This is a genomic window from Archangium sp., assembly GCF_057119385.1.
Map to the genome: position 1 here is coordinate 1 of NZ_DBNGVP010000218.1, position 56511 is coordinate 56511.

At 69.3% G+C, this 56511-nt stretch carries 49 protein-coding genes and 3 tRNA genes (1 of these 52 only partly in view); 34 read left to right on the plus strand and 18 right to left on the minus strand.

Features of this window, described 5'->3' with window-relative positions; all coding sequences use genetic code 11:
* Positions 1-237: 237 nt before the first annotated feature.
* The 8 genes from AC16DP_RS49230 to aroF all read right to left on the minus strand — a co-directional run bounded on the left by AC16DP_RS49230 (position 238) and on the right by aroF (position 8406).
* Complete coding sequence (locus tag AC16DP_RS49230) at positions 238-1533, minus strand: citrate synthase (protein ID WP_329729862.1); 1296 nt, start codon at positions 1531-1533, stop codon at positions 238-240.
* 88 nt (positions 1534-1621) lie between these two features.
* Positions 1622-2887, minus strand: coding sequence for a 3-phosphoshikimate 1-carboxyvinyltransferase (locus tag AC16DP_RS49235; protein ID WP_329729863.1), 1266 nt, complete (start codon positions 2885-2887; stop codon positions 1622-1624).
* Positions 2884-3954 (minus strand): 3-dehydroquinate synthase, encoded by a 1071-nt coding sequence (locus AC16DP_RS49240; RefSeq protein WP_329729864.1) that lies wholly within the window; start codon positions 3952-3954, stop codon positions 2884-2886. Before AC16DP_RS49240 ends, AC16DP_RS49235 begins: the two co-directional genes overlap by 4 nt.
* Positions 3951-4970, minus strand: coding sequence for a chorismate synthase (gene aroC / locus AC16DP_RS49245; RefSeq protein WP_329729865.1), 1020 nt, complete (start codon positions 4968-4970; stop codon positions 3951-3953). The genes AC16DP_RS49240 and aroC overlap by 4 nt, the downstream gene beginning before the upstream one ends.
* Positions 4967-6244, minus strand: coding sequence for a shikimate dehydrogenase (locus tag AC16DP_RS49250; RefSeq protein WP_329729866.1), 1278 nt, complete (start codon positions 6242-6244; stop codon positions 4967-4969). Before AC16DP_RS49250 ends, aroC begins: the two co-directional genes overlap by 4 nt.
* Positions 6241-6843, minus strand: coding sequence for a shikimate kinase (locus AC16DP_RS49255; RefSeq protein ID WP_329729867.1), 603 nt, complete (start codon positions 6841-6843; stop codon positions 6241-6243). The genes AC16DP_RS49250 and AC16DP_RS49255 overlap by 4 nt, the downstream gene beginning before the upstream one ends.
* Entirely contained in the window at positions 6824-7513 is a 690-nt protein-coding gene (ubiE, locus tag AC16DP_RS49260) for a bifunctional demethylmenaquinone methyltransferase/2-methoxy-6-polyprenyl-1,4-benzoquinol methylase UbiE (RefSeq protein WP_329729868.1), read from the minus strand. The genes AC16DP_RS49255 and ubiE overlap by 20 nt, the downstream gene beginning before the upstream one ends.
* On the minus strand, positions 7510-8406 hold the full coding sequence (gene aroF, locus AC16DP_RS49265) for a 3-deoxy-7-phosphoheptulonate synthase (RefSeq protein WP_329729869.1): 897 nt from the start codon (positions 8404-8406) through the stop codon (positions 7510-7512). The genes ubiE and aroF overlap by 4 nt, the downstream gene beginning before the upstream one ends.
* A 129-nt stretch (positions 8407-8535) precedes the next feature.
* Between aroF and AC16DP_RS49270 the strand changes: the two genes are divergently transcribed.
* Genes AC16DP_RS49270 through menE form a run of 6 tightly spaced genes read left to right on the plus strand, consistent with a single transcriptional unit; the run spans position 8536 to position 15999 of the window.
* Complete coding sequence (locus AC16DP_RS49270) at positions 8536-9837, plus strand: isochorismate synthase (protein ID WP_329729870.1); 1302 nt, start codon at positions 8536-8538, stop codon at positions 9835-9837.
* On the plus strand, positions 9830-11599 hold the full coding sequence (menD, locus tag AC16DP_RS49275; RefSeq protein ID WP_329729871.1) for a 2-succinyl-5-enolpyruvyl-6-hydroxy-3-cyclohexene-1-carboxylic-acid synthase: 1770 nt from the start codon (positions 9830-9832) through the stop codon (positions 11597-11599). Before AC16DP_RS49270 ends, menD begins: the two co-directional genes overlap by 8 nt.
* Positions 11590-12465, plus strand: coding sequence for a 2-succinyl-6-hydroxy-2,4-cyclohexadiene-1-carboxylate synthase (gene menH / locus AC16DP_RS49280; RefSeq protein WP_329729872.1), 876 nt, complete (start codon positions 11590-11592; stop codon positions 12463-12465). The genes menD and menH overlap by 10 nt, the downstream gene beginning before the upstream one ends.
* A 21-nt stretch (positions 12466-12486) precedes the next feature.
* Positions 12487-13398, plus strand: a complete 912-nt coding sequence (locus AC16DP_RS49285) for a 1,4-dihydroxy-2-naphthoate polyprenyltransferase (protein WP_329729873.1) — start codon at positions 12487-12489, stop codon at positions 13396-13398.
* A gap of 4 nt (positions 13399-13402) precedes the next feature.
* A complete protein-coding gene (gene menC / locus AC16DP_RS49290) occupies positions 13403-14557 on the plus strand; it encodes an o-succinylbenzoate synthase (RefSeq protein WP_329729874.1) in 1155 nt (384 codons plus the stop codon).
* Positions 14557-15999 (plus strand): o-succinylbenzoate--CoA ligase, encoded by a 1443-nt coding sequence (gene menE, locus AC16DP_RS49295; protein WP_329729875.1) that lies wholly within the window; start codon positions 14557-14559, stop codon positions 15997-15999. Before menC ends, menE begins: the two co-directional genes overlap by 1 nt.
* Before the next feature lies 1 nt (position 16000).
* On the opposite strand, the gene AC16DP_RS49300 is transcribed toward menE, so the two are convergent.
* Positions 16001-16360, minus strand: a complete 360-nt coding sequence (locus tag AC16DP_RS49300; RefSeq protein WP_329729876.1) for an STAS/SEC14 domain-containing protein — start codon at positions 16358-16360, stop codon at positions 16001-16003.
* Positions 16361-16522: 162 nt separating this feature from the next.
* Here AC16DP_RS49300 and AC16DP_RS49305 point away from each other — a divergent pair, with 162 nt between their 5' ends.
* Positions 16523-17677, plus strand: a complete 1155-nt coding sequence (locus AC16DP_RS49305; protein WP_483957112.1) for a type IV pilus twitching motility protein PilT — start codon at positions 16523-16525, stop codon at positions 17675-17677.
* 19 nt (positions 17678-17696) lie between these two features.
* Here AC16DP_RS49305 and AC16DP_RS49310 read toward each other — a convergent pair whose 3' ends face one another.
* Together AC16DP_RS49310 and AC16DP_RS49315 are read right to left on the minus strand one after the other, a co-directional pair.
* On the minus strand, positions 17697-19370 hold the full coding sequence (locus AC16DP_RS49310; RefSeq protein WP_329729878.1) for a serine/threonine-protein kinase: 1674 nt from the start codon (positions 19368-19370) through the stop codon (positions 17697-17699).
* Between the two features lie 328 nt (positions 19371-19698).
* Positions 19699-20718, minus strand: a complete 1020-nt coding sequence (locus tag AC16DP_RS49315; RefSeq protein WP_329729879.1) for an Lnb N-terminal periplasmic domain-containing protein — start codon at positions 20716-20718, stop codon at positions 19699-19701.
* Positions 20719-20813: 95 nt separating this feature from the next.
* Between AC16DP_RS49315 and AC16DP_RS49320 the strand changes: the two genes are divergently transcribed.
* From AC16DP_RS49320 to rsmI, 17 genes are all read left to right on the plus strand, one after another.
* Positions 20814-21467, plus strand: a complete 654-nt coding sequence (locus AC16DP_RS49320; RefSeq protein ID WP_329729880.1) for a class I SAM-dependent methyltransferase — start codon at positions 20814-20816, stop codon at positions 21465-21467.
* Positions 21468-21668: 201 nt separating this feature from the next.
* Positions 21669-22964 carry an NADP-dependent isocitrate dehydrogenase gene (icd, locus tag AC16DP_RS49325; RefSeq protein WP_329729881.1) on the plus strand — a complete coding sequence of 432 codons (1296 nt, stop codon included), beginning with the start codon at positions 21669-21671 and terminating at the stop codon, positions 22962-22964.
* A 22-nt stretch (positions 22965-22986) separates the two neighbouring features.
* A complete protein-coding gene (mdh, locus tag AC16DP_RS49330; protein ID WP_329729882.1) occupies positions 22987-23928 on the plus strand; it encodes a malate dehydrogenase in 942 nt (313 codons plus the stop codon).
* A gap of 272 nt (positions 23929-24200) precedes the next feature.
* On the plus strand, positions 24201-26081 hold the full coding sequence (gene sdhA, locus AC16DP_RS49335; RefSeq protein ID WP_329729883.1) for a succinate dehydrogenase flavoprotein subunit: 1881 nt from the start codon (positions 24201-24203) through the stop codon (positions 26079-26081).
* 21 nt (positions 26082-26102) lie between these two features.
* Entirely contained in the window at positions 26103-26933 is an 831-nt protein-coding gene (sdhB, locus tag AC16DP_RS49340; RefSeq protein WP_329729884.1) for a succinate dehydrogenase iron-sulfur subunit, read from the plus strand.
* A gap of 224 nt (positions 26934-27157) precedes the next feature.
* Complete coding sequence (sucC, locus tag AC16DP_RS49345) at positions 27158-28318, plus strand: ADP-forming succinate--CoA ligase subunit beta (RefSeq protein ID WP_329729885.1); 1161 nt, start codon at positions 27158-27160, stop codon at positions 28316-28318.
* A gap of 24 nt (positions 28319-28342) precedes the next feature.
* Entirely contained in the window at positions 28343-29245 is a 903-nt protein-coding gene (sucD, locus tag AC16DP_RS49350) for a succinate--CoA ligase subunit alpha (RefSeq protein WP_329729886.1), read from the plus strand.
* Positions 29246-29281: 36 nt separating this feature from the next.
* Positions 29282-29725 (plus strand): nucleoside-diphosphate kinase, encoded by a 444-nt coding sequence (gene ndk / locus AC16DP_RS49355; RefSeq protein ID WP_329729887.1) that lies wholly within the window; start codon positions 29282-29284, stop codon positions 29723-29725.
* Positions 29726-29896: 171 nt separating this feature from the next.
* Positions 29897-31066 carry a dual-specificity RNA methyltransferase RlmN gene (gene rlmN, locus AC16DP_RS49360; protein ID WP_414640736.1) on the plus strand — a complete coding sequence of 390 codons (1170 nt, stop codon included), beginning with the start codon at positions 29897-29899 and terminating at the stop codon, positions 31064-31066.
* Between the two features lie 88 nt (positions 31067-31154).
* Positions 31155-31418 (plus strand): 30S ribosomal protein S16, encoded by a 264-nt coding sequence (gene rpsP / locus AC16DP_RS49365; RefSeq protein ID WP_329729888.1) that lies wholly within the window; start codon positions 31155-31157, stop codon positions 31416-31418.
* Between the two features lie 25 nt (positions 31419-31443).
* A complete protein-coding gene (locus AC16DP_RS49370) occupies positions 31444-31731 on the plus strand; it encodes a KH domain-containing protein (RefSeq protein ID WP_329729889.1) in 288 nt (95 codons plus the stop codon).
* Complete coding sequence (rimM, locus tag AC16DP_RS49375) at positions 31728-32288, plus strand: ribosome maturation factor RimM (protein ID WP_329729890.1); 561 nt, start codon at positions 31728-31730, stop codon at positions 32286-32288. Before AC16DP_RS49370 ends, rimM begins: the two co-directional genes overlap by 4 nt.
* Positions 32288-33022 (plus strand): tRNA (guanosine(37)-N1)-methyltransferase TrmD, encoded by a 735-nt coding sequence (gene trmD / locus AC16DP_RS49380; protein ID WP_329729930.1) that lies wholly within the window; start codon positions 32288-32290, stop codon positions 33020-33022. The genes rimM and trmD overlap by 1 nt, the downstream gene beginning before the upstream one ends.
* Before the next feature lie 123 nt (positions 33023-33145).
* A complete protein-coding gene (gene rplS, locus AC16DP_RS49385) occupies positions 33146-33580 on the plus strand; it encodes a 50S ribosomal protein L19 (RefSeq protein WP_329729891.1) in 435 nt (144 codons plus the stop codon).
* 96 nt (positions 33581-33676) lie between these two features.
* Complete coding sequence (locus tag AC16DP_RS49390) at positions 33677-35635, plus strand: ATP-binding protein (RefSeq protein ID WP_329729892.1); 1959 nt, start codon at positions 33677-33679, stop codon at positions 35633-35635.
* A gap of 55 nt (positions 35636-35690) precedes the next feature.
* A complete protein-coding gene (locus tag AC16DP_RS49395; RefSeq protein ID WP_329729893.1) occupies positions 35691-36068 on the plus strand; it encodes a YraN family protein in 378 nt (125 codons plus the stop codon).
* 9 nt (positions 36069-36077) lie between these two features.
* Positions 36078-36908: a 16S rRNA (cytidine(1402)-2'-O)-methyltransferase gene (gene rsmI, locus AC16DP_RS49400; protein ID WP_329729894.1), complete on the plus strand. Its 831-nt coding sequence runs from the start codon at positions 36078-36080 to the stop codon at positions 36906-36908.
* A gap of 173 nt (positions 36909-37081) precedes the next feature.
* On the opposite strand, the gene AC16DP_RS49405 is transcribed toward rsmI, so the two are convergent.
* From AC16DP_RS49405 to AC16DP_RS49425, 5 genes are all read right to left on the minus strand, one after another.
* On the minus strand, positions 37082-38374 hold the full coding sequence (locus AC16DP_RS49405) for a hypothetical protein (RefSeq protein WP_329729895.1): 1293 nt from the start codon (positions 38372-38374) through the stop codon (positions 37082-37084).
* 141 nt (positions 38375-38515) lie between these two features.
* Entirely contained in the window at positions 38516-39541 is a 1026-nt protein-coding gene (locus AC16DP_RS49410) for a M23 family metallopeptidase (protein ID WP_329729896.1), read from the minus strand.
* Between the two features lie 136 nt (positions 39542-39677).
* A complete protein-coding gene (locus AC16DP_RS49415; protein WP_329729897.1) occupies positions 39678-41096 on the minus strand; it encodes a sigma-54-dependent transcriptional regulator in 1419 nt (472 codons plus the stop codon).
* Between the two features lie 25 nt (positions 41097-41121).
* Positions 41122-41979 (minus strand): family 1 encapsulin nanocompartment shell protein, encoded by an 858-nt coding sequence (locus AC16DP_RS49420; protein WP_329729898.1) that lies wholly within the window; start codon positions 41977-41979, stop codon positions 41122-41124.
* A gap of 27 nt (positions 41980-42006) precedes the next feature.
* Complete coding sequence (locus AC16DP_RS49425) at positions 42007-42519, minus strand: ferritin (RefSeq protein WP_329729899.1); 513 nt, start codon at positions 42517-42519, stop codon at positions 42007-42009.
* Positions 42520-42681: 162 nt separating this feature from the next.
* Between AC16DP_RS49425 and murJ the strand changes: the two genes are divergently transcribed.
* The 6 genes from murJ to AC16DP_RS49455 all read left to right on the plus strand — a co-directional run bounded on the left by murJ (position 42682) and on the right by AC16DP_RS49455 (position 47945).
* The gene (gene murJ, locus AC16DP_RS49430; RefSeq protein ID WP_329729900.1) at positions 42682-44331 is read left to right on the plus strand and encodes a murein biosynthesis integral membrane protein MurJ; all 1650 of its coding nucleotides are present in this window, start codon (positions 42682-42684) and stop codon (positions 44329-44331) included.
* A gap of 212 nt (positions 44332-44543) precedes the next feature.
* On the plus strand, positions 44544-46631 hold the full coding sequence (locus AC16DP_RS49435; protein ID WP_414640732.1) for a S1 RNA-binding domain-containing protein: 2088 nt from the start codon (positions 44544-44546) through the stop codon (positions 46629-46631).
* Between the two features lie 117 nt (positions 46632-46748).
* A tRNA-Met gene (locus tag AC16DP_RS49440) sits at positions 46749-46822 on the plus strand.
* Between the two features lie 81 nt (positions 46823-46903).
* Positions 46904-46977, plus strand: a tRNA-Met gene (locus AC16DP_RS49445).
* Positions 46978-47053: 76 nt separating this feature from the next.
* A tRNA-Met gene (locus tag AC16DP_RS49450) sits at positions 47054-47127 on the plus strand.
* 143 nt (positions 47128-47270) lie between these two features.
* Positions 47271-47945, plus strand: coding sequence for a hypothetical protein (locus AC16DP_RS49455; RefSeq protein WP_329729901.1), 675 nt, complete (start codon positions 47271-47273; stop codon positions 47943-47945).
* 68 nt (positions 47946-48013) lie between these two features.
* Here the strand turns inward: AC16DP_RS49455 and AC16DP_RS49460 are convergent, their stop codons facing one another.
* On the minus strand, positions 48014-48712 hold the full coding sequence (locus AC16DP_RS49460; protein ID WP_329729902.1) for a 2OG-Fe(II) oxygenase: 699 nt from the start codon (positions 48710-48712) through the stop codon (positions 48014-48016).
* A 138-nt stretch (positions 48713-48850) separates the two neighbouring features.
* Here AC16DP_RS49460 and uvrA point away from each other — a divergent pair, with 138 nt between their 5' ends.
* Positions 48851-51400 carry an excinuclease ABC subunit UvrA gene (gene uvrA, locus AC16DP_RS49465; protein WP_329729903.1) on the plus strand — a complete coding sequence of 850 codons (2550 nt, stop codon included), beginning with the start codon at positions 48851-48853 and terminating at the stop codon, positions 51398-51400.
* A gap of 19 nt (positions 51401-51419) precedes the next feature.
* On the opposite strand, the gene AC16DP_RS49470 is transcribed toward uvrA, so the two are convergent.
* Positions 51420-52460 carry a DNA topoisomerase IB gene (locus AC16DP_RS49470; protein ID WP_329729904.1) on the minus strand — a complete coding sequence of 347 codons (1041 nt, stop codon included), beginning with the start codon at positions 52458-52460 and terminating at the stop codon, positions 51420-51422.
* A gap of 170 nt (positions 52461-52630) precedes the next feature.
* Here AC16DP_RS49470 and AC16DP_RS49475 point away from each other — a divergent pair, with 170 nt between their 5' ends.
* The 3 genes from AC16DP_RS49475 to AC16DP_RS49485 all read left to right on the plus strand — a co-directional run.
* The gene (locus tag AC16DP_RS49475) at positions 52631-53434 is read left to right on the plus strand and encodes a hypothetical protein (RefSeq protein WP_329729905.1); all 804 of its coding nucleotides are present in this window, start codon (positions 52631-52633) and stop codon (positions 53432-53434) included.
* A gap of 115 nt (positions 53435-53549) precedes the next feature.
* Positions 53550-55787, plus strand: coding sequence for a flotillin family protein (locus AC16DP_RS49480; RefSeq protein WP_329729906.1), 2238 nt, complete (start codon positions 53550-53552; stop codon positions 55785-55787).
* A gap of 171 nt (positions 55788-55958) precedes the next feature.
* A protein-coding gene (locus tag AC16DP_RS49485) for a DNA repair ATPase (RefSeq protein WP_329729907.1) crosses the window boundary here: on the plus strand, positions 55959-56511 show its beginning. Its footprint extends 4967 nt past the window's final position; 553 of the gene's 5520 nt are visible here — the first part of the coding sequence; it begins with the start codon at positions 55959-55961; its stop codon lies beyond the right edge, outside the window.

Consider the following 56511-nt stretch of genomic DNA (forward strand, 5'->3'; position numbering starts at 1 on the left):
CATGAAGATGCGCCGCCAGCTCATTGAGGCCCGGTACAAGGATCTCATCGACTCCCTGTACTCGGACGAGCCCGCGGTGTCGGCCCGGGCGGGGTAGGGGGCCTGAAACGCCAAGAGGGCCAAGGCGTGGGTCCGCTGACCCTCACCCCGGGGGGCTTGCCCCCCCTTTGAACGACGGGGGGCTCCTCTCCCAGAGGGAGAGGGTGTTCGCCCTCTCCTCGCTGGCTGGTGCTCGGACTACTTGCGGTCCTTCATCGCCACGTAGTCGCGGCGCTTGGAGCCCGTGTAGACCTGACGCGGACGCGCGATCTTCTGCTCCGGATCCTTCACCATCTCCTCCCACTGGGTCACCCAACCCACCGTGCGCGGAATGGCGAACAGCACCGGGAACATCTCCACCGGGAAGCCCATCGCCTCGTAGATGAGGCCCGAGTAGAAGTCCACGTTCGGGTACAGCTTGCGCTTCACGAAGTACTCGTCCTGCAGCGCGATCTTCTCCAGCTCCACGGCGATCTCGAGCAGCGGGTTCTTGCCCGTCACCTCGAAGACCTCGTCCGCCACGCGCTTGATGACCTTGGCGCGCGGATCGTAGGACTTGTACACGCGGTGACCGAAGCCCATCAGCTTCTTCTCACCCTCGCCCGTCTTCACCGCCTTGATGAAGTCCGGCACCTTCGACACGTGGCCGATCTCGCGCAGCATGCGCAGCACGGCCTCGTTGGCACCGCCGTGCAGCGGGCCGTAGAGCGCCCCGATGCCCGCCGCCACCGCCGAGTAGGGATCCACCTCGGAGGAGCCCACCGTGCGCACCGACGTGGTCGAGCAGTTCTGCTCGTGGTCGGCGTGCAGGATGAAGAGCACGTCCAGCGCCTTCTCCAGCGTGGGGTTCACCTTGTACGTCGTGGTGCCGATCTTCCGGATCATCGCCAGGAAGTTGCCCACGTAGGACAGATCGTTGTCCGGGTAGACGTAGGGCAGGCCCATGCTGTGGCGGTAGGAGAACGCCGCGATGGTGGGCATCTTCGCGATGAGCCGCGTCATCTGGATGCGGCGGCTGCGCTCGTCCTTGGTGTTCTTCGCGTCCGGGTAGAAGCCCGAGAGCGCCGCCACCGTGGAGGACAGCATGGACATGGGGTGCGCGTCGTAGCGGTACCCGTCCATGAACGTCTTGATGTTCTCGTGCACGTACGTGTGGTGCGTGACGAGGTAGTTGAACTCCTCGAGCTGCTTGGGCGTGGGCAGCTCGCCGTTGAGCAGGAGGTAGGCCACCTCGATGAACGAGGACTTCTCCGCGAGCTGCTCGATGGGGTAGCCCCGGTACTCGAGGATGCCCTTGTCACCGTCGATGAAGGTGATGGCGCTCTTGCAGTTGGCCGTGTTCAGGAACGCCGGGTCGTAACCCATCAGGCCAAAGTCTTCCTCGGAGACCTTGATCTGGCGCAGAGCGTTGGTGCGAATGCAGCCGTTCTCGATCGGGACCTCGTACGTCTTCCCGGTCCGATTGTCCGTGATCGTCAGCGTTTCCTTTGCCATGGGCGGGACTTTTCACAGGCGGCAGAGCGCTTTCAACAAAAAAGAACCGCACCCGGGGAGGCCGCGTTTCCCCCCGGGCATCGCCCGTTCAAGACGTGAGTCGAACTCCTGTGCGCTCCAACTGCCGCCAGAAGCCCGGGAAGCTCTTCTCCACGCATTCAGGTCCGGTGAGGGAGAGGGGCACACCGGATAGGACGGAGAGAGTAGCCGCGACCATGGCCAGGCGGTGATCTCCCTTGCTGTCCATGGAGAAGCGCGGCGGATGGGAGTTAGGAGGGTGGATTGTCAACGTCTCGCCCTCCAGGTGGGTGGTGCCTCCAAAAGCGGACACCAGGGTGCGGATTCCCTCCAGCCGGTCGCTCTCCTTGAGGCGCAGCACCCCCACGTCCGTGAGGGTGGAGGGGCGCGGCAGCACCAGGGCCAGCGCGGCCAGGGTGGGCAGCAGATCCGGGCACTCCGTCCCCGAGGCCACCAGCCCGTCCCGGGCCGTCCCCGTCATCCGCAGGGTGTTGGGGCCCTCGCCGGGAACCGCCTTCAGGCCCGCGCGCTCCACCAGCCGCACCAGCGCCTGATCCGGGTGCGCGCTGTCGAGGTCCGCCCGCTCCACGCTCCCGCCCGTCCGCCAGGAGATGAGCAGCAGGTAGCCCAGGGAGGACCAGTCACCCGGCATCGCCGGGGTGCGCTCGGGGGCCCGGTAGTCCGTCACCTCGAAGCGGCCCTCCCGCACCTGCACGGTGAAACCGAAGCGGCGCAGCCAGGAGACGGTGAGCTCCAGGTAGCCCGCGCTCGTCAGCGGGCCGATGATCTCCACCCGCCACGGGCGGCGCTCGCGCAGGTACAGGGCCGCACAGCCCAGCAGCAGGCTGGAGGCGTACTGGCTGCTCTGCGCTCCCGGGACGCGGAAGACGGGCTCTCCCGTCTTGCCGGGCGCCTGGATCTCCACCGGCCAGGGGGTGCCCTCCTTCAGCACCAGCCCCGAGGGGCCGAGCGCCTCGCGCAGGGACTCGAAGAGGGGGCCATGGGGCCGCTCTCCGAGCCGGGGCGTTCCCGTGACACGCACGTGTGTGCCCGGCGTCACCGCGGCCTGCGTGACGAAGATGCGGAAGGGGGCTCCGCCATCCGCGCAGTCCACGTCACGCACGGTGCCGGGCGGCTGGCGCAGGGTGTTGATGCCCCGGGTCAGCACGTGCACGTCCGCGGGCAGGTAGTGCTCGGGCTCCTCCTGGAGCACGGGCAGGGGCCAGGCGCCCGTGAGGTGCGCCAGCACCAGCGCCCGCTGCGCGTCCGACTTGGAGATGGGCGGCGTGAGGACCGCCGGGGTGAGCTGGCTCGGATCGACGTGCATCTGACTCATGGGCGAACTCCTCGGGTCCAGGCCGGCCACAGCGCGCGCCACACGTCCGCGGAGACGTCACGCACCTCGGCGCGGCCCACGTCGGTGAGCAGCACCATCCGCAACTCGCCCGCGCTGCCCGTCTTCTTGTCCGCGGCCAGCAGGGCCATCACGTCCTTGAGCGCCGCGCGCTCGAGCAGGGCCGCCGTCCGCTCCCGGCCGAGCACTCCCGGCCCCCGGTGCAGCGCGTCCTCCACCTGCGATGCCACGTCCTCGGGGGTGACGCCCATGGCGCGCCCCACGTCCATGGCGCACAACATGCCGAGACCCACCGCGTCCCCGTGAGACAGCTTGAACTGCGAGACGCTCTCCAGCACGTGCCCGAAGGTGTGGCCGAAGTTGAGCACCCGCCGCAGTCCCTGCTGCTCGTACGGATCCTGCGCGCAGACGGACTCCTTGAGGCGCCGCGCGTCCTTCACCATCCGCTCCAGCGCGGGCGGCCGGCGCTTGTAGGCGCGGAAGAGCTCCTCGTCGAGGCTGGCCACCATCTTCCAGGCCTCGAGCGAGCCCTCGCGCCGCTGCGTGTCCGAGAGGCTCTCGTAGAACTCGGGGCACAGCCACGCCTCGTCGGCGTAGTGGAAGACGCCCACCGGGTTCTTCACCACGCGGCCGCGCACGGTCATGTCCACCGCGCCCTTGCCGCCCAGGCTGCTGTCCACCGCCGCCAGCAGCGTGGTGGGCACCTGCACCAGCCGCACGCCCCGCTTCAGCAGGTGCGCGGCCACCGTGGACACATCGCCGATGGTGCCTCCGCCGATGGCGATCAGCGTGCCCGAGCGCGGCATCGACAGGCCCGCGGCCATCAACTGCTCCAGGGCCTCGAAGGTCTTCGCGCTCTCACCGCCAGCGAGCTGCACGATGGTGTGGGGCTTGCGGGCCTTGAGGGCGGGAATGAGGGTGGGGTGCAGGCGGGCCACCCGGCGATCCACGACGGCGAAGCTGCCCTCGGGAAGGGTGGCGCACAGACGCTTGAAGGAGCCCCACCGGTCGGTGGCGTGACGGTAGGCGCCAGGAGAGAGCTGGATCATGCGGAGTGGGGCCGGGCGTTGAGTTGAAGGACGAGGTCCGCCAGCACGAGCGAGACCATGGACTCCAGCACGGGCACGGCGCGCGGCATGATGCAGGGATCATGTCGCCCGCCCTTCGCGTGGTCCGCGAGCGTGGCCGGAGGCTTGAAGAAGACGCGCAGGGCGACGGGCTCGCCATTGGCCAGGCCACCCTGGATGCCGCCGTAGGTGTCCTTCTGGGAGTGGAAGACGCTGCCGGGCTGTTCGATCCGCGAGAGCAGATCCGGCGGGCCCCAGACGACGCCGGTGACGGCGCCCACGCTGCCCAGCGCGTGCGCGAACAGCGCCTTCATCTTGCCGAAGATGGGCTCGCCGAGGCCCACGGGCAGGCCGTCGACGCGGATGTCGATGCACCCACCGAGGCTGTCTCCGGCCTCCTTGGCGGCGAGGATGCGCCGGGACATCTCCTCGCGGGCCACCGGATCCGGGCAGCGGGTCGGGTGCTCGTCCACCATGGCGCGGGTGAGGCCGGGCGCGGGCACCGCGGACGCCAGGTTGCCCACCTGCGACACCCAGGCGACGGTGCGCACCCCGGGGAAGGACTGGGCCAGGTAGGCCTCGGCCACGGCGCCTCCGATGACGCGGCAGAGCGTTTCCCGGCCGCTGGTGCGCCCACCACCGCGGTGGTCCCGGTGCTTGAAGCGCTCGCGCCAGACGGCATCGGCGTGGCCGGGACGGTCCTCGGACTTGAGCTTGTCGTAGTCCCCGGAGCGCTGGTTCGTGTTGCGCACGATGGCCGCGATGGGCGTGCCGAGCGTCTTGCCCTCGAAGACGCCGGAGAGGATCTCCACCTGATCCGGCTCGGAGCGCGCGGTGACGAGCGCGGACTGGCCGGGGCGGCGGCGATCGAGCGCGGTCTGGATGAGCTCACGCTCGAGGGGAATGCCCGCCGGACAGCCATCGATGATGGAGCCGAGCGCGGGGCCGTGGCTCTCGCCGAAGGTGGTGAGGCGGAAGAGGGTGCCAATCGTATTCATGAAGCGGTCTCCCAGAGGGCGCGCTGCTGTCGGGCCTGGGCGATGAACCAGGCCGCGCCGAGGAGCAGCGGAGTCCCCCCGCGGCGGGTGATTTCCATGGCGATGCGGCGCGCCGGTGCTCCGTAGGCGATGACGGCGACGCGGGCGCCCTCGAAGCGCAGGGTGTCGGGTGGGGTGATGCGATCCGGCCAGGTCCAGATGCCAGCGCCGGAGAGGGGTCCTGAAATCTCCGCGCGGCGCAGGAAGCGGAGCTGAGAGCCCAGCTCGGCGCCCACGACGCGGATGGCGGCACTGGCGCCCCCGTCACCGAGGACGAATACATCCTTGGACCCGAGCCGCTCGAGGACGGAGCGAGCGCCCGCGGTGTCGGTGTTGAAGGACTCCCAGCGGTCGCGGCGGCGGACGAGGGTGTTGATGGCGTCGAGCGGCGAGCCGGTGTGCCGGGCGAGGCGGATCTTGAAGGGGCTGGTGACGGCGAAGCCGCGGTAGTGGGGGAGGAGGGCGTCGACGAGGGCCTCGACGGGAGCGTCCTCTGGGATGTCGATGCGATCGAAGGGCTGGCGGTGGATGCGAGGCGAGCGCGAGTGGACGATCGAGGTCCCCAGAATCCCCAATCGGCTCAATATCCCCTCGCCCTCCGGGAGAGGGACGGGGTGAGGGTGCCGAGCCTCCCGGACCGCATCCGCGAGCAACCGCTGTCCCGGAGCGGCCTTCCAATCACCGCCCACGGCGACGTAATCGAGCACATTGCGCCGGGCGAGCACGGCACGGACAGGAAGCGCCGTGGGCCCCATCGCGAGCACCGTGACCCGCCCCTCACCAAAACGGGCCTTCAACCGGGCCTGGGTCTCCAGCAGCACGGAGATCCGCTCGCGAGACTCCACGCCGAGCGGCTCGATGTGCTTCACCAGCGAACCACTCGGAAGCGCCACGTCCCACAGGCGCAGGGCCTCCTCGGTGGACAGGGGCCGCTCGGCATGATGCGAGGCCAGCAGCTTCCCGGCCGGAGCCGCGAGATCTCCAGCATGAACGACATCCCGATCCACCCACCGGGCGGCGGCCACCCACGCGGGAGGCAGGGGCGTGCCGCGCTCGGACACCAGCAGCTCCAGGATGCCCGCGAGTGCCGAGGCATCCACCGCCTCGGCGGGATGCAGATCCGTGCGCACCTCCAGCACATCGGCGCCCCGGCTCCGGGCCTCGGTGGCGAAGCGCAGGGCGTCGGGGCCGCGGAGGCTCGGGGGGAGGGTGACGACGCGGCGGGCCGGCGTCATGGCTGGCTCCCGGGGGACACGAAAGCGCGGAGGAAGTCGGCGAGGCTCACGGTGGGCACGGCCGCGTGGAGCACCTGGCGCTGGTGGTAGATGGAATGAAGCTCCTCCTCCAGGGACATACCGGGACGCAACCGGGGGCGCGTTTTGTCGGCGAGGAGCCGCTCGCGGTACGTCTCGAAGGAGATGGGCACGAGCAGGGTGTAGCAGGACTGGAGCGCTTCCGGGTGATGCGACAGGAAGCCACCGCCCAGGGCGACGACGGAGCCTCGCGGCAGCTCCAGGAACAGGCCGCGCTCCGCCTCGCGGAAGCCGTTGGTGTCCTGCGCCACCCAATCCCGGAGGCCGCGGCCCGAGCGGCGCTCGAGCTCGACATCCAGATCCAACCCCTGCTTGCCCAGCAGGGCGCTCACCAGGGGCAGCAGGCGCGTCTTGCCGGCGGAGCGATGCCCGGCGATGGCGACCGTCTGCCCGGGCGTGGGCAGGAGCTGGGGGCCGGGCCGGGCGAGCTCCTCCTTCAGCGCAGGCGCGAGCCGTGGATCCACGGCTCCGAGGATGCGCTGGACGAGTTGCTGTTTCTGCTCAGCGGACGGTCCCGACATAGACGTAGGATGTCCCGAACGTCATCGGATGGGCCACCCTTTCTTTGTAGGAGCCGGATTGATCCATCAGTGAGAGGAACTTCTCACCGGCCGGGAAGGCGGCGGAGGTCCGAGGCAGGTACTCGTAGGCCGCCCGGTTGCCGGTGAGCAGGCCGCCGATGGCGGGCATGATCACCCTGCTGTAGAGGCGGAACAGCCCCCCGAAGAGCCCCGTGGGCTGGCCGAACTCGAGCACCACCACGCGGCCGCCGGGGCGCACCACCCGGGCCATCTCCTTCAAGCACTTCACCGGATCATCCACGTTGCGGATGCCGAAGGCGATGGAGGCCACGTCGAAGGAGGCGTCCGCGAAGGGCAGCGCCATGGCATCGGCCACCTGGAACTCCACCTGGAGCCCCTCGCGAGCGGCCTTGGCCGGAGCGTTGTCCAGCATCTCCTTGCAGAAGTCGGTGCCCACCACCCGGCCCGAGGCGCCCACCTTGCGCTTGAAGGCCAGCGCCAGGTCTCCGGTGCCGGTGGCGCAGTCGAGCACGGAGCTGCCCTCCCGCGCGCCACTGAGCCGCACGGCCGCGCGGCGCCACAGCCGGTGGATACCAAAAGACAGGACCTCGTTCGTCACGTCGTACCGCGTGGCGATGGAGGAGAACATCCGCTGGACTTCGGCGCTCATCGAGCCCCCACGACATGGGCCGGGAACTCCGGCCTCCAAAGGTGACGATCCACGGCGGCCAGGACACCCGGCAGCCGCCGCATCAAATGTTGGAAGCGCTCCGGCGTGAGGGCCTGCTGCCCGTCACACAGGGCCTGCTCGGGCCGCGGATGCACTTCGATGATCAACCCGTCCGCCCCGGCCGCCGCCGCCGCCAGCGCCATGGGCTGAATCAGGTCCGGCTCGCCCGTGGCGTGCGACGGATCCACGATGACCGGCAGGTGCGTGCGCTGCTTCGCCAGCGCCACCGCCGCCAGGTCCAACGTGTTGCGCGTGGCCGTCTCGAAGGTGCGGATGCCGCGCTCACAGAGGATGACCTGCTCGTTGCCCCCGTCGAGCACGTACTCGGCCGCCAGCAGCCACTCCTGGAACGTGGCCGCCAGGCCCCGCTTGAGCAGCACCGGCTTGCGCGTCTTCCCCAGCGCCCGCAGCAGCGGGAAGTTCTGCATGTTGCGCGCGCCCACCTGGAGAACGTCCACGGAGTCCTCCATCAGTGGAATCTGCGTGGACTCCATCACCTCGCTGACGATGGGCAGGCCCACCTTGCGCGCCGCCTCTGCCAGCACGCGCAGGCCCGGCTCTCCCATGCCCTGGAAGGAGTAGGGGCTGGTGCGAGGCTTGAATACCCCACCGCGAAGGATGTGGGCACCGGCGGCGGCCACGGCGGAGGCGGTGTGCTCCGTCTGCTCCATGCCCTCCACGGCGCAGGGGCCCGCCATCACCACGAAACCAGGGCCTCCCAGCTCCACCTGTCCTACACGGACACGCGTGCCCTGGGGCTTCCAGGCCCGGGCTACCCGGGGCGTACCTTCTCGGGGCGGACTTCCGCCCTCCTCACCTGGCTTGCCGCTCACGGCCGCCTCCCATTCCCTGTGGAGTTCACGTTGTTTTGAACCCCGTGATGCTTGTATAGCCAAACCGCCGTACAGAACAACAAGAGGTTGCTGCCTCGGCTGGTGGCGCGACCTCGATGAGGACCGGAGATGACGACGCTCGGACGCGGTGACGGAGGCCACTGGGTGGCGGGGACGATGTCCCTGGCCGCGGTGGATCCGCTCGCGGGGGCGGAGGTGCTGGGGGAGCCGTCCGTCTATTGGGAGCGCCCGCTCGCGGGCGAGGCGATGGCGGGGTGGGGCGAGGCGGCCTCGGTGGAGGCCAGCAGTGGGGCGCGGGCCCAGGCGGTGCTCCGGGAGCTGTCGGCACTGGACTCGGTGCGGTGGCTGGGCGAGGCGCCCGCGGCGCTGCCGGGACCCTGGTTCGGGGGCATGCGCTTCTCGACGGCGGGCGGGGACTCGGGGTGGGGGGCGTTCGGCTTCGGGCGGTGGACGCTGCCCGAGGTGGTGGTGTGGCGCGAGGGCCCGGGCCTGATGGTGGCGGCCTTCGCTCCCGAGGGCCCCGGGGCCGAGGACGTGGTGCGCTCGCTGTTGGGACGGGTGGGGGCGAACTTCCCCGCGGGACACCGTCAGGCCCGGAATGGCTCGCAGGCGCTGCGGCTGGCCTCGTCGCGGCCGGACTTCGAGGGACGGGTGGAGCGGGCGGTGGAGACGATCAACGCCGGGGGCCTCCAGAAGGTGGTGCTGGCCCGGGCGGTGGAGGTGGAGGGCGAGTCCTCCTTTGATCGCGTGGAGGTGCTGGCCCGGTTGCGCGAGCAGAACCCGCGCTGTGCCACCTTCCTCTTCCGGGCGCCGGACGGAGCGGCCTTCCTGGGCGCCACGCCGGAGACGCTGTGCCGGGTGGAGGGGCGTCATCTGGAGACGGAGGCGCTGGCCGGCTCGGCGGCGCCCGCGCAGGCCGGGGCGCTGGGGGGAAGCGACAAGGACCTTCGCGAGCACGAGGCGGTGGTGCGCTACATCCTCCGGGCGCTCAAGCCGCTGACGGAGCAGCTGGAGGCGGACGCGGAGCCGGCGCTGCTCACCTTGAAGAACGTGGCGCACCTGCGCACGGGCATCCGCGCCGAGCTGCGCGAGGGCGTGGGGGTGGCCGAGCTGGTGGCGGCGCTGCATCCCACACCGGCGGTGGGAGGAACGCCCCGGGAGCGCGCACTGGAGTTCCTGGTGGAGCACGAGGCGTTGGATCGCGGCTGGTACGCGGGGCCGGTCGGATGGGTAGGACCCGGGCGGGCGCACCAGATGGTGGCGCTGCGTTCGGCGCGCATCAAGGGATCCCAGGCTCGACTCTTCGTGGGTGCTGGTATCGTGGCGGGCTCAAGCGCCGAGGCGGAGTGGCGCGAGACGGAGATGAAGAGCCTGGCCATGCTGCGCGCGCTCGGAGGAGGACATGTCTGACGCCAACCTGAATCAACTGTGGGCGCGGGCATTGGTGGAGGAGTTGGTTCGGGGAGGCGTGAGGCACGCGGTGGTGTGCCCGGGTTCACGCTCCTCGCCCCTGGCGCTGGCCTGTGCCCGGGCGGACGGGCTGCGCGCCTGGTCCGTCATCGACGAGCGCAGCGCCGGTTTCTTCGCGCTGGGGCTGGCCAAGCAGTCGCGGGCGCCGGTGGTGCTGGTGGCCACGAGTGGAACGGCGGGCGCGCACTTCTACCCGGCGGTCATCGAGGCGGCCATGTCGCAGGTGCCGCTGGTGGTGCTGACGGCGGACCGGCCCCTGGAGCTGCAGGGGTGGGGCGCGCCGCAGACGGTGCCGCAGGCGCGTTTCTTCGGGGACTTCGCGAGGCTGTACGCGGACGTGGGCCTGCCGGAGGCGGACGATGCGGCGCTGGTGCACCTGCGCGCCACCGTGGCCCGGGCCGTCTCCGTGGCCTCGCGGGCGCCCCGGGGCACGGTGCAGCTCAACGTGCCGTTCCGCGAGCCGCTCGCGCCCACGCCGGGCACCTTCGATGCCAAGCACCTCTCCTCGCTGGCGCGGGAGGGCAGGCCGGGAGCGCCGCTGACGCGCATCGTCCCGCCGGCGCGCCAGCCGGATGCGCAGGTCCTGGAGGAGATTCGCGCGCGGGTGGCGGCCACCGAGCGGGGCGTCATCGTCTGCGGACCCCGGGACGAGAACGATGGTTTCGCGGAGGCGATCGCCTCGCTGGCCGAGGCCACCGGCTACCCGGTGTTGGCCGAGGCCACCTCCCAGGCGCGCTACGGCGGTGGCCCGGCCACGGTGTCGCTCTACGACGCGATGCTGCGGCACGAGCCCTTCGCCCGGGCGCACCGGCCGGAGCTGGTGCTGCGCTTCGGCGGAGGCCTGACGCCCAAGGGGCCGCAGGCGTGGATCGACGGCTCGGGCGCGGAGATCGTGGTCTTCAGCGACGAGGGAGGGCTCTACGATCCGGCGCACCGTGCGTCGCGGGTGGTGGAGGGCTCGGCGGTGGCGGCGTGCGAGGCGCTGAGCCAGGGGCTCTCGAGGGGCCTGGGCCCCTGGGCGCGGAGCTTCCTGTGGGCCGAGCAGTGGACGCGGGCGGCGCTGGAGTCGGCGTTCTCGGAGGATTCCTCGCTGACGGAGATGCGCATCGCGCACGACGTGGTGGCGGCGATGCCGGACGGGGCGAACCTCTTCGTGTCCAGCAGCATGCCCATTCGTGACGTGGACGCCTTCGCGCCGTCCATGGGCCGGGGGCTGCGGGTGCTCGCCAACCGGGGCGCCAACGGCATCGACGGCATCGTCTCGAGCGCGCTGGGCGTGGCGGCGGCATCGGGGCGGCCCACGGTGCTGCTGACGGGAGATCTGGCCTTCCTGCACGACGTGGGCGGGCTGCTGACGGCGCGCCGCGGCGGGGTGCCACTGACGGTGGTGGTGGTGAACAATGACGGAGGAGGCATCTTCTCCTTCCTTCCCATCGCCCAGGCCGAGGGTGTGAAGTCGCACTACGAGCCGTTGTGGGGCACGCCGCACGGGGTGGACCTGTCGCACGCGGCGGGGCTCTACCAGGCCCGCTTCCGGCGTCCGGACTCGCCCGCGTCGTTGCGGTCGGCCGTGGCCGAAGGGCTCAAGGGTGGGGTCCACCTCATTGAAGTGAAGGTGGCGGAGCGGGCGAGGAACGTGGATCTGCACCGGCAGCTGTTCGCGAGGATGGCGGCCGCACTGGGAGAAGGCCCATGGCTCTGAAGATGGCGTACGAGACGTGGGGAGAGGGTCCGTACCCGCTCCTCCTCCTGCATGGCTTCACGGGGAACCGGTCGGCGTTCGATCACCTGAGGCCGTTGATGAGCGGCAAGGTGCGCGCCATCGCGGTGGATCTGCCGGGGCATGGGGAGACGCCGCTGCCCACGAGGACGGGACGCGACGGCTTCCTGGAGACGATCGACGCGGTGTTCCGGGTGCTGGACGAGGTGGGGGAGCCGAAAGCGAACCTGCTCGGGTACTCGCAGGGCGCGCGTTTCGCGTTGGCGGCGGCGCTGAGCCGGCCCGAGCGCTTCGGGCGGCTCATCATGGAGAGTGGCTCGCCGGGGCTGCACCGGCGCCAGCATCGGACGGAGCGGCGCGTGAGTGACGCGCAGCTGGCGGCCATGCTGCGGCAGAAGGGCGTGCCGGCCTTCATGGAGTACTGGGAGTCGCTGCCGTTGTTCGCGGGGGTGCGCAAGCTGCCGGCGGAGCAGCAGGCGGAGCTCCGGGCGCGGCGCCACCAGTGCACGGTGGAGGGGCTGGTGGGGGCGCTGGAGTGCCTGGGCCTGGCGGTGCAGCCGGACTACTGGCCGGAGCTGCAGCGCCAGCGGCTGCCCACGCTGCTGCTGACGGGGGCGCAGGACGAGAAGTTCACGCAGATCGCCCGGAGGATGGCGGTGGATCTGCCGGTGGTGTGGCGGCGCACGTTCGAGGACTGCACGCACGCCCCGCATCTGGAAGTGCCGGAGGAGTACGCGCGCGAGGTGCTCTCCTTCCTGCAGACGCCCTGGTACGAGTCCCCCGAGTTCGAGAACGCCGTGCCCGAGATCCCCGTGCCCGACAAGAGCGCGGCGGGGGGCAACGGCTAGTTGCCGAGAGCCATTGATTCCATGAACGCGATTGCACCCGCGGTGGAGGCGCCCCGCCCCACCCTGAAGACGTGGTTGATGGCCGCGAGGCCGAAGACGCTGACGGCGGCGTTGGTGCCGGTGATGGTGGGAACGGCGCTGGCGTACGGGCTGGGCGTGGGCCGGTGGCTGCCGGCCCTGGCGGCGCTGGTGGGGGCGATGCTGATCCAGATCGGCACGAACCTGACGAACGACTACTACGACTTCAAGAAGGGCGCGGACACGGAGGAGCGGCTGGGGCCGCAGCGGGTGACGCAGAGCGGGCTGATTGCCCCGGGCGTGGTGCTGGCGAGCGCGCTGACGTGCTTCGGGCTGGCGGTGGCGACGGGGGTGTACCTGGTGGTGGAGGGGGGCTGGCCGATCGTGGCGATCGGGCTGGCGTCGGTGACGGCGGGGTACGCGTACACGGGAGGCCCGTTCCCACTGGCGTACCATGGGCTGGGAGACGTGTTCGTCTTCCTCTTCTTCGGGCTGGTGGCGGTGCCGGGGACGTTCTACGTGCAGGCGCTGACGGTGAGCCCGGCGGCGTGGTGGGCGGCGATTCCGGTGGGGGCGATTGGAACGGCGCTGCTGGTGGTGAACAACCTGCGCGACGCGACGACGGACGTGAAGGCGGGGAAGCGGACGTTGGTGGTGCGCTTCGGCACGACGGCGGGCAAGGCGGAGTACGTGGTGCTGCTGGTGGCGGCGTTCGCGACGCCGCTGGCGATGTGGGGCCTGGGGCTGGCGAGCCCGTGGGTGCTGTTGGCGCTGCTGAGCGCACCGGTGGCGGTGCCGCCGCTGAAGTTGGTGCTGGGAGCGCAGGGAGCGGCGTTGAACCCGGCGCTGGGCGGGACGGCGCGGCTGCAGCTGGTGTTCGGCCTGTTGTTCTCGGTGGGGCTGTACCTGAGGTAGGGCGATGCGCATCACGAAGACGGCCCTCCACGCGCTGCGCCTGGAGATGGTGAACCCGCTGAGGACGGCGAGGGGCACCTACGAGGCGCGAGAGGGTTTCGTGGTGCGGTTGGAGGACGAGGAGGGGAGGGTCGGGCAGGGGGAGGCGATGCCGCTGGAGGAGTTCGGCACGGAGTCGCCGAGCGACTGCGAGCGGACCCTGAACGAGCTGTTGGCGAAGGTGCGCACTGTCACCAACATCGCCACACCGAGCCCAATAACCCCTCGCCCGCCGGGAGAGGGACGGGGTGAGGGTGCCACGGCTCCCAGGTTGGATCCGTGTCTGCTCCCTCTCCCTCTGGGAGAGGGCTGGGGTGAGGGATTTCCCACCCGGGTACCCGCGGCGAGACACGCCGTGGAACAAGCGCTCCTGGATCTCGAGTCCCAGCGCCGGGGTCTCCCCCTGAGCCAATTGCTCTCGGTGGACGCAAGAACAGACCTCCACGTCAACGCGCTCCTGGGAGCCACATCGCCGCGGAATCTCGCGGAAGAGGCGCTCCGGGCGGTGTCGGAGGGCTACGAAACGCTGAAGATCAAAGTCGCCGGGCGCCCCCTGGCGGAGGACGTGGCAAGACTGTCCGCCGTGCGAAGCGAGGTGGGAAACACCATCCGCCTGCGAGTGGACGCGAACGGGGCCTGGACGGAGCCAGAGGCGAGAGCCGCGCTCGAAGCCCTGAGCCGCTACGACCTCGAGCTATGCGAGCAACCGGTGGCGCCGGAGAACACCGAGGCCCTGGCGCGCCTCAGCGAGCACACTCCCTGCCCACTGGCTGCAGACGAATCCCTGTGCCTCCCCGAGGCCACGAGGCACATCCTGAACCACCCCAGCACAGTGAAGATCCTGGTGCTCAAGCCGATGGTACTGGGCGGCTTGCTCCCCACACTGAAGCTGGCGCGAGAGGCGGCGAGCAGAGGCATGGGCTCCTACGTGACGAGCTCGCTGGACGGGGTGATCGCGAGAGCGGGAGCGGCGCACCTGGCGGCGGCGTTGCCCTCGGGGAGGTACGCATCGGGGCTCGGGGTGGGACACCTCTTCAAGGACGAGCCCGGGAACCATCCATTCCGCCCGGTGCGAGGCCGGATCCAGCTTCTGCGGACACCGGGCCAGGGAGTGAACTGATGCAGTGGACGTGCCCCATCCGAACCGGCGCCGATACGAGGCCGGAGGCGCCAGCGCTCACCTTCGCGAACCACCGGTGGACGTACCGTGAGCTGGACACCGAGGTGGGCCGGTGGGTGGCCGCGCTCCAGTCGCGGGGCGTGAAACCAGGAGATCGCGTAGCGCTGCTCGCGACGAACCACGCGGCGGTGGCGCAACTCTTCTTCGCACTCGGACGCATCGGAGCGGTGCTGGCGCCGCTCAACGCGAGGCTCACGCGAGCGGAGCTCCAGCCCCTGCGCGAGGACGTGTCCCCGAGGCTCACCCTGGCGCTCACGGGACTGGCGGAGCGCCTCCCGGGAGCCGAGCCCCTCGAGACCTTCACGGACACGGTGACCACCCCCGTGCCCGACTGCGCGCCACAGGAGGCACAGACCCCCCGAGTCATCCTCTTCACCTCGGGGACGACGGGCCGGCCGAAGGGGGCGGTGCTGACGGAGGGGAACTTCCGGGCCTCGGCGCGGGCGTCCGAGGCGAACCTGGGCTCCCACCCGGCGCCGCACTGGCTGGGCACTTTGCCACTCTTCCACGTGGGGGGCCTGGGGATGCTCACGCGCACCGCGTACGACGGAGGCTGCCTGGTGCTGAGGGAGCGCTTCGACGCGGAGGACACCAACCGGGCGATCGACGAGGAAGGCGTCACGCACGCGAGCTTCGTGGCCACCACCCTGGAGCGGGTGCTGGAGGCGCGGAAGGATCGCCCCGTCCCGGCCACGTTCCGGTGTGCCCTGATTGGCGGAGGCCCTGTCTCCGCGCCACTGTTGGCCCGAGCGAGGGCGGCGGGAATCCAGGGGCTCCAGACCTACGGGCTGACGGAGGCCTGCGCGCAGGTGACCACGGAGAGCCCGGACGAGGCGGACGGGCGTACCGCGGGCCGTCCCCTCCCGGGGTTGCAGGTGCGCATCGTGGGGCCCGGAGGCGAGCCCCTGGCGTCAGGGCGAGAAGGGGACATCGAGGTCCGCGGCCCCACGGTGATGGCGGGCTACCTGAACCGGCCCGAGGCCACGCGCGAGGCATTCCGGGACGGCTGGCTGAGGACGAAGGACGTGGGGGTGCTGGACGAGCGGGGCCGGCTGACGGTGCTGTCGAGGAGGACGGACCTGATCGTCCGGGGAGGGGAGAACATCTACCCGGCGGAGCTGGAGGCGGTGCTGGCGGCGCACCCGGCGGTGCAGGAGGCGGCGGTGGTGGGCGTGCCGGACGAGCGCTGGGGCGAGGTTCCGGTGGCGTTCGTGGCCACCCGCGACGGGCTGCCCGTGCCGGAGGAGCTGGGAGCCTGGTGCCGCGAGTCGCTGGCGGGCTTCAAGGTACCGGCGCGCTTCCTGGGAATCGAGGCGTTGCCGCGCAACGCCATGGGCAAGGTGGAGCGGACGGTGCTGCGCGAGCGGGCCCGGGGGGCCTGAGTCACGCGGCGTCGAGCGCGTCGTCGGCCGCGAGGAGCCAGGAGCGGGCCTCCGGCTCGCCAGGGAAGCGGCGGAGGATGCGGTCCATGCCGCTGCCGCGGGCGATGCGGTTGAGCTGGAGGGCGGTGAGCTCGCTGCCGACGACCTCGGCGATGCGCCGCATGCCGGCCCGCATCGCGGCCTCCTGGCCCTGGCGCAGGAGCTCCGCCGCCTCGGGCGAGGTGGTCTTCAGGTGGCGCAGGTCGGCCAGGGCCCTGACGATGCGCCCGCCCTCCGCGAGCGACTTCACGGCGCTCACGGCCTGCTCGACGAACTGCTGCATCTCCTCCGCGCGGATGGACCCTTCCAGGGTGACTTCCACGAGCGTGTTCGACTGATCGACCTTGACCTGGAACAGGGTGAGCCTCGCCTGAACGGAGCCGGAGAACGGGGCAATGTCCTACTCGGAATTCCTACCGCGTGCCAGATGCCCCAGGTGTGACGGCCTGGTGAAAAACAGAGAAGGGGGCAAGGGGGCGGAAGTGTGGGGGAATCCCCGTCATCTTCTTGGCGGGGCCGGAGGGCTTGCCTAGAATCCCCGGCCGACGAGAGAGGTCATTCCCCAGTGGATCAGGCAACGCTCAACAAGCTGCTCACGGTCGGCGTGCAGAATGGCGCTTCGGACATCCACTTCCGGCCGGGCGATCCTCCCATCTACCGGGTCAATGGAGTGCTGCGACCGCTGAAGATGGAGAAGCTCCATCCGGACCACACCAAACAGGTCGCGCTCCACATCATCAGCGATCCGCTGACGAAGACCCAGCTCGACAGCCTGCAGGAGTACGACACCTCCTACGGGTTGCCCGGGGTGGCGCGCTTCCGGGTGAACATCTACCGGCAGCGGGGCACGCTCGCGTGCATCCTGCGCATCATCCCGGATGAGATCCCCACCATCGACGGGCTGGGGCTGCCGCAGGTGCTCAAGACGATCGCCGCCAACGATCGTGGCCTCGTGCTGGTGACGGGAGCCACGGGCTCGGGCAAGAGCTCCACGCTCGCGGCGATGATCGATCAGATCAACCGCACCGAGAACCTGCACATCCTCACCATCGAGGACCCGGTCGAGTTCATCTACAAGAACATCAAGTCCTCCATCTCGCAGCGGGAGATCGGCCCGGACACGGAGAACTTCGCCATCGCCCTGCGCGCCGCGCTGCGCCAGGATCCGGACGTCATCCTCGTGGGCGAGATGCGCGACACGGAGACGATCGACATCGCGCTCAAGGCCTCGGAGACGGGGCACCTGGTGCTCTCCACGGTGCACACGACGGACGCGTCGCGAACCATCAACCGGCTCATCTCGGTGTTCCCCGCCGAGGAGCAGTCGATGGTGCGCATGCGCCTGGCGGACAGCCTCAAGGCGACCATCTCGCAGCGGCTGCTGCCGAAGGCGGACGGCAAGGGGCGCACCGTGGCGCTGGAGATCATGGTCCAGACCAAGTCGGTGGAGCAGTACATCCGCGAGGACCGGGCCAACGAGCTCAAGGACGTGATCGAGAAGGGCCGGGACATGTTCGGCATGCAGTCCTTCGATCAGCACCTGAGCTACCTCTACAAGCAGGGGGAGATCACCCTGGAGACGGCGCAGAGCGCGGCCACCAACCCGGCGGACTTCCAGCGGGCGCTCGAGTTCGAGTGAGCGCGGAGGGCTCTGTCCCTCAGCGTCGCGTGCGATCGCCCGCGACGGCGGGGACGGGGCGGGACGGCCGGAAGTCGAGCCGTGTCTGGGCCAGGTTCCTCGCCGGCACCGGACCCGGGGGCCGCGGCCGGACTCCCCGCGGCGCGGACTCCTGGGGCATCTGCGTGACGGCGGGCTCCGCGGGCCTGCTGGCGAGCGCCTCGTGGACGGCGCGGGCGAGCAGGGCCTGGCCCTGGGGATAGGGCGCGGCCTCGTCGGTCAGCGAGCACAGCTGCTCCCGCAGCCGCAGGGCCCCCGGAGTGCGCTCGCGCGGATCCCACTGGAGCAGCTCCAGGACGATGGCATCCAGGAGCGGACACACCTCCGGGCGGAAGGCGGACGGAGGAGGGAAGAGCTTCGGAGTGAAGCCCCAGCGGGGATCCTGACGCGCCTCGCAGGGGATGACGCGGCGGCCGGTGAGGGCCTCGTACAAGGTGAGGCCGAGCGCGAACAGATCCGCGCGGGCGTCGAACGGCTCGGCGCGGGCCTGTTCCGGGGCCATGTACCCGGGCTTGCCGACGACCCGGCCCGCGAGCGTGAGCGAGACGTGGTGGGCCGCGCGGGCGATGCCGAAGTCCCCCAGCTTCACCTCGCCGATGCGGGACAGGAGGATGTTGGGCGGGTTGATGTCCCGGTGCACGAGGTTGAGCGGCGTGCCATCGCTCGCGGTGCGGTGGTGGACGTAGTCGAGCCCGGCGGCGAGCTCGGCGCCCAGGTACGTCACCGCGGCCAGGGGGAGGGGGCCTCGGGCGCGGAGCAGCTCGCGCAATGACACGCCCTCGATGAACTCCATGGCCATGAAGCAGGTGTCGCCGAAGCGGCCCACGTCGAGCACCTGGACGATGTTGGGGTGGTGCAGCAGCGAGCCCAGCTCGGCCTCGCGCCGGAAGAGGGTGACGAAGTGGGGATCCCCGGCATGGCTCGGGAGGATGCGCTTGAGGGCCACGCGCTTCTCGAAGCCGCCCTCGGGGCTGTAGGTGGCGCGGAAGACCTCGGCCATGCCGCCCACGCCCAGCCGCTCGTGGAGGAAGTACTTGCCGAGCAGATCCCGGGCGCGCACGGCCCGCAGCGCCTCCTCGGCCTTGCGCAGCAGGTGGTTGGCCACGAGCGCCGCGACACAGCCGGTGAGCAGCAGGTACAGGGCGCGCAGGGTGATGAGCGGCGGAGACAGCATCAGGGGCACGGGGGCCTGCAGCCGGGGCCAGGCCAGCAGCCAGTACAGGAGCAGGGACGCGGTGGCGGCGAGGGCTCCGGCGAAGATGGCCAGCCTCCGGTTGGAGCGCATGGACGCGAGGATGATGAACGCGCCCCACAGGAGCGAGGTGGGGTTGGTGAGGGCCTGCTCGGCGTTCTCGAAGTGCAGGTCGAGCAGGAACTCGAAGACACCCACGAAGATCTCCAGGCTGACGTTGAACCAGCAGATGGCGGGATGGAACCACCCGCGCTGGAGCACCCGGGAGAGGACGCCGTAATAGACACCGTAGGCCGCGGCCATGCTGGCCACGGCGAGGGCGCGGGGCCAGCCGATGGCGGGTCCGAGCAGGAGGGTGGCGAGCACGAAGCACGCCGCGGCGGAGCAGATGAAGCGGGCGACATCGGCCTCGCGCGCGGCGCCATCCTCGCGCAGGTAGTCGGCGAGGAGCTGGGAGCCCATCGAACCAGAGGTATTCTGGGAAACTACTTGTTGCATGGCTCCCGGAGTATTCAACATTCCGACAGTGTCCACCAGACCTGGGAAGTAGGCCTGTGCGCTCGTGGATGGGAAGGGCATGGAGCGGCTCGCAGGGCCACATGGTGAGCGGACATGCGGGCACGAAAAAAACGATGTCCCATCCTCACCGGCTCGCGTGTCCAAGCGGGGAGAGATGAGCGAAGGGCTGAGCCCCACGGAACTTCAGGAGCTCTACGTGGCGGTGTGGAGGAACTTCGGACCCGAGGGAGCGGTGCTGACCCGCCTGCGGTGAGCCGGGGTGCGAAGTGGATCAGGGGCCCGAGGCCGCGGCGGCGGGAGTCGCGGCCGGGGTCCGCCCGCGGATGCGCAGCGGGAAGTCGTCGCGGTCCTGGGCGGCGAGGGCGAGCGTGTTGATGCGATGGCGCTCGCGCGTCTCGGCGAGGCCCACGTCGGAGTCGATCAACCCGAGCGCGAGGGCGAGCGAGTCGGAGTAGGCGGGCAGCAGGGTGCGGTGATCGTAGGGGACGTTGGTCTCGCTGACCTTCTCGAGGTGCCGCACGAGGTTGGTGGTGCAGTTGTTGGTGAACGAGTTGTAGAACTCGGGCCGGGCCTGGAGGTCGCGCATGCGCTGCACCATGTCGAGGAAGAAGGCGACGGTGCGCTCCTGGGAGGCGCGGACGGGGTAGAGGTAGACGTCATCGCGGCGGTGGTTGCTGCGCAGCTGGATGAGGTCGCGCTCGTCGCCGACGACGTAGATGAGCTCGTACTGGCGGAACAGGCCGCCGAGGACCGAGTACGTCTCCCCGTGTTCGCGGCGGATCTCCACGGAGAAGGAGACGAAGCGATCGCCGGAGAACTCGAAGCTGACCATGGTGTGGGCGGCGCCCTCGAAGCCGGAGAAGGGCTCGACGATGAACCAGGCGCGGACGAGGTCCCGGGTGTCGTAGGTGGCGGAGTACCAGGAGGCGTCCCAGTCGGTGGTGCTGCGGTAGCGGAAGTTCCGGATGTCGTGGAGGGTGACGAGGGAGCCCTGGACCTCGGCGCGGGCGGTGCGGACGAGATCCGGAGCCCAGTCGCGGGTGAGCGAGGGCCGCACGGTGCGCGTCCAGACGAACACGGCGGCGCAGAGCACGGCGAGTATCCCGAGCGCGATCCCCCGGGAGCCCAGGAGCCAGGCGAGACCCACGGCCAGGACGAGCAAGAGGAGCACAACGTACCGCCACCAGGGGATGCCCTGGGGACCGCCGCCGGTGAGGAGGACGGCGGGGACGAGCCACGCCATGCCGAGGGCGAGGAGGACGAGCGGACCGGCGAGGGAGAGAAGTCGCATGAACGGCCGGGAGTATCGGTCATGACCGCTCGATTCGCGTAACTCCCTCGCCCTCTGGGAGAGGGGAGGGGTGAGGGTCTACGCTCGCGCGCGAGATGCCAACCACCGACGAACAGGAGCAGGGAGTCCGGCGTATCTACGGAGAGATCGCCGGAGCCTACGAGGCCTTCTTCCCCGTGCTGCACCGGTACGAGGGGAGGGTGGAGCGGTTCCTCGGGGAGACGGTGTCACCGGGCCGCCGGGTGCTCGATGTGGGATGCGGTCCAGGCCAGCTGACGCGGGAGTTGGCGCCGACCGTAGAGGTCGTGGGGTTGGATCTCTCACCCGAGATGCTCGAGCGTGCGCGCGAGGGTCGGCCGTCTGGCGAGTACCGGGTACACAGCTATCGGGAGCCGGTGCCCGCAGAACTCGGCCGTTTCGACGTGGCGCTGGCGGTGGGGTGCCTCGACTTCTGCGACGACCTGGCGAGAACCCTGGGCCACGTGTCCGAGGCGCTGAGGCCAGGAGGGCGCCTGCTCTTCACGGTGCTCGAACGGCGTCCGTGGCTGGAGGGGCACGAGGAGGCCCGGCGCCGGATCCAGACGGCGGACCAGGAGGTGACGCTGTACTTCTGGTCCTTCGCGGAGACGGCGAGGGCCCTCGAGGCCGCGGACCTCCTGCCGCGAACCTACGGGCACGCGCCCGGCTGGGTGCAGCTGCTGGAGCAGCGGACGATGCACTTTGGCTGGTGGGACGTGGAGCGGCGCTGAGCGGGCGGGGTGTCTTCCGAGGTAGGGCCGGAAACAGGGCCACGAACTCAGGACAGTCGAGACGCAGCGCTGTCCGGGATTGGATCCGATAAGTCAGGCCGCACGGAGGGCAACCGAACGTCCTTGACGCGGGGGGCCAGTGTTGCAAAGCATCCGCCGCCCACAAGGTCACACCCATCCCAAGTGTCAGGAGCTTCGTTCATGGCCCCTCCGAGCGGCGAGAAGATCACCCTGCAGAACGGCAAGCTGACGGTGCCGGATCACCCCATCGTCCCCTACATCGAGGGTGACGGCACTGGCCGCGACATCTGGCGCGCCTCGCAGGCCGTCTTCGATGCGGCGGTGGAGAAGGCCTACAAGGGCAAGAAGAAGATCTCCTGGTTCGAGGTGCTGGCCGGCGAGAAGGCCTTCAAGACGGTCAACAACTGGCTGCCGGACGAGACGGTCACCGCGTTCCGCGAGTACCTGGTGGGCATCAAGGGCCCGCTGACCACGCCGGTGGGCGGTGGCATCCGCTCGCTGAACGTCGCGCTGCGCCAGATGCTGGACCTGTACGTCTGCCTGCGTCCCGTCCGCTACTTCAAGGGCGTGCCCAGCCCGGTGAAGACCCCCGAGAAGGTCGACATGACCATCTTCCGGGAGAACACCGAGGACATCTACGCCGGTATCGAGTTCGAGGCCGGCAGCCCCCAGGCCGCGAAGTTCCTCGAGTTCCTGAAGAAGGAGTTCCCGAAGGACGCCGGCAAGATCCGCTTCCCCGAGGGCGTGGGCATCGGCATCAAGCCCGTGTCGAAGGAAGGCACGGAGCGCCTGGTGCGCGCCGCGATCGAGTACGCCATCACGCACAAGCGCAAGAGCGTGACGATCGTGCACAAGGGCAACATCATGAAGTTCACCGAGGGCGCCTTCCGCAAGTGGGGCTACGACCTGGCGGTGCGCGAGTTCGGTGACAAGGTCTACACCTGGGATCAGTGGGAGGCCACCAAGGCCGCCAAGAGCGAGGACGCCGCCAACGCCGAGCAGAAGGCCGCGGTCTCCGCCGGGAAGATCATCATCAAGGACTCCATCGCGGACATCACCCTGCAGCAGGTGCTGACGCGTCCGGACGAGTTCGACGTGATCGCCACGCTGAACCTCAACGGTGACTACCTCTCGGACGCGCTGGCCGCGCAGGTGGGCGGCATCGGCATCGCGCCGGGCGGCAACATCAACTACGTCACCGGCCACGCCGTCTTCGAGGCCACCCACGGCACCGCGCCCAAGTACGCGGACCTGGACAAGGTGAACCCGGGCTCGGTCATCCTCTCCGGCGAGATGATGCTGCGCCACATGGGCTGGAACGAGGCCGCCGACCTGATCATCCAGGGCATGGACAAGGCCATCGCGAACAAGACGGTCACCTACGACTTCGCCCGCCTGATGCGCCAGGAGGGCCAGGGCACCGTCACCGAGGTGAAGTGCTCGGAGTTCGGCCAGGCCATCATCAAGAACATGTAGTCGTCACGAGGAGACACCCCACATGGCTCACACCAAGAAGAAGATTGGTCTCATCGGCGGCGGTCAGATCGGCGGCAACCTGGCCCTGCTCGCGGTGCAGAAGCAGCTCGGCGACGTCGTCCTCTACGACATCCCCGTGGCCGAGGGTCTGGTCAAGGGCAAGGCCCTGGACATCAACCAGCTGTCCGCCGTGGACGGCTATGACTGCCGCGTGACCGGCTCCACCGACTGGAAGGACGTGGCCGGCTCGGACGTGGTGATCATCACGGCCGGCGTGCCCCGCAAGCCGGGCATGAGCCGCGAGGACCTGCTCGAGGTCAACCTGAAGATCATGAAGGACGTGGCGGGCAACATCAAGCAGCACTGCCCCAACGCCTTCGTCATCAACGTGGCCAACCCGCTGGACGCGATGGTGTTCGCGCTCCACAAGATCGCCGGTCTGCCCAAGAACATGGTCGTCGGCATGGCGGGCGTGCTGGACACCAGCCGCTTCAAGTGCTTCGTGGCCGAGGCGCTCAACTGCTCCATCCGTGACGTGGAGGCCCTGGTGCTCGGCGGCCACGGCGACGACATGGTGCCGCTGGTCCGCCACAGCACCGTGGGCGGCGTGCCCCTCACCCAGCTGATCCCCGCGGACAAGCTGAACGCCATCATCGACCGCACCCGCAAGGGCGGCGCCGAGCTGGTGAACCTCTACAAGACGGGCAGCGCCTACTTCGCTCCCGCCTCCAGCTCCATCGCCATGGCGGAGAGCTACCTGCTCGACCGCAAGCGCGTGCTGCCGGCCGCCGCCCTGCTCGAGGGGCAGTACGGCATCAACGGCTACTTCTTCGGCGTCCCCACGCAGATCGGCGCGGGCGGCGTGGAGAAGATCGTCGAGGTGCAGCTCAACGACGCCGAGAAGGCCGAGATGAACAAGTCCTTCGAGTCGGTGAAGAAGACCGTCGGCGAAGTGAAGCTCTAGTCAGCATCCCCCTCTCCCCCTGGGAGAGGGCCGGGGTGAGGGTCTTCCCCCAGGTAGGGCGTGACGACCCTCACTCCCCCACGAGCGGGGCTGATGCCGGAGATGGAACGGGCTTATCCCCCCGCTCCAGTAATCTTTGCGGCTCGCTGAATTCACCAGTTAACTAGCCGGTAGCATTCGCACCGGAGGTCCGAGCGTCGCGCTCGCGGAGTCGCGGCGCTGGCCCTGCCCCCCAGAGGCGTCTGGTCCTCCGGTCACCAAGGAGACGCAGCATGGCAGCAGCAGCGCGGTTCACGGTGGTGGGCGGCGGACTCGCCGGGCTGATGACCACCATCAAGCTTGCCGAGGCCGGCCACCAGGTCGACATCCTGTCCCTCGTGCCGGTGAAGCGTTCCCACTCGGTCTGCGCCCAGGGCGGTATCAACGGCGCGGTGAACACGAAGGGTGAGGGTGACTCTCCGGACATCCACGTGAAGGACACGCTGCGCGGCGGCGACTTCCTGGCCGAGCAGATCTCCGTCAAGGGCATGTGCCACGCGGCGCCGGGCATCATCTACCTGCTCGACCGCATGGGTGTGACGTTCAACCGCACGTCCGAGGGTCTGCTGGACTTCCGGCGGTTCGGCGGCACGCTGCACCACCGCACGGCCTTCGCGGGCGCCACCACCGGCCAGCAGCTGCTGTACGCGCTGGACGAGCAGGTGCGCCGCTGGGAGTCCGAGGGGCGCGTCACCAAGTACGAGTACTGGGAGTGGCTGGGCACGGTGAAGGACGGCACGGGCCGCGTCATCGGCAGCGTGGCCATGGACCTGCGCACCAACGAGGTCCGCACCTTCCCGGCCGAGGCCGTGTGTCTCGCCACGGGTGGCCCGGGCATCGTCTTCGGGCGCTCCACCAACTCCATCATCAACACCGGTACCGCCGCCGGCCGCGCCTACATGGAGGGCGCCATCTACTCCAACGGCGAGTTCATCCAGGTGCACCCCACCTCCATTCCGGGTGAGGACAAGCTGCGCCTGATGAGCGAGTCGGTGCGTGGCGAGGGTGGCCGCGTCTGGGTGCCCAAGAAGAAGGGCGACACGCGCGACCCCAAGGACATCCCCGAGAGCGAGCGCTTCTACTTCCTCGAGGAGAAGTACCCCAAGTACAAGAACCTGGTGCCGCGCGACGTGGCCACCCGGGAGATCTTCACGGTGTGCCGCGAGATGGGCCTCGGCCTGGGCGGCGGCGACGCCGTGTACCTGGACGTCACGCACATCCCGGCCCACGTGCTCACCGCCAAGCTGGGCGGCGTGATGGAGATCTACGAGAAGTTCGTGGGCGATGACCCGCGCTACGTGCCCATGAAGATCTTCCCGGGCATGCACTACTCCATGGGTGGCCTGTACGTGCAGTTCGAGGCGGATCCCCAGACGCAGACACCGCTGGTGGGCAGCCCCGTCAACCAGTCCACCAACATCCCCGGCCTGTATGCCGCGGGCGAGGCGGACTACGCCTACCATGGCGCGAACCGCCTGGGCGCCAACTCGCTGCTCTCCTGCATCTACAGCGGCATGATCGGCGGCCCGGCCATGGTGGCCTTCGCCAAGAGCCAGTCCAAGAGCGCCACCGACGCGGACAACCAGAAGTACTTCGCCGACGCGCAGAAGTACTGGCAGGACCGCTTCGCCACCATCAAGGCGATGAATGGCACGGAGAACGCGTACGGGCTCACCAAGGAGCTCGGCGATCTGATGACGGAGAACTGCACCGTCGTCCGCTACAACGATCGGCTCAAGAAGACGGTGGAGAAGATCCGCGACTTCAAGGCGCGCTGGAAGAACATCAACGCGCTGGACACGGGCAACGTGGCCAACCGGAGCATCTCCTACGTCAACCAGCTCTGGAACATGTTCGAGCTGGCCGAGGTGATCGCCAAGAGCGCGTTGCAGCGCGACGAGAGCCGCGGCGCCCACTACAAGCCGGAGTTCTCGCTGCCCGAGCCCAAGGTGAAGGATCCGACGAAGGATCCCGAGTGGATGGCGCTCTGGAAGAAGCGCCACGAGAAGTGGGCCAAGACGACCATGGCTGCTTACTCGGCCGAGGGCCCGCAGATCACCTATCAGGACATCCCCACGCCCGTGCTCGATCCCGAGCCGCGCTGGTACGCCTAAGGAAGGGACGGAGGGAACGACATGGACAACGCGACCGTGCAGGCGCCTGTCAGTACCACCACGAAGCACGTCACCTTCCGCATCTGGCGGCAGGACGGCCCGGATGCGCCGGGTCACTTCGACGAGTTCCGCGTCCCGTATGGCAAGGGCGCGAACGTCATCTCCTGCCTCATGGAGATCCAGCGCAACCCGGTCACCACCGACGGGCGGAAGGTGGCTCCGGCCATCTATGACGCCGCGTGCCTCGAGGAGGTGTGCGGCAGCTGCGCCATGAACATCAACGGGCGGGTCCGCATGGCCTGCTCGGCGCTGATCGACCGCATCATCGGGGACGGGGAGCCCATCATCACCCTGGAGCCGATGAAGAAGTTCCCGGTCGCCCGCGACCTGGCCGTCAAGCGCGACCGCATGTTCGAGGCGCTCAAGCGCGTCAAGGCGTGGATCAACATCGACGGCACGCACAACCTCGGCCCCGGCCCGCGCCAGTCCCAGGCGGACCACACGGTGATGTACAAGCTGTCCACGTGCATCACGTGCGGCAGCTGCCTCGAGGCGTGCCCGCAGGTGACGCTCGACAACGACTTCGTCGGCGCCGCCGCCATCAGCCAGGCCCGGCTCTTCAACATGAACCCCACCGGCAAGATGAACGGTGAGGAGCGCGTCCGGGGTCTCATGGGTCCGGGCGGCATCCAGGACTGCGGCAAGGCGCAGAACTGCGTGAAGGTGTGCCCCAAGGAGATCCCCCTCACCACCTCCATCGCGGTGATGAACCGCGAGGTGACCAAGCAGGTCATCAAGGACATCTTCTTCGACCTCGGCGGCGAGAAGACGTCCGCGGGCGGTCCGGGGTAGGGCAGGGCCGCTTCCGTTACACCACCGTTTTCACGAGGCCCCGCGTCCGGCTGTTCCCCGCCGGTCCGGGGCCTCGGTTCTTTCTGGTCCGTCTGATTGGCCCTTGACAGTAGGGCCTTGCCAAGCGGGCCATTCTGCGCGAGAGAGGCAGCCGCGCCGTTCCGCCCCGGGGGCTCGCTTCCGGGTGCCAGTCTCTCGCATCACTCGCGTCACCCGGAGCCTCGATGAAGATCCACGAGTACCAGGGCAAGGAAATCTTCCGGAAGTACGGCGTTCCCACGCCGCGCGGCATTCTCGCGCTCTCGCCCAACGAGGCCGAGGCGGCCGCCAAGGAGCTGGGCACGCCGGTGGTCGTCGTGAAGGCCCAGATCCACGCCGGTGGCCGTGGCAAGGGCGGCGGCGTGAAGCTCGCCAAGAGCCCCGCCGAGGCCAAGGACCTGGCCAAGCAGATGCTGGGCATGAAGCTCAAGACGATCCAGACCGGGCCCGAGGGCCAGACGGTCCACAAGGTCTACATCGAGGAGGGCCTGGCCATCGGTCAGGAGCTGTACCTCGGCGTGACGCTGGATCGCGCCACCTCGCGCGTCACCTTCATGGCCTCCCGTGAGGGCGGCGTGGAGATCGAGGAAGTGGCCGCGCACAGCCCCGAGAAGATCCTCCGCGAGTCGGTGGATCCCGCCGTGGGCTTCCAGGACTTCCAGGGCCGCAAGCTGGCCTTCGGCCTGGGCCTCACCGGTCCCACGGTGAACAAGTTCGTCCAGTTCTGCTCCGCGCTCTACCGCATGTACATGGAGACGGACGCCGCCCTGGTGGAGATCAACCCGCTGGTCATCCTCAAGGATGGCGGCGTGGTGGCGCTCGACGCGAAGGTGACCTTCGACGAGAACGCGCTCTACCGGCACAAGGATCTGCTCGAGTACCGTGACGTCGCCGAGGAGGAGCCGCGCGAGACCCAGGCCAAGGAGTGGGACCTGGCCTACATCGCGCTCGAGGGCAACATCGGCTGCATGGTGAACGGTGCGGGTCTGGCCATGGCCACCATGGACACCATCAAGCTGGTGGGCGGTCAGCCGGCCAACTTCCTCGACGTGGGCGGTGGCGCGAGCAAGGAGAAGGTGACGGCGGCCTTCAAGCTGATCCTCGCCGACCCGGCCGTGAAGGCGGTGCTCGTCAACATCTTCGGCGGCATCATGAAGTGCGACGTGATCGCCGAGGGCATCATCGCGGCGGCCAAGGAAGTGCAGCTCAAGGTTCCGCTCGTGGTGCGGCTCGAGGGCACCAACGTGGAGAAGGGCAAGGAGCTGCTGCGCAACTCCGGCCTCGCCATCACCCCCGCCGACAACCTCCGCCAGGCCGCCGAAAAGGCCGTCGCGGCGCTGAAGTAGTCCAGGCAGAGAAAGGTTCAATCCATGAGCATCCTCGTCAACGAGAACACGAAGGTCCTCTGCCAGGGCATCACCGGCTCGGCGGGCTCGTTCCACTCCAAGCAGATGTTGGAGTACGGCACGAAGCTGGTCGCTGGCGTCACGCCGGGCAAGGGTGGTACCGACTTCGAGGGCAAGGTCCCCGTCTTCAACTCGGTGGCCGACGCGGTGAAGCAGACCGGCGCCAACACCTCGGTCGTCTTCGTCCCGCCCCCCTTCGCGGCTGACTCCATCATGGAGGCCGCCGACGCGGGCATCTCCCTCATCATCGCCATCACCGAGGGCATCCCCGTCAACGACATGATCAAGGCCAAGCGCTACCTGCAGGGTAAGCCGGGCGTTCGCCTGATCGGCCCCAACTGCCCCGGCGTCATCACCCCGGGCGCCAGGTGCAAGATCGGCATCATGCCGGGCCACATCCACAAGCCGGGCCGCATCGGCGTGGTGTCGCGCTCGGGCACGCTGACCTACGAGGCCGTGTACCAGCTCACCCAGCTGGGCCTGGGCCAGTCCACCGCCGTGGGCATCGGTGGTGACCCGGTCAACGGCACGGACTTCGTGGACGTGCTGAAGCTCTTCAACGCGGACCCCGAGACGGACGCCGTCATCATGATCGGCGAGATCGGCGGCGACGCCGAGGAGCGCGGCGCCGAGTACGTGGCGCGCGAGTTCACCAAGCCCATCGCCGGCTTCATCGCCGGCCAGTCGGCTCCTCCGGGCAAGCGCATGGGCCACGCCGGCGCCATCATCTCCGGTGGCAAGGGCACGGCCGCGGAGAAGATGAAGGCCATGGAGGCCGCTGGCTTCGTCATGGCCGCCAGCCCCGCCGAGCTCGGCACCACGCTTCAGGAGGCCGTCCGCCGCGGCGCTCCCAAGAAGAACCGCTAGTCCCACCTCCCACACGTCAGACGAGGACCATCAACCATGGCCATCGAGCGTACGCTGTCCATCATCAAGCCCGACGGGCTCCAGAAGGGCGTCATCGGCAAGATCATCTCCCGCTTCGAGGAGAAGGGCCTGAAGCCCGTTGCCATCCGCCTGCAGCACCTGTCCCAGGCCCAGGCCGAGGGGTTCTACGCCGTCCACAAGGCGCGTCCCTTCTTCAAGGACCTGGTCAACTTCATGATCTCCGGCCCCGTGGTGCTGATGGTGCTGGAGGGTGAGAACGCCGTCCTGGCCAACCGCGACATCATGGGCGCCACCAACCCGGCCAATGCCGCCCCGGGCACCATCCGCCGCGACTTCGCCACCAGCATCGACCAGAACACGGTGCACGGCTCGGACAGCCTGGAGAACGCGAAGATCGAGATCGCGTACTTCTTCCGCGAGACCGAGATCGCCCCCTACGAGTACACCAGCAAGAAGTAGCTGGCAGGGCCTCGCGCCCGGGACACGGCCCGGCTCCCGCGCTCCTCCGCGGGGACCGGGCCGCCGTCTTTTCCACGTCCGGCGCAGGGTAGGGGAGGGAACGGGCCCTCCTTTGACTCCGAGTCCTATCTTGTGGGAAGTCACCCCCACACTCCCCCCGTTGGAACCATGATGCAGCCCGAGTCCTCCCACATCCCCGCCGCGATCGCCGAGCTCCAGGCGACCCCCGCGCCCACGCCGGCCCCCGCGCCCGCGAAGCTCACGGAGGTCTCCAGCCTCACCCTGGAGGGGCTCACCCGCTTCTTCACCGAGGAGCTGGGCGAGCGTGCGTTCCGGGCCGGCCAGCTGTACCGGTGGATCCACCAGCGCGGCGCCACCTCCTTCGACGAGATGACGGACCTCTCCAAGGCCCTGCGCGAGAAGCTCAAGACGCGCGCGGAGATCGTCCCCCTCGTGAAGGACGCCGAGCAGCGCTCGGTGGATGGCACCATCAAGTACCGCTGGAAGACGCGGGACGGCCGCTACATCGAGTCCGTCTACATGCCCTCCGAGGACCGCAAGACGCTGTGCGTGTCCACCCAGGTGGGCTGCGCCATGGCGTGCAGCTTCTGCATGACGGGGACGCTCGGCCTCAAGCGCAACCTCACCCCGGGGGAGATCGTCGCCCAGGTGCACGCGGTGAACCGCGAGGTGCGCAAGCTGGAGAAGCTGGAGACCTACCGCCCGCTCTCCAACCTGGTCTTCATGGGCATGGGCGAGCCCCTGCACAACTTCGAGAACCTGAAGACGGCGCTCTCCATCCTCCAGTCGGTGGAGGGGCCCAACTTCAGCCACCGCCACATCACCGTGTCCACGGTGGGTCTGGTGCCGATGATCGAGCGCTTCGGCCAGGAGACGGACGTGAAGCTCGCCATCTCGCTCAACGCGAGCACGGACGAGCAGCGCTCCAAGACGATGCCCGTCAACCGCAAGTGGAACATCGCGGCGCTGCTCGACGCCTGCCGCAAGTTCCCCCTGCGCCAGGGCCGCCGCATCACCTTCGAGTACGTCCTCCTGCGGGACTTCAACGACAGCGACGAGGACGCCTACCGCCTCATCGAGCTGCTCAAGGACATCCCCGCCAAGGTCAACCTCATCCCCTACAACGAGAACCCGGGGCTGGGCTTCAAGACGACCATGGACGAGCGCGCCGAGCGCTTCCGGGAGCTCCTCACGAACGGGCACGTGGCCGCCTTCATCCGGCAGAACCGGGGCCGTGATATCGCCGGAGCGTGTGGCCAGCTGGCCAACCGGGGTGGCGAAAACGACTCCGAATCGACGCAAAACCCCGAGCTTCCTTGACAATCCGCTTGTGGCGGCGTTAAGAGCGCCCCCCTCCAAGCTGATCACCTTCTTGTCTCACCTTCAGTTTTCACCTGGAGCATCAGAAATGGCCGTTGTCCTCCGTCTTGCCCGCGCGGGCGCCAAGAAGAAGCCGTACTACCACGTGGTGGCCACCGACTCCCGTAACCCCCGGGATGGCAAGTTCCTCGAGGCCGTGGGTTCCTACGATCCCAACCACAAGCCCGCCAAGGTGGAGTTCGCCGCTGAGCGCCTCGAGTACTGGCTGAAGTCCGGCGCGGTGCCCTCCGAGACCGTGGGCGAGCTCATCAAGCGCCACAAGCGCGCCGCCCCCGCCGCCAAGCCCGCTTAGTCTCCTCGCAGGCCGAGCGGACAGCGTGGAGCAGCTCATCATCTATCTCGCGCGGGCCCTGGTCGATCAACCGGACCAGGTGAGCCTGCGCGCGTCCGACGTCGAGGGGGCCCGGCTCTATGAGCTGAAGGTCGCCCCCGAGGACGTGGGCAAGGTCATCGGCCGGGACGGTCGCACCGTGGGTGCCCTCCGGACGTTGGTTGGCGCCGCGGCCCAGAAGCAGGGCCAGAAGGTCCGTCTGGAGATCCAGGACGACCGGCGTCAACCCCTGGCCGGGACCCCCACGCCCGCCACACCCCCTGAAGGCCCGTGACCCTCAAACCCCATCTCGAGCTGGGCTATGTGGCCCGCGCCCATGGTCTCCAGGGAGAGGTGGCCGTCCGCACCTTCGACCCGGCGTCCGAGACGCTCGACCATGTCGAGCGTGTGCTCGTGCGTCCCCGTACCGGCGCCGAGCGCGTCTTGCGGATTGTTTCCGTGCGGCCCACGCCCAAGGAGATGCTCGTCGTCTTCGAGGGCGTGAAGGGCCGCGATGCCTCCGAGGCGCTGGTGGGCGCCAAAGTGCTCGCCTTCCGGGAGGACCTCGAGCCTCCCGCCGAGGACGAGTACTTCCAGGGTGACCTGGTGGGGCTCACCGCCGTGGACGCGTCCGGCAAGGTGCTCGGCCGCGTGGAGGAGATCTGGGAGACCGGTGAGGTTCCCAACCTCGTCATCCGCGCCGAGGGCCAGGAAGAGCTGGTGGTGCCCTTCGTCGACGACTTCGTCTCCACCGTGGACATCCCGGGCGGCCGGCTCGTGGTGAAGCCTCCGGAGTACCTGGAGGTGGGTGGGCAGGAGTCGGCGGAGGGCGAGCCAGAAGGGGGCGAGTGATGTACCCCGTGGAGGTGGTGACGCTCTTCCCGGACAGCGTCTCGGGCTACCTGGGCGCGAGCATCCTCGGGAAGGCCCAGGAGAAGGGGCTGCTCGGCGTCACCGTCACGTACATCCGCGACTACGCCGAGGGAAAGCACCGCGTCACCGACGACACGCCCTACGGGGGTGGTGCCGGCATGGTGATGAAGCCGGAGCCGCTGGTGGCCGCCATCGAGGCCGCCCGGGCCCGCGCCCCCGCCGGGGCGAAGGTGCTGCTGATGAGCCCTCGGGGCCCCGTCTTCACCCAGGCGCGGGCGCGCGAGCTGGCGAAGGAGCCCGGGCTGATCCTCGTCTGCGGCCGCTACGAGGGCGTGGACGAGCGCGTCATGCCGTACCTGGACGGGGAGGTGTCCCTGGGGGACTTCATCCTCACCGGGGGCGAAGTGGCCGCCCTGGCCGTGGTGGACGCCGTGGCCCGGCTGCTGCCCGGAGTGCTGGGCAACGAGGTCTCCAGCGTCACGGAGAGCTTCGAGGAGGGCCTGCTGGAGCACCCCCACTACACCCGGCCGCCCGTCTTCCGCGGCGCCGAGGTGCCCGCCGCCCTCCAGTCCGGAGATCACGCGCGGATTGCCCGTTGGCGCCGCTGGAAGGCCCTGCAGCTCACCCGGGAGCGGCGCCCGGACCTGTATGCCCGCCTGCAGTTCGACAAGGCGGATTTGAAGCTGTTGTCGAAGAAAGAGGAGGAGCTGTAGCCCCTCCGACGGTTCCTGGGCCATTGGTCGGTGTTCAGCGGGCTTGTCCGACCCCCGGCTCTCTGGTAGTACGGCCCGCTCTCAGTTTTCGTACCCCGAGTCCGAGCTTTTCTGGAGTCAGTCATGCGTCGCAGCGCGATCGAGTACGTGGAGGCCAAGAACCTCCGTAAGGACGTCACCGAGTTCCGTACCGGTGACTCGGTTCGAGTCCACTGGAAGGTCAAGGAGGGCGACAAGGAGCGCGTGCAGGCGTTCGAGGGTGTCGTCATCCGCAAGAAGAAGGGCCACAACCGTGCCACCTTCACCGTGCGCAAGGTGTCCTTCGGCGTGGGCGTGGAGCGCATCTTCCCGATGCACAGCCCGCGCTACGAGAAGATCGAGGTCCTCTCCCGCGGCAACGTGAGCCGCAACCGCCTCTTCTACCTCCGCGCCCTCAAGGGCAAGGCCTCCCGCGTGGAGACCCAGGAGGACGCGGAGATGCGCCGCGCCGCCGCTGTCAGCCACGCGGCCGCCAGCCACGCCTCCGGCAAGACGACCGCCAAGGGTCCGACCGCCTGATTGCTCGCCGGCCCTCGTGGGCCGGTGCTTTTTTGGGGAGCGTCCTTTCGAGGACGCTCCCTTTTTTCATGCCCATGCGCGCTAGAATGGGGGCGCATGCACTTCGTCGAGGTTGCCGTCCAGAACGTCCGGGGGTTCTCTCCGGCGGGCCGTTTCGCCTTCAAGACCGGGTATCTGGTCCTCAAGCCCCCCACGCCGGAGCTGAGTCCATTGGCGGGGCTGTCACTCGCGCTGCTCTACGCGGATGGCCGGGGCGGTGATGCCGCGCTCGCCGCCTCCACGCAGAAGGCGGGCAAGGCCGCGCTCACCTTCGTGGGACAGGACTCCGTCACCTACCGCGTGTTGCGCGAGCTGGGTGGAGGCGGCTCGCTGCACCGGCTCAACCCCGCCACGAAGCAGCCGGAGCTGGTGACGCAGGACACCGCCGAGGCCAACCAGTTCCTCCGCGGCCAGGTGGGTCTGCCGCCGCGCACCACCTTCGAGCAGCTCTTCTGCCTCCAGGCGGCGCAGCTACCCTCGCGCCGTCCTCGCGGTGGGGCCCGGGCCTCCACGTCGGGCCTGCGCGCGCTCTCGTCTCCGGGCATGCCCGCGATGCGCTCGCCCACGTCTCCGGGCATGGCGCATTCCTCTCCCGGCATGTCCATCTCGTCTCCGGGTGTCATACCGGTCTCGGACATCCCCGCCGCCGAGGCGAAGGTGCGCGAGCTCGAGAAGGAGCTGGTGCTCTGCAGGGAGGTGGACAACCTCCAGTTCGAGGTGGACGGGCTCAACTCCCAGGTCTTCGATCTCGAGTCGAAGCTGCGCGGCACCGATGGCCTCAAGGAGAAGGTGCGCCAGGCCGAGGAGGCCTGGAACGCCGAGCCCACGCCCGAGTCGTTCGGTCTGCCCCAGGACATCGTGGCCCGGGCGGAGCGCTACCCGCGGTCGCTCGCGCGCCGTGACGAGGCCCTGGCGCGCCTGGAGTCCGAGCGCGAGGTGGCCGAGGAGGAGGCGCAGCGGCTGCCGGACATCGAGCCGCTCGTGCGCAACCGCAACTTCTGGATCGCCGTGGCCGCGGGTGTGGCGTGCTTCGCCGTCAGCTTCTCCTTCAGCGACTGGGCCCGGTACGTGGCGCTGCTGGACATCCCGGCCTTCGGCTTCGCCGCGGTGCTCGCCATGCGCTACGTGGACGAGCTGCAGGACAGGGACCGGTTGGGCCGCCGCAAGGAGATGTTCGCCGTGCGCGAGAAGAAGATCCTCGAGGAGTTCGAGGCCGAGGCCGGTCCGGTGCGCAAGGCCCTGGAAGTGTTCGACGTGGACACGCCCAAGGAGATTCCCCTGCGCCTGCAGCGCCGCGAGCAGCTCGGCGCCGAGGTGGCCCAGCTGCGCGCCGAGCTCGTCTCGGTGGAGAAGCACCCGGAGTTCCAGGAGGCCATCCGTCAGCTGCCGGTGCTCCGCCAGCAGATCGAGCTGCTCAACGCGAAGATCTCCGAGAAGGGCGCCTTCGTGCGCGACCTGCGCGAGGTGGAGCGGGAGCTCGCCCGGCTCAAGGAGTCCATCGCGCTGGCGCGCAACCCGCAGCTGGCCGGCATGGGCATGGCGGGGGCCGACCTGGCCGGTGGCGGCATGGAGCCCCTGGAGGATCCGGCGCCCCTGGTGCTCGGCCTGGCGGGGGATCTGCTGGCCACGGACGTGGCCGCCGTCATCGGGATGATGCGCGAGCGGTGCGTGCAGTACTTCAGCGCGCTCACGGAGCGCCGCTACGTCGGCGTGGAGTGGGATCGGGATGGGCGGACGATGGTGGTGACCTCCGCGGGCCGGCGCGTGCCGGTGGGCGAGCTGCCTCCGCGTGAGGTGGACCTCTTCTTCCTGAGCCTGCGGCTGACGGTGGTGGAGAAGGTGAGCGCCCGGGTGAAGCTGCCGCTGCTCGTGGAGGACGCGCTGGTCGGCCTCGACGAGTCCCGGCTGCCGCTGCTGGGGCGGATGCTCAAGCACCTGGGCACGTTGACGCAGGTGCTGCACGTCACGCCGCATCCCGGCCTGGCGCAGCTGTCGGACGGGCCTGTCAGTGTGTAGGACGCGCCACGTGGCGTGAGGGGCCCCCAACGGAGGGGGCTCGGGAGGGGTGGGGATGGGAAGGGCAGGGGTGGATCGGAAGGGGTTCGGGGACGAGGGCGAGGAGGCGGCGGTGCGTTTCCTGGAGTCACGGGGCTACCGGGTGCGCGCGCGCAATTTCTCCTGCCGCTACGGGGAGCTGGACGTGGTGGCCGAGCACGGGGACACCGTGTGTTTCGTGGAGGTGCGGATGCGCTCCACGGCGGTGTGGGGAGACCCTTCCCACACGGTGTCCTTCGCCAAGCAGCGCAAGGTGGTGAAGGCCGCGCTGCATTACCTCCTGGCCCACCGGCTGCGGGACAGGATGATCCGTTTCGATGTCATCTCGGTGGTGGGCCGTGGCGAGCACGCGACGGTGGAGCACCTCCCGGGCGCTTTCGACGCGGGGATGTGAGGAACGGATATGCCTGGAACGCTCTATCTGGTGGCCACGCCCATCGGGAACCTGGGGGACATCTCCACGCGCGCCCTGGAGACGCTGCGCGCGGTGTCCTTCGTGGCCTGTGAGGACACGCGGCACTCGCGCGTGCTGTTGGACCACTTCGGTATTTCCGCGGACACGGTGAGCCTGCCGGCCTTCGCCGAGGGCCAGCGCGCCGGCCGCATCCTGGAGCGGCTCGAGGCCGGTGAGGACTGCGCGCTGGTGACGGACGCGGGCAGCCCGGGGATCAGCGATCCCGGGGAGAAGCTGGTGGCCGAGGCCATCGAGCGCGGGGTGAAGGTGGTGCCAATTCCGGGCCCCACGGCGCTGGTGGCGGCGCTGAGTGCCTCGGGGCTGCCCACCGGGCGCTTCCACTTCCTGGGCTTCCTGCCGCGCAAGGGACCCGAGCGCCAGGCCATGCTGGAGGAGGTGGCGCCGCTGTCGGCCACGGTGGGGATCTACGAGTCCCCACGCCGGCTGGCCGAGACGCTGACGGACCTGAAGGCCGCGCTGGGAGACCGGCGCGCGGTGGTGGCGCGGGAGCTGACCAAGGTGCACGAGGAGTTCGTGCGCGGCACGCTGTCGGCGCTGGCGGAGCGCTACGCGGCCGAGGAGCCCCGGGGTGAGGTGGTGGTGCTGGTGGAGGGGCGCACCGGAGAGCGGCGCTGGTCCGAGGAGGAGCTGCAGCGAGCGCTGGAGGAGGGGCTCGGGCGAGGGGAGAAGCTCAAGGCCCTCAGCACCGAGCTGGCCCGGCGCGCCGGTTGGTCCGGACAGGACGTGTACCGGCTGGGGCTCGGGCTCAAGAAGCGGTGAACCCCATCAAGTGAGTCCAGTCCTCACCAATATCCCCTCGCCCTCCGGGAGAGGGTCAGGGTGAGGGTATCCAGGCCCGTTCTTCAACCCGTGACCCCCCCGTGTGGACAGGGGGTTCAACCCGGGATGCGGGCACCCTCACCCCGTCCCTCTCCCGAGGGGAGAGGGGAAATTCAGAACCGCAGGGTGGCGGTGACGTCCAGACGGAAGTCCCTGCTCTCGGTGGCGAGGAAACGCCGCGAGACGAAGTCCGTGCGGTAGTCGAAGTTGGGGTTCAGCTCGGCGGTGTTGCCCGTGATGTCCACCGTACCGTTGCCGTCCAGGTCCTTGCCGATCTTCTCGTCGGTCAGCACGTGGTCCGTGTTGTACAGGTACATGCCCGAGCCCCGGACGGACAGGAAGTCGGAGAGCTGGGCCGTCAGGGCGAACTGGCCGCCGATCTGCACGTAGTCCCCGGTGGCGAGCAGCTTGCGCAGCGGGCCGCTCATCTCGTTGTAGTAGCGGCCCTCGGACACGTAGTTGCTGATGGCACGCAGGTCCAGCTTGAACTTGCGCGTGGGCGTGTCGAGCACCTGGAACTCGGAGCCGAACATCACGCCGGCCACGTGGGGCGCCTGGATGCCCGTCTCCTTGCGCTCCCACCCAGCGGCGCCGCAGTTCTGCGGGTGGCCGAGGTTCTGCGGATCCACGTTGCGGTTGTTGCAGTTCGTCCAGGCGCCCGGGCCGCGCACCGGGATGGTGTAGTGCATCCGGAAGTACGGATCCGCCAGGCCGATCTGCCGCGAGAGCGCCGTGTACACCGTGTACTTGTGCACCCGGTCACCAACGGCACCCCGCTGGTCCTTGGTCGTCACGAAGCTCGGGTCGAGCAGCTTCGCCGTGGGCGCCTCGTAGTCCAGCCCCACCGTCCACGTGGGCTTCGTCTCGTCCTTGAGCTGGTTGAAGATGGACCACGCGAACCCGAAGCGCGCGTTGCCCAGACCACCGCGGAACGTCTCGAAGAACCCGTTCGCGGGCATGTTGAAGAGCGGCTCGGGGGTCGTGAGCGAGCAGGGCTTGCCCATGCCGTCGCAGTTGTTGCGCACGAAGTTGTTCGTGATGGTGGAGTTGCCCGGGTTCGTGCCCGACACGAACGCCCAGGACTCATCCTGGAGCAGCACCACGGGCAGCCCGAACGACAGCTCCACGTCCTGGGCGATGCCAAAGGCCACGTCCAGGTTCAGGCGCGTGTCGTAGCTCCTGTACCAGAGCTCGCCCTGGTACTGACGCGTCCCGCCCGTGGTGGTGGGCAGGGCCTCGCGGACGATCTTCGTACGCCGCTGCGAGTGCTCGATGCCCACATCGATGAACATCCCGAATGGATCCTCGTCCTCGAAGGACGAAGCGACGCGGGTGATATCCGCCGCGGTGGCGACGAACGGCACTCCCAGCGTCAGCGCGGCGACTACGGCGCGAAGCCTGGACATCCGACCTCCGGAACCACTTCCTCGGAGGTCGGGGCGAGGGGTCCGCTCGGACCACCCGTGCCGCGTAACCCCCGGGAAATGTTGAGAAATTGTCCGGGGACGCTAGCCGCCGCCAGCAGGGGTGTCAAGAAACGGATGGCTTCATCCGCCGGCGACCGTGGTGCCGAGCAGCCCATCCTGCCGGCGCACCTCGGCCTCGAAGGCCGTGCGCTGGCCCGCCGCGAGCGAGCGGCGGTAGGTGCGGTGGCTCTCGTACGGATCCAGCACGCGCTCGTCACCGGCCTCGAGCTGATAGTGCAGGTGGGGCGCGAAGGAGCGGCCACTGTTGCCGCTGCGGCCCAGCATGGTGCCCACGTTGAAGCGGTCTCCCACCTTGAGCGAGCGCGGCAGCTCGTCCATGTGCAGGAAGAGCGCGCGGCGGTGCTTGCCGCCAATCTCCTCCAGCTCGATGCAGTTGCCGTTGAAGCGGAAGCTCCAGTTCTTGCGGCGGACAATGCCCGTGAAGGGCGCCTTCACCGGAGTGCCCACGGGCGTCTTGAAGTCCACGCCCTTGTGCCGGCGGCCATCGCGCAGCAGCGACGTCACCTGCTCGTAGTCGTCCAGGGGCGAGTTCTCCAGGCGCAGCTCCAGCTCCTCGCCACTGGGCAGGTAGTAGCGAGGGTTCTTGTCGCCCTCGGGCTGGAAGCGGTAGGCGCGGTGCGTCTGGCCCGTCTTGTTGCTGGTGAAGCGCACCGCGTACACGAGGGGCTCCTCGTTGGGGCGCACCTGGTAGAGCACGTCGAGCGTGTCCCCCCGCCGGAGATCTCCCGGCACGTCCACCCACCACACGAGCGTGCGCGTCACCACCTGGGCGAGCGCGGGGCCCACCTCGGGGCCGGCGGCGGCGGTGACGGCCGTCTCCATGGGGCCGTCAATGCGGATGGTGGCGCGCGACAGCCCGGCCGCCGTGAGCGGATCCGAGGGGGCCGCGGCGGCGGCGGCCGTGGCAGCCGCCGAGGGGGTGGTGGCGGAAGGAGCGGCGGCGGTGGAGCCGGCCTCCCCGGAGCCCATGGCCACGGGCGCGGTGAGCTGCTGCTCGGCCGTGGCGGGGGGGGTCTCCGAGGCGAGCCGTTGCTTCCACCACCACACGCCTCCGGCGCTCAGACCCAGCAGCAAGGAGACGACCATCACCGGACCTACAGGGCTTTTCTTCGGCTGTGGTCCGAGGGTGGGAAGAGGCGGCCGCATTCAGGCTCCCAGAGAGGAAAGGGGTTGTGGCCGGGACCGAACCGATGGTTTCGCGGCGATATTTCGCCGTCCCGGGTCACTCGTCGATGGATTCGTCCCGCCCGTCCGGCGGGGTGGTGTCGCGCAGGCCGAATTCCTTCATCTTCGTCTGGAGGGACTTGCGGCTGATCTGCAGCAGCCTGGCTGCTCGCGTGACGTTGCCACCCGTCTCCTCCAGGGCCTTGGTGATGAGGTCCTTCTCCAGCTCGGCCGCCTTCATGCGGACGATGTCCTTGAGCCCTCCCTCGCCCGTCGAGGCCTCCAGGGGAGCGGCCGAGAGAGCGGGCGCTGGCGTGCCGGAGCCCTGGCGGACCGGATCCGGGAGATCCTTCGCGGTGATGGAGGGGCCGTCGGCGAAGAGCAACACGCGCTCGATGAGGTTCTCCAGCTCGCGGATGTTGCCCGGCCAGTTGTAGGCCTGCAGCAGCGCCATGGCGTCGTCGGAGATGCTCTCGATCTTCTTGTTGAGCTTGCGGTTGTACTTCTCCACGAAGTGCCCGGCGAGCATCGGAATGTCCGTGCGGCGCTCGCGCAGCGGCGGCAGCACGATGGGCACCACCGCCAGCCGGTAGTACAGATCCTTGCGGAAGCGCCCGGCCTCGATCTCCGCCTGCAGATCCCTGTTGGTGGCGGCGATGAGGCGCACGTCCACGCGCGTCGTCTTGATGCCACCCACGCGCTCGAACTCGCCCTCCTGCAGCGCGCGCAGCAGCTTCACCTGCATCTCGACGGGGATCTCTCCGATCTCGTCGAGGAAGAGGGTGCCACCGTCGGCCAGCTCGAAGCGGCCGGGCTTGGAGGTGACGGCGCCGGTGAAGGCTCCACGCTCGTAGCCGAAGAGCTCGGACTCGAGGAGGTTGTGGGGGATGGCGGCGCAGTTGATCTTGATGAACGGCTTGTCGCGGCGGCTGGAGGCGCCGTGCAGGGCCGAGGCGATGAGCTCCTTGCCGGTGCCGCTCTCGCCATTGATGAGGACGGTGGAGGGGGTGTCCGCCACCTTGTCGATGATCTTGAAGACCTCTTGGAGCTGAGGCGACTCGCCGATGATGGCGGCGCGGGCCTTGGCGTCGGCGCGTACCGAGCGCTGGGCGACGTCGTGCGCCTTGGCCGCCTTGGCGATGACGGCCGAGAGCTCCGCCTGATCGAAGGGCTTGGTGACGTAGTCGAAGGCGCCGGCCTTGATGGCCTCGACGGCGGAGTCCACGGTGCCGTGCGCGGTGATGATGATGACGGGCACGTCGGGGTTGGCGGCGTTGACCGCGCGCAGGACCTCCATACCACCGGCCTTGGGCATGACGAGGTCCGTCACCACGATGTCCGCGCCATTCTTGTTGAACTCGGCGAGACCCTGCTCGCCATCGGCCGCGACGGTGACGTCGAAGCCGTCACGGCGCAGCATGGCGGCGAGCACCTTGCGCAGGTTCGCCTCGTCGTCGATGACCAGGATCTTCGCCATGGGGGGCTGGCGGGGTTGCGCCGGACTAGCCGCGGTTCGGCGCGGATTCCAGGGTGCAGATGGAGTCGGGGTGCTTGATGCGGAGGATGAGCGACTCCAGCACCCGGAAGGGATGGTTCATCCGCGAGGCGCCCAGGTAGGCGGCCACCATGTCCATGGCCACCGCCAGGTCCATGTTCTCGCGGCCGGTGGAGACGACCACGCCCGAGTCCCCGCGCAGCCGGTTGGACTGGAAGACACCGTCCGAGGCGAGCTGACGGATGGTCTCGATCTCCAGCACGCCCGTCTTCTCGAAGATGCGGTGCAGCATGGAGAAGAGGCGAGGGGAGAGGATGACGGCGTAGGGGCCGTAGTGGCCGGACTCGTTGAGGCGGCGGGTGGCCTCGACGATGGAGAGGTAGCCGGCCCCGGGAGTGCCCCAGTCACCGAGCGGCACGGTGAGGCGGCCGGTGGCGTTCATCAGCCCCTCGTGGCCGAGCTTGGGATCTCCGTAGAAGATGAGCTCGTCTTCCTGCTGGGCGCAGAGGGCGGCGGCGCCGGCGGCGGCGGACACGTCCAGGGGCATGTTGTGCAGGCGCGCGGCCTCGATGTCGCGCCAGTGCAGCAGGAAGTCCTTGTAGATGATGGGGATCGTCTTGAACTTGCGCGCGTCGGTGAAGACGGAGGCCGTCTCCTGCTCGCCGACGATGTCCACCGCGCCCGGGCTCACGCCGGTGTACTCATCGTGGGGGACGGTCTGCACACCAGCGCCCAGCGGGCCGTAGATGTCCAGGATGCGACGGCCGACGAGCGACCGGCGGGCGACCTGGATGACGGTCTCGTTGAGGCGGGCCCACTCGTCCTCGCGCAGCGGGTTCTCGGCATGTCCAAGGAAGTCAGGCATGGGGACGCTCCAGGGGGAGGTACGGCGTCAGCGGCTGCGCCGCAGCGAGCCGACGGTCAAGGGTTGGACGCCCGGGCTGGGCGGCGGGGCGGGCACGCCATACAGGACGCGCTCGGGTTGTACGAGGCCAGGAGGCGGCTCGGCCTGGCCATTGCCATTGCGTCCACCCCGCGCCGGGCCCCGGGAGACGGGCTCGGACGGAGCGGCCGGAGACGGCGCCGCCGCGGCGGGAGCAGGGGCCGGGGCACGAGCGGGGGCAGGGGAGGGCCTGCCCTCGATGGCGCCCTGGAAGTGGCCCGTGGTGACGGGTCTGGCGAAGTGGGCCTCCTGCCCCGCGTCGAGGAGGCGCAGCATGTGGACGGCCTCGGCCACGTGCTCCTTCTCCTCGGCGGCCAGGTGCAGGAAGAAGTCGCGCAGCTCCGGGGTGGAGGCGGCGCGGGCATGGGCCTCGTACTCGTTGATGGTCTCCAGTTCGCGCGCCAGGACCTGGCGGACGAGCGCCACATCGGTCGAGAGGTCGTTATCTGGGGGACCGGCCATGGGAGCGCTGACCATTGCGGCCCGCAGGGGGAACCGTCAAGAGAAACCATGGCACCGGAGTTCGCGCTTCAAGCAGGTGAACGCTCCGCATAGAGTGATTGCCCTCTCGTGACCGTTCCCGCTCCTCGCTCCGCCCCCTCTCCCGTTGCTGAACCCCGTCCCGTGTCGCCCGGGACGCGTGCCCGAAGCGGAGGCGCGCTGTTCGTCGCGGTGGGCATCTTCGCCTCGCGCTTGATGGGATTGGTGCGCGAGCGCTTCTTCGCGCACTACCTGGGCAACGGCATGGCCGCCGCCGTGTTCAAGGCCGCCCTGCGCATCCCCAACTTCCTGCAGAACCTCTTCGGCGAGGGCGTGCTCTCCGGCTCGTTCATCCCCGTGTACGCGGGCCTGCTGGGCAAGGGCGACACGAAGGAGGCGGATCGTGTCGCGGGCGCGGTGTTCGGGCTGCTCGCGCTGGCCACCAGCGTGATGGTGGCGGCGGGCATGCTCGTCACGCCGCTCTTCGTGGACACCATCGCCCCGGGCTTCGAGGGCGAGGCGCGGTCCATGGCCATCCAGCTGGTCCGCATCCTCTTCCCGGGCACGGGCATGCTGGTGCTGTCCGCGTGGTGCCTGGGCGTGCTCAACAGCCACCGGAAGTTCCTCCTGTCGTACCTGGCCCCGGTGGTGTGGAACCTGGCCATCATCGCCACGCTGGTGGTGGCGGGCCGGCGCGGGCTGCCGGAAGAGCGGCTGGTGGTGGTGCTCTCCTATGGCGTGGTGGCGGGCTGCCTGTTGCAGTTCGCGGTGCAGGTGCCGTCCATCATGCGGGTGCTCGGCGGCTTCCGGCCCACGCTGTCCACCGCCAGCGAGTCCGTGCGCCAGGTGCTGCGCAGCTTCGGCACGGTGGTCATCGGCCGCGGCGTGGTGCAGGTGAGCGCCTACGTGGACACGTCCTATGCGTCGCTCATCGCGGGCCGCGCGCTGTCCACGCTGACGTACGCGCAGACCCTCTACCTCATCCCGGTGAGCCTCTTCGGCATGTCCATCTCCGCGGCCGAACTGCCCGAGATGTCGCGCGCGGCGGGGGCGGGGGAGGATGTGTCCACGAAGCTGCGCACGCGCATCGAGGCGGGCGCGCGCCGCATCGCCTTCTTCGTGGTGCCCTCGGCGGCGGCGCTGCTCTTCATTGGGGACGTGATCGCGGGCGGGCTGCTGCAGACGGGCCGCTTCACCGCCGCGGACACGCGCTACCTCTGGTACCTGTTGATGGGCTCGGCGGTGGGCCTGGTGGCCTCCGCGCTGGGCCGGCTGTACGCCTCGGCCTTCTATGCGCTGAAGGACACCCGGACGCCGCTGCGCTTCGCGGTGGTGCGCGTGAGCCTGGGCGCCGCGGCGGCCTGGTTCCTCGCCTTGCGGCTGCCGGCACTGGTGGGCCTGCCCGCGCACCTGGGCGCGGTGTTCCTCACCGTGACGAGCGGCATGGTGGCCTGGTTCGAGTCGCAGATGCTGCGGCGGACGCTCGCGGGGCAGATCGGCCACGTGGGGGTGCCCCGGGCGCTGCTCCTCAAGCTGTGGGGGGCCGCGCTGGCGGCGGGGCTCACGGGCCTGGGCATCAAGCTGGCCCTGGCCCGGGCGCTGGGGACCATGCCCGGGGTGGAGGCGGAGTGGGGTGGCGGCCTGCTGGCTCCACCACACCTACATCCGATCATCCTGTTCCTGGCGGTGGTGCTGCCCTTCGGGGCGGTCTACTTCGGTGTCACGGGGGCCCTGGGCATCCCCGAGGCCAGGGCCGTCTTCCAGCGCCTCCTCCGCCGTCGAGCCGCTCGCTAGGAAGCAGGCGGGCGAGCCCGATTCCCGGGGTGGGGGATGGGACAGGCGACATGTCGCGTTATGAAGGGGTTCCGGGTGCGCTTGACAGAAGATGACCACATGCGTCTTCCGTCCAAGCACGGCGCGTGTGTAGAGTGCGCCGCCTTTTGACCCAGCATGGGGGTACGGTCCCCCAAGGCTGGATTCCGATTACGTTCAGGAAGGTCCTGGCAGTGAGCGACGAGAAGAACGGTTCCGTTGGTTCTGGTGGCGGTGGCGGTCCTGGGGGATTCGGTCCCAAGAAGCCCAAGGCCACCTTTGGCGACGTGATGCTCGGCATCCCGGCGGGCCGTGGCGGCGAGCGCGAGGAGCGCGGCGGCCGTGACCGGGACCGCGGTTCGGATCGCCCGCGCGGCGAGCGGGGTGGCGAGCGCGAGGCCCGTCCGGCGGCGAAGCCGGAGGGTGAGGCCGCTGCCCAGCCGCAGCAGGGTGCGCCCCGCGAGGGCGGTGGCCGTGACGATCGCCGTCCGCGTGGTGAGCGGGGCGGTGAGCGCGGTGGCCGTGGCGGCGACCGGGGTGGCAAGGGGGGCGGCGAGCGCCGTCCCCAGGGCCCCATGGTGGTCGTCAAGCGCGCCTCGGGCGCGGTGGAGACGCGGGGCCCGGTGACCCCAGCGCCGTCGTCGACCGCTCCGGCCGAGCCCGCCGAGGCCGCGGCTCCCGCCGAGACGGCCGCTCCGGCGGCTCCCCCGGCTCCGGCCCCCCGGAAGGCCCCTCCCGCGCCGGCTCCCAGCGCCGCGCTGTACGAGGAGGTCCCCGAGTCCCAGTCCTTCGCCGAGATGTTCGAGGCGCAGCAGAAGGACGGCGGCGTCCCGGGCCGGCGCGCGGTGCGCATCGGCGAGAAGGTGTCTGGCACGATCTTCCAGCTCGGCGCGGACACGGCCTTCGTGACGCTGTCCAACGCCAAGAGCGAGGCGATGATCGAGCTGCGCGAGCTCAAGGACGACGAGGGCGTGCTGCGCTACGGCGTGGGTGACACCATCGAGGCGCACGTCATCGAGGCGGGCGCCCGGGGCATCCTGCTCAGCCGCGCGCTGGCCAAGGGCAGCGCCAACATGGCCATGCTCGCCGAGGCCCGCGCCTCCGGCATGCCCGTGGAGGGCATGGTCCTCTCCGTCAACAAGGGCGGTGTCGAGGTCGCCATCGGCGACGTGCGCGCCTTCTGCCCCATCAGCCAGCTGGACATCCGCTTCGTGGAGAAGCCGGACACGTTCATCGGCGAGAAGCTCACCTTCCGCGTCACCGAGGTGCGGGACCGCAACGTGGTGCTCTCGCGCCGCTCGCTGCTCGAGGACGAGCAGCGCAAGCTGGCCGCCAAGACGCGCGAGACGCTCGCCGAGGGCAAGGTCGTCAAGGGCCGCGTCACCGGCGTGCGTGACTTCGGCGCCTTCGTGGACCTGGGCGGAGTCGAGGGCATGATCCCCGTCTCCGAGATGTCCTACATGCGCGTGGCCCACCCGAGCGACGTGGTGAAGCAGGGTGACGAGGTCGAGGTGGAGATCCTCCGCATGGAGGCCGCCCAGCCCAACTCGCCCGACAAGGCCAAGCAGAAGGAGCGGATCACGCTTTCCATGCGCGCCCGCCAGGAGGATCCCTTCAAGACGGCGCTCGCGGAGATCAAGGAGGGTGACCGGCTGCAGGGCAAGGTCGTGCGGCTGCAGCCCTTCGGCGCCTTCGTGGAGCTGCGTCCGGGCGTGGACGGCCTGGTGCACATCTCCGCGCTGTCCGAGCGCCGCATCGCGCACCCGCGCGACGTGGTGCAGGTGGGCGAGACCATCTGGGTGCAGGTGGAGAAGATCGAGCCCAACGACAAGCGCATCGGCCTGCGCCGGATCACCGAGGAGGAGGCCCAGCGCCCCGCCGAGGAGCGTCCGGCCCCCGCCGCCGCCCAGCAGGAGAAGAAGCCCGCCGAGCCCGCGGCGCCTCGCCCGAAGGTGGGCCAGGTGGTGGTGGGCAAGGTGGACCGCATCGAGCCCTACGGCGTGTTCCTCGTCTTCCCCGGCGGCAAGGGCCTCATCCCCGCCTCCGAGACGGGCACCGAGCGCGGCACGGACCTGCGCAAGAAGTTCTCGCTCGGCCAGGAGCTGAAGGTGGCCCTCGTGGACATCGACGCCTCCGGGAAGATCCGCCTCTCCATCACCGCCGCCGAGCGGGCCGAGGAGCGCGCGGAGGTCGAGGCGTGGACGAAGAGCCAGCAGCCCGTGGGCGGCGGCAAGAAGGGATTCGGCACCTTCGCCGATCTGTTGAAGAAGTCGGGCAAGTAACGCCCGGCGCTCGGTGCGCACGGGAGACGCGGGGAATGCCGCACGCGTCTCCTGGCGTTCGAGGAAAAGTGTTGACGGTACAGGGGGAGGGCGGTACTTAGCCTCCCGCTTCGACGCCGCGGGGTGGAGCAGCCTGGTAGCTCGTCGGGCTCATAACCCGAAGGTCGCAGGTTCAAATCCTGCCCCCGCAACTCAGACTCGCCGGAGACCCTGCCGGAAATAGATGACAGGGTCTCTGGTGTTTGACATAGAGCAGCAGCCGCAAACGGTATCGCGGGGTGGAGCAGCCTGGTAGCTCGTCGGGCTCATAACCCGAAGGTCGCAGGTTCAAATCCTGCCCCCGCAACTCGTGGATGAGGCCCCGCTGGTGATGAGCCAGCGGGGCTTTATCGTTGCAAGCAGTACAGTGTGTAGAGACATGTCGCGGGGTGGAGCAGCCTGGTAGCTCGTCGGGCTCATAACCCGAAGGTCGCAGGTTCAAATCCTGCCCCCGCAACTCGAAGAAGACGAAGCCCCGCCGGTGATGAACCGGCGGGGCTTCTGTCGTTTCCGGGCATCCGTGCGGCCAGGGCCCACACCACTTTCGGAGTCACCCACTCGGAGGTGACGTTTGCGGTGGGGGTGGTTAGACTTGGTTCGATGAGCCGGAAGCACGGTGGTGGACAAGGAAGCCAGCGGACGTTGAGGGCGGAGCTCCGGACACGGCTGGAGTCCTGGCCTCGGGAGCGGCTGCTGGACTTCGCCGTGGAGCAGTTCCTGGCGGATCCGCATCTGAGGTACGTCCTGGACGAGCCGGTGAAGCAGGGCAGGGCGGATGAGGCCCTGTCCCGGCACTTGAGGCGGGCCATCGATGGGGCCATGGGTGTCCGGTACGTCGACTGGCGTGAGCTCCCCAGCTACATCGCGCGGTTGGAGCGGTTGCTCGGGGATATCCGCTCCTTCGCCGAGGGCTATCCGGCGGAGGGCGTGGAGGTGCTCCGCTACTTCGTGAAGGCCGTGCCGCAGGTGTTCGACAGCATCGCGGACGAGGACGAGCTGGCCCTCTTCTGCGCGCAGCTGGCGAGGGTGACGCTGGGGCTCGCGGCGAGGGTGGCGGGCGCGGCGCGGACCGTGGCCGAGGAGCTGCTCGCGGCCTACGTCGCGGATGAGTACGGGCGCTTCTCGGAGGTGCCCGAGCTGCTGGTGGAGGCGGAACTGCCGGCGGACGTGCGGCGGGAGGTGGCCGCGGCGGCCGAGGCGCTCGCCATCCAGGTGACGCGGAGGGATGGCCACAAGTCACGCGAGCTGGGCTCGCTGGCGGCCCGGCTGCGGTAATCGTGTTGCGCATGCTCCCTCTCCCTCTGGGAGAGGGCGGGGGGTGAGGGTCGTCCCCCGTGTGACGTTCACCCGCGCTCGCGGTGCTCCTGCAGGTACGCCGCGAAACCCGCCTTGGACTGGATGCGGAACTCGGGCAGCCGCGCGAGTGCCTCGGGCTCGAACGCATACTGCTCGCACACGAGGCTCGCCCGCAGCGCCCCCTCTGGACCTCCCGTGAAGGGCTGCACCTCGTGCGTCAGGTCCCCCCGGAAGTGCACCAACATCCCCGGCCTCGGACGCACCTCGCCCGATGGCTGCGCTCCTCGCGAGAGCACCAGCGCGCCTCCCTTCGCGCCCTCGGGCACGTTCAGGTAGAGCACGCTCACGTGCTCGGGCGTCGCTCCCGGGACTCCGCTCGGCTCCTGCAGCGTCGCGTCGATGTGCCGGCCCACGCCCCGCCCGGGCTCCAGCAACAGCAGGTTCACGTAGAAGGCGTTCGGCCCGCGCCGCTCCTTCCTGGGACCGAAGAGCCGCTCGCGCCAGGGCAGCAGCCCCCGAGCGCTCGCCGGATCCATCACCAGCGCCAGGTAGTCCTGGAGGAAGGGGAAGCGCTCCTCGAGCTTCGCCCGGCCCGCCTCCGTGAAGATGAGCGCGAAGCCCCGGCTGCTCTGGAACGTCCCCATCAGCGGGCTCCGAGCCACGAAGCGCGAGGAGAGCAAGGCCTCCCGAAGGGCCTCCAGCTTCGCCGCGGGCATGGCGTCGCGATGGGTGACGAGCTCGCTCACGCCCCGGAGTCTATCGGGTCCAGACCCGGAGACCTGGGACGAAGACGCGGCATCCGGGCGGGCAGGCCCCCTTTTCCTTCATTGCCCCCGGCACCACATTCCGACAAGAGCAGGTCTCGATCTTCCCGAGCGGAACGCATGCCCAAGAATCGCGGTCACCACCTTCCAGAGACTCCAGGCGACACCAGGACGGGATTCGTCCGGGTGCGAGGGGCCCGTGAGCACAACCTGAAGAACGTGGACGTCGAGCTGCCCCGTGACGCCCTGGTCGTCTTCACGGGCGTCTCCGGCTCGGGCAAGTCCTCGCTGGCCTTCGGGACGCTCTACGCGGAGGCGCAGCGGCGGTACTTCGAATCCGTGGCCCCGTACGCTCGGCGGCTGATCGACCAGGCGGGTGTCCCCGAGTTCGATTCGATCGACGGCCTGCCCCCGGCGGTGGCCCTCCAGCAGCACCGCGGCACGCCCACCACGCGCTCGTCGGTGGGCAGCGTGACCACGATCGCCAACTCCCTGCGCTTGCTGTACTCGCGCGCCGGAACCTATCCGCCCGGCCAGCCACACCTCGACTCCGATGCGTTCTCGCCCAACACCCCGGCGGGCGCCTGTCCCAACTGCCATGGGCTCGGCCGCGTCTACGACGTCACCGAGAAGTCGATGGTGCCGGATGACTCGCTGACCATTCGCGAGCGCGCGATCGCCGCGTGGCCTCCCGCGTGGCATGGCCAGAACCTGCGCGACATCCTGGTGTCGCTCGGCTACGACGTGGACCGTCCCTGGCGAGACCTTCCCCAGAAGGACCGGGAGTGGATCCTCTTCACGGAGGAGCAGCCGACCGTCCCGGTCTACGCGGGCTTCACTCCGGCGGAGACGCGCCGCGCGCTCAAGCGCAAGGAGCCCCCGAGCTACATGGGGACGTTCACGGGCGCCCGGAAGTACGTGCTGCAGACCTTCGCCACGACGCAGAGCGCGCTGATGAAGAAGCGCGTGTCGCAGTACATGGTGAGCGGAGAGTGCCGCCTCTGCCAGGGCAAGCGGCTGCGTCGCGAGTCCCTGTCCGTCACCTTCGCGGGGCTCGACATCGGCGAGCTCTCCCGGCTGCCGCTGAAGCGCGTGGCCAGCATCCTTCAGCCCGCCGTGGACGGGACGGCACCCGGGGCGGCGAAGCTGGCGCGCGAGCACCCGGAGAAGGCGCTCGTCACCCAGCGGATCGCCAGGGATCTGCTGGCGCGCATCCAGGTCCTCAGCGAGCTCGGGCTGGGCTACCTCTCGCTCGAGCGCAGCACGCCGACCCTGTCTCCCGGCGAGCTCCAGCGGCTGCGGCTCGCCACCCAGGTACGCTCCAACCTCTTCGGCGTGGTGTACGTGCTCGACGAGCCCTCCGCGGGCCTCCATCCGGCGGACACCGAGTCGCTGCTCGAGGCGCTGGATCAGCTCAAGGGCTCGGGGAACTCGTTGTTCGTGGTGGAGCATGAGGTGGACGTGATCCGCCACGCCGACTGGATCGTCGACGTCGGGCCAGCCGCGGGAGAGAAGGGCGGGCAGATCCTCTACAGCGGTCCGCTCGAGGGGCTCGCGGCCGTGGAGGCGTCCCAGACGCGGCGTTACCTCTTCGGGGCCGGGAAGACCGTGAAGCGCCGCACGCCTCGCGAGCCCAAGGGGTGGCTCCGCCTCGAGGGTGTCTCCCGCAACAACCTCCACAACCTCGATGTCGACTTCCCGCTGGGCGTCTTCACCTCCGTGACCGGCGTCTCGGGCTCGGGCAAGTCGAGCCTCGTGAGCCAGGTCCTGGTGGAGCTGGTCTCCGAGCAGCTCGGCCATGAGATCCCCGAGGAGGAAGAGGAGGGCGAGGAGCTGGAGCGCTCCGTGGTGCTCACCACGGGGGGCCGGATTGCCTCGGGGATGGAGAGCATCAAGCGCCTGGTCCGGGTCGATCAGAAGCCGATCGGGCGCACGCCGCGCTCCAACCTGGCGACCTACACGGGACTCTTCGACAACGTGCGCAAGCTCTTCGCGTCGACGAAGGCCGCACGGGCCCGGAACTACGACGTGGGGCGCTTCTCGTTCAACGTGGCCAAGGGCCGCTGCGAGACCTGCGAGGGCGAGGGCTTCGTGAGCGTCGAGCTGCTCTTCCTGCCCAGCGTCTACGCGCCGTGTCCCACGTGTCATGGGGCGCGCTACAACGCCAAGACGCTGGAGATCCAATACCGCGGGAAGAACATCGCCGAGGTGCTGGGGATGACCGTCGACGCGGCCCACGCGTTCTTCGCCGAGGAGCCCCAGGTGCTGCGCTCGCTCGGCGTGTTGCGCGAGGTGGGCCTGGGCTACCTGCGGTTGGGCCAGCCCGCGACCGAGCTCTCCGGTGGCGAGGCCCAGCGGATCAAACTCGCGACGGAGTTGCAGCGGCTCCAGCGCGGCAACACGCTCTACATCCTGGACGAGCCCACCACGGGACTGCACCCGGCCGATGTGGACAAGCTCATGGCGCAGCTCGACGGGCTGGTCGAGGCGGGCAACACTGTCATCCTCGTCGAGCACGACATGCGGGTGGTCGCGGCGAGCGACTGGGTCATCGACATCGGCCCCGGCGCCGGTGACGAGGGGGGCCGGGTGGTGATCGCCGGAACGCCCGCGGAGGTCGCCGCCTCGTCCGCGAGCCGCACGGCGCCCTTCCTGGCGGAGGAGAGGTAGACGGAGGGGGAGGGGAGGCCTACACCGAGGGCCTCTTGCCTTCCTCCAGCATCTCCAGCAGCGCCTTCTCCGCGCAGTGCAGCGCTGGCTTCTCGTGCTGCGCCAACTCATCCACCGACTCGAAGTAGCGCTCCACCACCTGGCCCTTCTCGAACATCGCCAGCACCGAGGGATAGATGTACGAGTCCCTCGCCACCGCGGGCGTGTTCCCCAGGTGCTCGGAGACCTCCTTCACCGCCGCCACCATCGTCTTCTTCGCCAGTTTCACTCCGTCCTTCGCGGCCTCCTGGCGCACCCGCTCCTTCGCCCGGGCCAGCGCGCACGCGCAGATGAGCGTCCCGCCCCACGTGCGGAAGTCCTTCGCGCTGTAGCGCGCCCCCATCACCTCCTGGATGTACTCGTTGATGTGGCGCCGCCTCACGTCCACCACGAACCCATCGTCCAGCACGAACTTGAAGACGTCCCGCCCCGGCAGCTTCAGGCACTCGCGCACCACGCGCGCCACCTGCCGATCCGTCAGCTCCCTGTGCTGCTGCTTCCCACTCTTGCCCGGGAAGTCGAAGATGACCGTGTCCCCCTTCACCTTCACGTGCTTGGCCCGCAGCGTCGCCAGCCCGAAGCTCTTGTTCTCGTCCGCGTACTGCTGGCTCCCCGCGCGGATGAAGCACGTCCCCAGGATTCTCAGCAGGCACGCCATCACCTTGTCGCGCCCCAACCCCGGCCTGCGCAGATCCGCCGCCACCCGCCGCCGCAGCTTCGGCAGCGCCCTCGCGAAGTCGACCACCCGCTCGTACTTCTCCGCCTCCCGCTTCTTCGTGAAGGACTCGTGGTAGCGGTACTGCCACCGCCCCGCGCTGTCCTTGCCCATCGCCTGCAGCTTCGACGTCGCCGACGGGCTGATCAGCACGTCCTTCCACGCGGGCGGCAGCTTCAGCGCCTCGATGCGCTTGCGCTCCTTCGCCGGCACCGGCTTCCCATTCGCCAGCACGTAGTGGAAACCCCGCTGGGGGCTCCCGCGCCGGTGGATTCCGTCCTGCCGCAGTCTCTCGATGTGCGTCATGCCCGGGTCGTGGCTCCTCCCTTCAATGCCTGTGCAGCCGGACGCACCCCGTCAACGCAGCCCCGGCTCGCCCGCCGGGTGGGGCTACAGACCTGAAATCGCCGGGAAGGCTTTCCGTAATCCCGCGAGCCTGGACTAGACTCCCAACCCCCTCTCCGCTTGCAGGCCCGATGACCGAGTTCCTCGCCGCCATCCTCGCCTTCCCCACCATCCTCTTCACCATCCCGCTCGGGGTGGTGATCGGCTACTGGCTCATCGTCATGGTGGGCGCCGTGGGCGTCGATCTGCTCGACGGGGACATTGGCGACTTCGCCCTGGGCGCCAAGGCGGGCGCGGCCGAGGCGCTCGAAGGCGGCGTGAAGGGTGCCATGGAGGGCGGGGCCAAGGCCGCCATGGAAGGCGGCGCCAAGGCGGCGCTCGAGGGCGGTGTCCATGCCGATGCCAGCCTCTTCGAGGTGCTCGGCTTCGGCGGCGTCCCCGTGACGGTGTCCATCAGCTTCGTGGTCTTCCTGTCCTGGTTGATGTCGCTGGCCTTCACCCGCCCGGCCAGGGAGGCGCTCGGCTTCCTGCCTGGCGCGCTCGTCGGCGGTGGCCTCGCCGTGCTGTACCTCGCCATGGGCCTGGTGCTCGCGGGCCTCGCGGTGCGGCCCCTGCGGCCGATGTTCGCCACGCACCAGGCGCCTCGCCGCGCCGAGCTCATGGGCCGCGTCTGCGTCATCGCCAGCGGCAAGGTGGACGGCAAGTTCGGCCACGCCACCTTCGAGGACGGCGGCGCCGGCCTCCTGCTCAACGTGGTCTGCGACAAGGCCAATCAACTCACTCGCGGTGAAAAAGCCCTCATCCTCAGCTACGACGCCGCCCGCGACGCCTACGAGGTGGAGCCCGTGGACTGGCTCCTGCCGCAGGAGCTGGAGCACCTGAAGGATCCGCTCACCGCCGCCGCGCTCGCACGGGACAGGTCCCGCACGCGTTAGCGCAACGCTTGCGCACCTTCTTCGAGACTTCTCATTGCCGCGCCGGAGCTGTTAGCGGGGGACTCCGGCCGCGTGATAGGTTCCCCCGGTCTACTCGCTCGGGAATCGCACCGACATGGATCCAATCGTCACTACTGGCATCGGAATCACCGGGGGACTGTTCTTCCTCTTCTGTTCCGCGTTCATCGTCTCCAGGTTCTACCGGCAGGTGGATCAGGGACGGGCGCTGATCATCAACCCCTTCAAGGGAGAGCCGGTCGTCACCTTCACTGGCTCCATCGTCTGGCCCATCATCAACCGGGCCGAGGTGATGGACATCTCCCTCAAGACGATCGACATCGATCGCCGCGGCAAGGAGGGCCTGATCTGCCAGGACAACATCCGCGCGGACATCAAGGTCACCTTCTTCGTCCGGGTGAACAAGACGCGTGAGGACGTGCTCAAGGTGGCCCAGTCCATCGGCTGCGCCCGCGCCAGCGATCAGGAGACGCTCGAGCACCTCTTCGAGGCCAAGTTCTCCGAGGCCCTGAAGACGGCCGGCAAGAAGTTCGACTTCAAGGACCTCTACACCGAGCGCGAGGCCATCAAGGACGAGGTCCTGCGCGTCATCGGCAAGGACCTCAACGGCTACATGCTCGAGGACTGCGCCATCGACTTCCTGGAGCAGACTCCCGTCGAGCTGCTCGACAAGGACAACATCCTCGACGCCGAGGGCATCCGGAAGATCACCGAGCTCACGTCCGTCCAGAACGTCCAGACGAACGAGTTCCGGCAGAACGAGCGCATGAACATCACCAAGCGCAACGTCGAGTCGGACGAGGCCATCTTCGCCCTCGAGCGCCAGCGCGCCGAGGCCGCCGCCAAGCAGAAGCGCGAGATCGACTCCATCACCGCCCGGGAGACCGCCGAGGCCGAGCGCGTGAAGGCCGAGGAGTACGCCAAGCAGCAGCTGGCGCGCATCAAGGCCGAGGAGGAGATCCTCATCAACGAGCAGAACAAGCAGCGCCAGGTGGAAGTGGCGCAGAAGAACCGCGAGCGCGTGGTGGGCGTGGAGGCCGAGCGCGTGGAGAAGGATCGCGCCCTCGAGGCCATCAACCGCGAGCGCGAGGTGGAGCTGTCGCGCATTGGCAAGGAGAAGCAGCTCGAGGCCGAGAAGAAGGCCATCGCCGACGTGGTGCGCACCCGCATCGCCGTGGAGAAGGGCGTGGCGGAGGAGGAGGAGCGCATCAAGGATCTGCGCGTGAAGGCCGAGGCCACCCGCCGCAAGGACGCGCTGCTCATCACCGCCGAGGCCCAGGCCCAGGAGAAGCTCGTCAAGGACATCAAGGCCGCCGAGGCCAGCAACGAGGTGGCCAAGTTCTCCGCCAAGGAGAAGCTCACCCTGGCCGACGCCGAGCTGCAGGCCTCCGACATGACGGCCAAGGCGAAGATGCGGCTGTCCGAGGGTGTCCAGGCCGAGCAGGCCGCCCATGGCCTGGCCGAGGCGCGCGTCAAGGAGGCCGACGCCCTGGCCACCGAGAAGCAGGGCATGGCCGAGATGCGCGTGAAGGAGGCCGAGGCCGCCGTCATCGAGAAGCAGGGCATGGCCCAGGCCACCGTCCTCAAGGAGCGCGGTCTGGCCGAGGCGTTCTCCGCCAAGGAGCGCGGGCTCGCCGAGGCCTCCGCCACGCGCGAGAAGCTGCTCGCCGAGGCCGCCGGTGAGAAGGAGAAGGGGCTGGCCCGCACGAGCATCGGCGAGGCCGAGGCCCAGGTCATCCAGAAGCGCGGCGAGGCCGAGGCCATCGCCATCCGCGAGAAGCTGCTCGCCGAGGCGAAGTCCATCGAGGAGAAGCTGCTCGCCGAGGCGCGCGGCCTCGCCGAGAAGGCCGAGTCCATGAAGCTGCTCCAGGGCGCCACCCGCGAGCACGAGGAGTTCCGCCTGCGCCTGCAGAAGGAGCGCGACGTGGAGCTCGCCACCATCCAGGTGCGCAAGGACATCGCCGAGTCCCAGTCCAAGGTGCTCGCCGAGACCATGGGCCACGCGAAGATCAACATCGTCGGCGGCGACGGCCAGTTCTTCGAGCGCTTCATCAAGGCCATCTCCGTGGGCCAGTCCGTGGACGGCGCGCTCGACCAGAGCGAGACGCTGCGCAAGGCCTTCAGCGGCTACCTCAACGGCGAGAAGGACCTCTCCGCGGACCTCAAGGAGATCCTCTCCAAGCCGGGCCTCACCAGCGACGCGCAGAACCTGGCCATGGCCGCCCTGCTGCACCGCATGGCGCCCAACCCCGCCGCCGCGGCCGCCTCCAACCTGAAGTCCCTCGTGGAGTCCGAGCCCGCCCGGGTTTCGGCTCCCGAGAAGACCCAGGGCTGAAGCCGGCCTGGCAGTCGCGGTCACACAGTTGGAAGACCCTCACCCTCGCCCTCTCCCAGAGGGAGAGGGGACCCACACAGTGGAACCTGGGTTCGACCCTCTCCCCCTGGGAGAGGGCCGGGGTGAGGGTAGGTGCATCAAGGGTTCCCCCCCTTTCCCGGTGAACTGAAGATGGCAACTGAAAGCACCGCCCCCGCGTCGGGCGAGGCCACGCTGGCGGGTGGCAGCTACGAGGTCATCCGCGCACGCCTGCTCAACCAGGCCGAGGCCCTCAACACCAAGGCCACGGATCTCAACGAGCGGCGCAAGAAGCTCTTCGGTGGCACCGAGCTCACCGTCATCGGCAACGAGCGCGTCCGCACCGAGAACAACTGCGTCCCGCGCGACATCGTCGGCGTCGGCAAGTACCTGCTCTTCGGCTACAACGTCTTCATCGGTCTCAAGAAGGAGATGACCGTCGCCGACGTCTTCTCGCTGCACAAGTTCGAGAAGACGGCCGAGGGCTTCGACTTCTCCGAGGTGCCCGCCACCGAGGCCGGCGGATTCCTCAAGGATCCGCGCTTCGTCAAGGACTTCGGCGAGCTCTACAAGTACTACAAGGACACGCGGCTGCTGCAGCTGCGCCGCAACGAGACGCGGCTGCTCGCCGTCTTCCAGACGGGCAAGTCCGATCGCGACATCAAGGTCTTCCGCTTCGGGCTCGATGTGGAGGGCAACGCCACCT

Coding starts and splice junctions, on each gene's coding strand:
- AC16DP_RS49395 (WP_329729893.1), top strand. CDS start 35,691: ATGGGAAGGGCAGGGGTGGATCGGAAGGGGTTCGGGGACGAGGGCGAG.
- AC16DP_RS49270 (WP_329729870.1), top strand. CDS start 8,536: ATGACGACGCTCGGACGCGGTGACGGAGGCCACTGGGTGGCGGGGACG.
- mdh (WP_329729882.1), top strand. CDS start 22,987: ATGGCTCACACCAAGAAGAAGATTGGTCTCATCGGCGGCGGTCAGATC.
- rsmI (WP_329729894.1), top strand. CDS start 36,078: ATGCCTGGAACGCTCTATCTGGTGGCCACGCCCATCGGGAACCTGGGG.
- AC16DP_RS49230 (WP_329729862.1), bottom strand. CDS start 1,533: ATGGCAAAGGAAACGCTGACGATCACGGACAATCGGACCGGGAAGACG.
- AC16DP_RS49255 (WP_329729867.1), bottom strand. CDS start 6,843: ATGTCGGGACCGTCCGCTGAGCAGAAACAGCAACTCGTCCAGCGCATC.
- AC16DP_RS49320 (WP_329729880.1), top strand. CDS start 20,814: ATGCCAACCACCGACGAACAGGAGCAGGGAGTCCGGCGTATCTACGGA.
- AC16DP_RS49480 (WP_329729906.1), top strand. CDS start 53,550: ATGGATCCAATCGTCACTACTGGCATCGGAATCACCGGGGGACTGTTC.
- icd (WP_329729881.1), top strand. CDS start 21,669: ATGGCCCCTCCGAGCGGCGAGAAGATCACCCTGCAGAACGGCAAGCTG.
- AC16DP_RS49410 (WP_329729896.1), bottom strand. CDS start 39,541: ATGGTCGTCTCCTTGCTGCTGGGTCTGAGCGCCGGAGGCGTGTGGTGG.
- aroC (WP_329729865.1), bottom strand. CDS start 4,970: ATGAATACGATTGGCACCCTCTTCCGCCTCACCACCTTCGGCGAGAGC.
- trmD (WP_329729930.1), top strand. CDS start 32,288: ATGTACCCCGTGGAGGTGGTGACGCTCTTCCCGGACAGCGTCTCGGGC.
- sdhA (WP_329729883.1), top strand. CDS start 24,201: ATGGCAGCAGCAGCGCGGTTCACGGTGGTGGGCGGCGGACTCGCCGGG.
- menC (WP_329729874.1), top strand. CDS start 13,403: ATGCGCATCACGAAGACGGCCCTCCACGCGCTGCGCCTGGAGATGGTG.
- rlmN (WP_414640736.1), top strand. CDS start 29,897: ATGCAGCCCGAGTCCTCCCACATCCCCGCCGCGATCGCCGAGCTCCAG.
- AC16DP_RS49415 (WP_329729897.1), bottom strand. CDS start 41,096: ATGGCGAAGATCCTGGTCATCGACGACGAGGCGAACCTGCGCAAGGTG.
- rpsP (WP_329729888.1), top strand. CDS start 31,155: ATGGCCGTTGTCCTCCGTCTTGCCCGCGCGGGCGCCAAGAAGAAGCCG.
- uvrA (WP_329729903.1), top strand. CDS start 48,851: ATGCCCAAGAATCGCGGTCACCACCTTCCAGAGACTCCAGGCGACACC.
- AC16DP_RS49315 (WP_329729879.1), bottom strand. CDS start 20,718: ATGCGACTTCTCTCCCTCGCCGGTCCGCTCGTCCTCCTCGCCCTCGGC.
- menE (WP_329729875.1), top strand. CDS start 14,557: ATGCAGTGGACGTGCCCCATCCGAACCGGCGCCGATACGAGGCCGGAG.
- AC16DP_RS49240 (WP_329729864.1), bottom strand. CDS start 3,954: ATGATCCAGCTCTCTCCTGGCGCCTACCGTCACGCCACCGACCGGTGG.
- ubiE (WP_329729868.1), bottom strand. CDS start 7,513: ATGAGCGCCGAAGTCCAGCGGATGTTCTCCTCCATCGCCACGCGGTAC.
- AC16DP_RS49420 (WP_329729898.1), bottom strand. CDS start 41,979: ATGCCTGACTTCCTTGGACATGCCGAGAACCCGCTGCGCGAGGACGAG.
- AC16DP_RS49455 (WP_329729901.1), top strand. CDS start 47,271: ATGAGCCGGAAGCACGGTGGTGGACAAGGAAGCCAGCGGACGTTGAGG.
- AC16DP_RS49235 (WP_329729863.1), bottom strand. CDS start 2,887: ATGAGTCAGATGCACGTCGATCCGAGCCAGCTCACCCCGGCGGTCCTC.
- menH (WP_329729872.1), top strand. CDS start 11,590: ATGGCTCTGAAGATGGCGTACGAGACGTGGGGAGAGGGTCCGTACCCG.
- sdhB (WP_329729884.1), top strand. CDS start 26,103: ATGGACAACGCGACCGTGCAGGCGCCTGTCAGTACCACCACGAAGCAC.
- ndk (WP_329729887.1), top strand. CDS start 29,282: ATGGCCATCGAGCGTACGCTGTCCATCATCAAGCCCGACGGGCTCCAG.
- AC16DP_RS49250 (WP_329729866.1), bottom strand. CDS start 6,244: ATGACGCCGGCCCGCCGCGTCGTCACCCTCCCCCCGAGCCTCCGCGGC.
- AC16DP_RS49405 (WP_329729895.1), bottom strand. CDS start 38,374: ATGTCCAGGCTTCGCGCCGTAGTCGCCGCGCTGACGCTGGGAGTGCCG.
- AC16DP_RS49310 (WP_329729878.1), bottom strand. CDS start 19,370: ATGGGCTCCCAGCTCCTCGCCGACTACCTGCGCGAGGATGGCGCCGCG.
- AC16DP_RS49425 (WP_329729899.1), bottom strand. CDS start 42,519: ATGGCCGGTCCCCCAGATAACGACCTCTCGACCGATGTGGCGCTCGTC.
- rplS (WP_329729891.1), top strand. CDS start 33,146: ATGCGTCGCAGCGCGATCGAGTACGTGGAGGCCAAGAACCTCCGTAAG.
- AC16DP_RS49390 (WP_329729892.1), top strand. CDS start 33,677: ATGCACTTCGTCGAGGTTGCCGTCCAGAACGTCCGGGGGTTCTCTCCG.
- sucC (WP_329729885.1), top strand. CDS start 27,158: ATGAAGATCCACGAGTACCAGGGCAAGGAAATCTTCCGGAAGTACGGC.
- menD (WP_329729871.1), top strand. CDS start 9,830: ATGTCTGACGCCAACCTGAATCAACTGTGGGCGCGGGCATTGGTGGAG.
- AC16DP_RS49470 (WP_329729904.1), bottom strand. CDS start 52,460: ATGACGCACATCGAGAGACTGCGGCAGGACGGAATCCACCGGCGCGGG.
- AC16DP_RS49285 (WP_329729873.1), top strand. CDS start 12,487: ATGAACGCGATTGCACCCGCGGTGGAGGCGCCCCGCCCCACCCTGAAG.
- AC16DP_RS49475 (WP_329729905.1), top strand. CDS start 52,631: ATGACCGAGTTCCTCGCCGCCATCCTCGCCTTCCCCACCATCCTCTTC.
- sucD (WP_329729886.1), top strand. CDS start 28,343: ATGAGCATCCTCGTCAACGAGAACACGAAGGTCCTCTGCCAGGGCATC.